Here is a 57,671-nt window from a genome sequence, read left to right on the forward strand (position 1 = left end):
AGGAGAAATGAGGGAAATACTATGAGAAATACCACTTTATCTTTTATTTCTCATAGTATTATATTATTGATTTACAAAAGATTATTGTGCGTGTTATGAGAACATGAGAAATGAATATGAAAAATCATTTGCAGTAGAACTTGAATTCAACGAAAGGTCAGGGCAAACGCTCAATAAACTCTACATCTATTTATTGACAGTATTTGTTATTCTTTCTATTCCAATGACTTTGTCTCTGCTCTTCTCATCCCATCCACATGTTTTTCTCTTGCCTGCCATCCCTAGTTTGATGTCACTCTGTTTTAAAAGCATAAGTGCTAACTTTGATATGGTGGAGAAGTTAATAGCTGCATTACCTGTTTTTCTGTCATCATCTTCTCTGAATCCGACATCCAGTACCCAATGCAAGTTGTTTTCCACCGCCCAATGTGACCTGACGGATTTTAGTATGGTTACGGGATCTGGTTCCAAAGAGGATATATAGTACTTTGTTTCCAAGACAGGTTCTTTGTCTCCCATTTTTCTAATTGAATTTATCATCGCCAATGTTTTGATTCCTGTCCATCCTTTGAGAAAACATTGCAGATTCTTTGCATCTATGCACACACACTCCCTATATTCACTCCTGCCATGACCTTCATTTTGCTCAAAGTGTCTTTTTGCATGACATAAATAGTACCTCATGTCTTCGCTAAGGTTGAGCTTGATGCGTTCTTTGAGTGCCTCTTGGTTATCTTTAGCGCATAAAATATAGTCAGCCTTGTTCTCGATGATAAGTTTGGCTATTGATTTCTGACAGCCTATAGCATCAATTGTTATGATACAGTTCTCAATATCAAGCAGCTTAATAAGCTCTGGGATTGCTGTTATTTCATTGGATTTTTCCTCTACTTTCTTTTGACCAAGACATATACCGTTGGATACAGACCAGGCGCTGACCATATATAGCTTGCTTTTCATGCCTGTTTTTGACTGACTATTGCAAACGGCTTTTCCATCAATGGCTACAACGCCGGGGATGCTGCGGCAAATGTCGCCAACCCACAACCTGAAACATTCCTCAAACCATTCAATATCCAAAATGGAGAAAAAACGACTAAGAGTATCATGAGAGGGAACGGAAAACAAACCGGGCAAACGCTTTTTGAAGTAATCCTCATGTGTCTTGGCAAAAGATTCTATTTCATTCCACGTGTCAGCCCCACAGATCACAGAAACGATGGAAATGAATACTAGTTCGTTTGACTGATAAATCTTATTCTTTTCGTTTCTGACGTCGGGTATAATCTCTGAAAAGGCTTGAATTGTCATGTGATAGGATGTTAGGTGATAAATAATAAGGATGCAAATGTAATGAAAATAAGGTTATGAAATACTGAACCGAAGGAACAGATAAAGAAATTTAAAGTAAGGAACATCCCTAAAAAGGTCATTAGGAAACCATCAATAAACAATGTGTGATTTATTGAGCGTTCGCCCTGATCCTGTAAGGAAATAAACTCAAAACATCTACCCTTTCCGCACGCCAACCTCAATGAACAAAGAGATAAAACGTGGAAAAGGGCAAATGTGATATAATTTAATCCGACAATCTATTGATGGAATAAAAAGAATTGCGGACGGGCATATATACGAATATCCTTTACTTTTCCTGATAAAAATGAACCCTCACGCACTTTCACTCGTAAGGCAGAGACTTTATATATCTCTTTCATATCAATAATAATCTGATGAGGATGAGTAGAATCGACAACTGGGTCCGTGTGCCAGAATGAAGAGACATCGCCGTCATACAAGTTTTCTCCTACTCCCAGATTCTTATCAGACAGTTCACTACTTACATAGATCACCTCCCACTTTGTCTTATCAATCGTCTGTCCCCTATCATCCAACAATTCAACCTCTGAGATACAAGTCTGGTTGTCATCAGTATAGGAAGAAAGCGTCTCAACACAAAAATGACGAAGAGTGGCGGCAACAGGAAGTTCAAACTGTTGCCAGCCATTGGCTTCCTGCACGGTAGTTTCCAAGACAATATCCCCCTTTTCAAGAATCGGAGTTCCCTGAACGGCACGCCGTTGCCCTTGTTGGTAATTCTTATCCATTCCCAAACTGTCGAGGATGGGACGATGCAGCCCTTGCAAAGAACGGTTTCCGGTATCTTCCATTTCAAAAACTACTATTTCATTCTCCCCCTCCTTCAACCACGGGGCAGGCAGATATAAAGTTTGCTGAGGACCAATATTCCAGAAACGTCCTAGCGATTTACCATTTACCCAGACAGCACCTTTTCCCCACCGGCTCATGTCAACAAAACAGTCGCCTTTCTTCTGAACGGTAAAGATTCCCTTATGGAAAGCCGGTTTCCCCTGAATACTTCCACCAAAGTTCATTTCCGACACCTTTTCTTTATAAAGCGGCAAAGGAGTAACAGACCATCCAGTCAACTTTTCATCCCCCCATAACACTTGGTTCGTAATACCTTTCTGATTGAACTGTATATCAGGACCATAATTGACACGACCTGAGTTTTCGACCAATATCTCTAACGTGGCAGGAACCTTCTGAATGTTGAGTGTCACATTATTCTGATTGTAACGACGGTCCAGGCTTGCCACCTGATCTCCATTGACCAAAATCACAGCATAATCACGCAAATCCTGTATAATCAACTTTTGCCTGCCTACCTTGTTGATAGTAGTCTGATAATGTATATAACCGAAATCAACTCCCAGGTCTTCCATTGAAAGCACATTTTCCGATTTGGTAGTCTCGTGGAAAGCAGATTTCAGGGGAGCACTTTCTTTCAGTTCAATCGCAGCAAAAGACGTTGTAGGATTATCGGCAGGCACATCGGGCAATACCGTTCCTTCGGGCAAATATTTCTGAATCACTTCCCTGAAAGCGTGATATTTCGGATAACAGTTTCCCCATTCGCCCAAAGGCGCATCATAATCATAGCTTGTAGGTTGCGGACGGTAGCCACCGGCTGTATTCGCCCCGTTTGTATACCAGAAATTTGTCCCTCCGTGAAACATATACATACTGACGGACACACCATGTCCCAGCATCCAGTCCAGTTGCTCCGCCGGACGCTTATAATCGACCGTCGAATGATGCTGTCCCCATACGTCGAACCATGCCGGATAAAATTCCGCGACAAAATACGGGCCGCCCAGATGATATTTATCCACAATTTTAAAGATATCCTCGCTGAACACCCCGTTCAATGTCGGCAACGCTCCGTCGATATGTCCGGCCTCAGCCTGACCGCCACCATCGCAAGTAAACAGCGGGACATTGAATCCCGCATCCTTTATCATATCGCGGAGAGCAGCCAAATATTCCTTATCTGCCGCGTAAGAGCCATACTCGTTTTCCACCTGCACCATCAGTATATTCCCGCCGTTATTGATAGTCAGCGGAGCCAGTTGTTCACCAAGCGCTTTGATGTACCGTTCACAATATTCGAGGAAACGGGCGTCCTTGCTGCGATAAACCATATCCTTTTCTTTCAGCAGCCAAGAGGGATAACCACCAAAGTCCCACTCCGCACATACATAAGGGCCCGGACGCAATATGACATACAATCCTTCTTCTTGTGCCAGACGGACAAACTCAGCAACATCTGCCTGCCCGCTGAAGTCAAACTCACCGGGCCGACGCTCGTGAAAATTCCAAAATACATAAACCGAAATGGTGTTCAGTCCCATCGCACGGGCTCTTTGCAACCGGTCGCGCCAATATTCGTGAGGAATACGGGGATAATGCATCTCCCCGCAAATCAACTGTACGTCCTTACCATTGACAACAAAGGCTCCCTCATCTATCCTGATACGTTCTTTCGGAGAAAAACAGCCCCCCGAAAAAAACGGCATCAACAAGCAAAGCAGAATTTTATAAAGTCGTTGTTTATTCATCTATCCCCCTCTTATTTTACAAAAGCATGTTGATATTTAGAAACCTTGTTCCATCCGCCGCGTGTAAAATCGGGGACTGCCACCGGAGCCGAATTATTTTCAATAGAAAGACGGGTCAGCTCCGCCATGCAGCACCATTCTGCCAAGTCATAGACATCCATATCCAGCGGCAACCCATTGCGCAAACAATAAACCAAACGATAATCCATGATATAATCCATGCCACCATGACCGCCGACTTTCTTGGCTGTCTCTTCCAGTTCCACATGGATAGGATGTTTATATGCGTTCATCATTGCCACTTTCGCTTCCTCGGGCATAGCCCCATGAACGTTCAGGTTCTCATGATTAAGCACCACGTTCGTATCCACTTGCTCGGGACGCAGGCAGTATTCCTCAATCGGGTATTTGCTGGCGTATCCGTCGGTACCGACCAACTGATACATACGGCTATAAGGACGCGGAGTCATCACATTGTGCTGGATAAGCATCGTCTTACCGTTTTCGGTACGAATCACGGTAGTAGTCTGGTCACCATTCTGAAAGTCTTTCACTTCTTCGCCTGTCGTTTTCCGGATATATGCCGGACCGTTCACGGCCTTTGTATCCATCGACACCAGCGTTTTCATACGGTCGCCCCGATGAATATCAAGCAATTGACAGGCAGGACCGATGCCGTGTGTAGCATATATGTCTCCGCGGTTATTGCGATTGTAGTCCATACGCCAATTATTCCAATAAGACGACCAGTAATCTTCCAAATTGTGAATATATGCTCCTTCGACATGCAGAATCTCACCAAACACGCCCCGTTGAGCCATGTTCAATGTGGTGAGTTCAAAGAAATCATACACACAGTTTTCCAGTTGCATACAGTGCTTACGGGTCTTTTCAGAAGTATTGATGAGAGCCCATATTTCTTCCAATGTCATAGCGGCGGGTACTTCAATGGCTACATGTTTTCCGTGTTCCATGGCATAAATACCCATTTCGGCATGATGCCTCCAATCCGTCGCCACATAGACAAGGTCGATATCATCCCTATCACATAACTGTTTCCATGAATTTTCATCTCCATAATAAGCGGTAGCTTCCGGCAGACCGGCTTCACGCAGGATATTCTGCGCTTTTTCCACACAATCCTGGCGAATGTCGCATAAAGCCTTAACCTGTGTCCCCGGAATATGTGTGAAACGGGTGACAGCTCCCGGTCCGCGCATCCCCAGTCCGATGAATCCGACACGTACCGTATCAATTTTGGGAGCAATCAGCTGAATCACGTCCTCCTGTCCGGCAGGACGTACTGGCGTTTCCACCACGATAGATTGAACTGCCTCTCCTTTCTTTTGCTTACACGCTGCAAAGGCGATAAACACAAATACCATTGTCAAACTGAAAAATATCTTTTTCATAATACTTATTGCTTATAATAAATTAGTTTAGTCACATTCTTCTCAAAAATTATTAATTGCTTTCCGGGCTTTGTCCACCATTTGTTCCCCCGGGGTATTTGTCAGACGTTCCAAACGGAAGTCCGACAAGATCTGTTCAATCCGTTTCAACTTGGCAGGATGATTCTTAAATTCAGCTTTCAGGATACGTACCTTCTCAAAATCCTGGATTCCTTCCAGTAACTTTTCCATCCGCACGGAAGAACGTCCGCCCGGATAAAACAGGAAGCAGTCGCCTGCAGCCCAGGTGCGGAAACGGGTGTCCTGCAACGGTTCTTTCACCCAACTATTATATGCCCAACGCAAATACCCGTCAAAGTTTTCGGCAGCCGCATACCAAGCAAGCCAGCTCGATTCGGCCGGAGGTGAGAAAGTAAACATATTCGGACGCGCCTCGGTGCAGCACGTATAATAAGTGCTTTTCTTTCCTTCCGCCCGCCGCTTTGCCAGCACATCTGCCGGAAATACCTGCCCGGAGGCTATGCTGTAATCATATATATCGCTCTCAAACTCGTTGTGATAATTACCGGCAAGAGCCACTTTATAGTCAGAATCCGCTTCGCGTATCAATGCAATAGCTTTCTGCATCTGTTCCATGGGACGCTCGTCCATGGCAATAGTCGTTATTCCGAACCATCCCTTCTCCTTCAGATGACGGGCGAAGTCTTTCAAGAACGGAAGCCAATAATCACGATATTCAGCGGTTCCGACTTCAGCTTTCACCGATTTCATTCCGTCGGAAGCCTGGTCGTAATAACGGAAAGACAATTTCCAAGGAATCAGTGAATAACAATTTATCTCACGGTCGATGCCCAGAGACATCATAAACTCCACCCACCGATCGAATACCTCATAATTGTACTGCCAGCTTCCGTCCAACCGACGCATACGCATCACCATTGAGTCAAACGGATCTTCCGTCTGACCACCCCAAGGCTGGTGCATAATAGAAGCCGTAATGCATTTCTGTCCGGCATTTGCCAACGGCAGGAATAGGGAACGCATGGTTGCAAAGTGTTCTTTACTCCATAGAGGAACCTGATGATAACGGGCCACCGAATAAGGATTCTGCCACAGGTCAAGATGGAAAGCCCATTCGGCAGCAGGCGGCAGTTGCCTGCCGGACACTTTCAACTCTATATCCAAAGGGGCAAAGGAACTGTCCGGAAAGGTCAGCTTGCCCCGGTATGTCCCCGAGGGTGTATCGGAAGGAACCTGGCAGCTAACCCATACTGGTTGCGTATGACGGCTCTTGATGTTATAGTTCTTTCTGATATCCAGGACATCGGCTACCATTGAAGAGTCAAATTCCGCATGATTGGTACGATACCCGCAGCCTGTCTTGCCATCTTTGCTCAATTCGTCGGTCATGACATAACGCAGGAAATACGTCCGGATAGCAGAAGCCGGAATTACTGCCCCGCCGGAACCTTTCAGTTCGCTGACTTCCGCCCGTATGTTTATGCAGTCGCGCGTAGTCCAGAGCAGTGCCAGGGCATTGACCTTTTCCCCTTTCCAAGCTGTGCCTTTCCAAGTGCGGGCAGCCATTACGTCCGTTGTCGGCACATTCGTGCGGCTATAACGGACATCGGTCGAACCCCATGCGCTGTTATAGTCCGATTTGCATTGTTTCCATTCAGCCTCATTAATCGGTTTCGTGTCGGTAAGCTCCGCCAAATCCGATGATGAGCAGGCAGCCGGAAGGGTTATTTTATTCACAATCTCTTCCAGTGACATACGTGGCGCATCGTCAGCCATCTTCAGATTTTTCTCTACCCACTCGCGCTCCCAATGGAAATAATCGGGAGCTTTTGCCTGTTCGCCGCGAAGCTGTGCCCGCAAATAGTCGAAATATACAATCCAACGCTCCTTGTAGTAGGTATTCATCATACCCGCCCACTCTTTGTAAGCATAATCATGCAAGTTATCCTCCAAGGTCACGTGCTCTCCCCAATAAGTTATCAACATCATCAAGTTATGGAGATTATTACTTTTCTCGGCAGAAGTGCCGCCTGCATCTTTCGCCTGTTGTTGCCAAGTGCTGAGACGGAAAAAAGGGTCTTGAGACAATAATTCGTTTTCCGTATCTATCATTGCGAGGAATTTATCCGCTTCCTTCTCGAACTTCTTCGTATCCTTCGCCTGGTATCCTGCCACCATATCAGTAAAGACTCGATCGGCTTCGTTGGCTATCACCTGACGCAGGAAGTGAATCAAATCAATACGGTATGTACGGACATTCCGAAACTCCGGCAATGCTCCGGCAAATAATAATGCAGCTTCCTTATAAAGCTCCAGGTCATATTTCTTCGCCAACCGTCCCCAACTGGAAACCGATTTAAGTTCCAGTGACGGACGCGCGCAAAGAATATTTTCAGGTGGGCCTTCCTGATAGCCTACCTCACTGCTGTATATTGATTTCAACATCAATTTCCAAGCAGCGCGGACTTCATTGGTAATCTTGCCATAACGTGCCGTAATATATACGTCAATCCAGCGGTCGACGTCTACGTGTTCCTTATGCCATACCAGTTCAAGCAAGAGTTCATAGGCAACCGGATTATTATTTATCCCCTCGGGCAATATGCCGACTCCTTTCATATAAGACGAATATTCGCCTTGAGAAGCCCGGTAAACCTCATCAGCGAAACGTTGAAGTTTCCCATTGATGCCCGGACGCTCACCGAAGTTGGTGACAGTGGCCCATATAAAAGGGGTACCTTCGTATCCCTTACGGGTTTCCCAGTTATTGGTATTCTCACCAAACAATTCCTGAACAAGTACATATTTTTTGTCGAGTTTCTCCAACAAACCGGGCTTGGGATTGTCCTGCCAACCTTGCAACACCCAGATGGAACCGGGAAAGTGTTTCTGCATCACTTTCTGTATCGCCCGTCCGGCATCTCCCAGAGATACTCCTTCCGTAGCTCCCCCCTCATGAAACGGGTCGCCGGAAAAGAAACGGATATCCGAGCCGTACAGCCGACGTGTCTCATCATAGAAAATGGCGGCGATACGTTCAAATTCAGGATCGGTGGGATCAAGGATATCAGGACGCGTGAAAGCTCCCCAATTTCCTTGCGGGATAATATGAGCTTTGCTCTTGGTCTTCAAGTTACTCGGCACCATTCCATAAAAACCAGGCATCAAAGGCTCGATGCCCAACGATTTCATACGCGCCAGCATTTTCTGAACCAGTTTCTTACGGCTATCTATCTGCGACTGGGGCATAGGGCCACCCCAGCCTTCGATATTTCCCATCAGCCACCAAGCATTATAACCCGGTCCGGTGATGAAGTCGGCTATCTCCTTTTCCGAATAGTCCATCCGTCTGAGCACGTTTTGCCATACAGCTTCCGAGCCGTTGGCTACCAGCATCAGGTTCACACCATTAAGCGCCATCCAATCAAGCTCCCATTGCCAGTCATCCCAGGTATAGAAGCTCATGGTATAGTTATAGGTACAATAGTTTAATGCATAGCGATATATAGCAGAGGTTTTGACTGTTACTGGCTGTTCTACGACCGGAAGCTCAGTTACGGGGGCGAGCTGGTCACCAAGATGAGACATGCTTCGGTGACAATAGTATTTCAGATACCAATTGACACCGACTGCTGCTGCGTTTGCGTTAGTGGCTTTTACTACCAGATTCTTCTCGATAGTTTGCAAGGTGAAACAATCACCGTTCGGCGAGGGAACCGCTTCAAAACGGATATGCCCGGCAAGCCACGGCGCACGGCGGCTCACAAGTCCCTGCACGCCATCGAATACATCTGCATAGCCTTTGATCACTACGAGAAGTAAAGTAAACAATAGGAATAGTTTCTTCATAACTTATATACTTAAGTTTCTTTTATAATCTACTGGTCGGCACCGATATTTATCTTATTGTCTACTAAACGTTTATCACCATCTATATCATACTCGCCGATGATTGTGCCCGCCATGACAAAACCAGCATTCTTTGCCGGAGATTCGGACAGTAAGTGCAAATCCGGTTCAGCCGTTTCCCAGTTTTGCAACTGTGGGTCTACATTGTAAACGGAGTGCTTGTCTCCGCTGGCTTTCTGCCACTCTGCGAAGTCTGTATATTCTTTTCCGTCCCAGAACCATTTCTGCACCTTTTGCCGGGGAGAAAAATAAAGATTGTACCCTATTTCGTTCCTGTCTCCCGTTGCCGTATATTTACGTATGAATATATCCCGGTCGCTCAGTGCATAGATAAGGTTATTCATTATTACATTGTTCGTGCAGTTTTCCGTTAGGCGGATTTCTCCTTCACTATCTTTTTCGTCGTTCACTCGTCCCGAATTATTGTTCTCGTTCAATGAGCCGCCTACCAGATTATTGTTATACAAAGTATTGTTCACAACGTGGCACCCGGAAGTTCCGCCATTGGTATATCCTATATAGTCTCCCATATATATGCCTGTACGGTAGTTGTTGTACACAAAGTTATTGCGCACGATACAATCTTTTGTGGACAGTTCATTGCTTTCACTCACCAGCCCAATGGCACGGTCGCACTTCCATACTTCGTTTTGCTCAATGACAGTATTCGCCCCTCCACAGACATAAATGCCGATAGCCCCGTAGGCAGCGGGATTATTACAAATCACCTCCCAAAATTCAGGGGTGTATTGATGAGTACACCTATATACTTTATTCCGGCGAACAACTCCGTTGCGGGCATAATTTACCTTAATGTCTCCGCCCGGATTCAGATTGTCACCGCCAGCCACAATGATTCCGATATTTTCCACATCATGCACTTCACAGTCCTGAACAACAAATCCGTCAACATTTCCGGCAATTGTCAACGATTCACTCGTTCCGGTATGCATATCAAAAATCTCACACTGCTCAATCGTAAGGTTGCGTATTGGTGTCTCGTCATTGTTACCAAGCACCAGGATAGCATGAGCACTACGCCAATCGCCCTTACCGTGCGTATCCAGACACACGCTCTTGATATTGTATATTTTACAGTTGCGGATTGTAATGTCACCTGATTTTCCATTAATAAGTATCCCTTCCGGATCGGAATTGGGAGATGCATTCACCGCATTGCATATATGTAGGTCTTCCAGTGTCAAGTGTTGTATATCTCTCAACTGCACCAATGCTGACCATCCTTCCAGCTTCAAACCTGTTCCGTCAATCTTGGCTGTCTCACCGGGATAACTTTTGATAGTTATCGCTTTTCCCGGTTCACCCGAACGTGTAGGAATGACAAACTCATGATATGCCCCTTCACGCAAAAAGATGGTGTCTCCCGGCAAGGCATATTCCAATGCCTTAGCCACTGTCTTCAACGGAGCATTCTTTCCGCCTTCCGCTAGGTCATCACCGCCGGGCGATACATACCATCCTGAAGCCGGCTGGTTAGAGCATCCGCATAGTAATGCTCCCATAAATAAAAAGTAGATTGCTTTTATATATTTTTTCATGTTTTCTCTATAGAAATAATACCTGATTTAACTTTATTGATAGGCTCCTATACTGATAGAGGAACCGCTATAACGTGCATTTCCTGCAAAATCCTCAGTACCATTGAAGTATGAACTGATGAACAAGCCTGCGTTGACAGCCGGCGAACCTGCTTTCAACTGGAAATTAGGGCTCTTCAAGCTCGGATTGACCAACAGAGGGTCTATATCAAACAAGGAACCTTTATCTCCACTGGCTACCTTATAAGCTTCCCATGAGGTATATTCTACATTTTCCCATATCCAACGCTTATTTTTTGGATTGGCGGAATAATAGATATTGTTACTTATCTTATTTCCCGTTCCGCTCGTAGTGTATTTACGGACGAAAATATCTCTATCCGTTACCGCATATACAAGGTTGTTCGCTATGACGTTGTCGTAACAGTTTTTCGTCATACGGAGTTCGCCTTCGCTGCCGTCTTCATTGTCCTTGATACCTTCTTCATTATTCCAGCCATTGTATGAACCACATACCAAATTGTTGTGATAAAGCGTATTGTTAAGTATATAGCAGTTTCTTGTACCGCTCACTCCATTGAAGAAACCGATATAGTTGCCCATATAAATTCCCGTACGATAGTTGTTGTAAATTATATTGTTCCGCACAATACAATCCGTAGTGGAATATTCATCGCTTTCACTCACCAAGCCGATGGCGCGGTCGCATCCCCATACTTCGTTCTGTTCTACAATAGTACGTGCACCACCACATATATAGATACCAATGGCTCCATAGCCTTCCGCTCCCCAATAATCTATTGAGTTCTGGTGCGTACATCTATATATTTTATTACGACGGATTACACCATCACGTGCATAGTTGACAGATACGTCTCCACTGGGATTCAAGTTCTCTCCTCCCGCTACGATAATACCGATGTTCTCCACATCATGCACTTCATTGTCTTGTATGGTAAAGTTCGTCACATTACCCACCAATGAGAACGTCTCGCTCGTACCGCTATGAATGTCATGGATATCACATTTCTCAATCAGGATGTCCTTGACAGGAGTCGTATGGAATCCAGTGATCAGGATGGCATGTGCACTACGCCAATCGTCCAGACCGTTGTTCGCATCTTGTTCAGCCCGTGTACACGTGTTTTTGATATTATAAATTTCACATCCGCGAATCTCAATATTGTTTGATGTCCCTGTGATATGAATACCTTCAGGGTCGGCATTTTTGGCAGTATTTATGGCATTGCAGATATGCAGGTTTTCCACTGTGATAAAATTCACATCTTTAATTTGTACCAATGCATTGCCCCATCCTTCTATTTTCAGTCCTGTACCATCAATCTTGGCAACTTCATTTTTGTAACCTTTAATAGTGATTCTTTTTTGGCGCGTACCCGACTTGGAAGGAGTCACAAGCTCATTATACACACCTTCCCGCAAGTATACGGTATCACCGGGATTAGCTCTCTGCAAAGCCTTGGTGACAGATTTCAACGGGGTTGCAATCATTCCGTTGGACGAATCATTACCATTTGGAGCAACATACCAACTGACAGCCTTTTCCGGCTCCGGTTCTTTACCGTCATCACCATCATCTTTTCCGCCATCGCCTCCTTGTTCAGTGTCAATAGCTTCATCCAGTTTATCGTCACCGCATGAAACCATTCCCATTGCGAGAATAAAGCACATTAATAGGACAAAATTCTTTTTCATTGTTTCTTCAGAATTATAGGGTTTACATTTTTCAAAATTAGAAATGATTGGATAGTTTGGCAAGACTTGCTTATATACAAGCCTTGCCAGTTCCTCTCCTGTTTACTCGTAAACAATCTTTCTTACCACATTATTCTTTCTGTCAAGTACATAAATCAATCCGTTCTTATCTACAGCCACATCTTCCGGTCCGCTGAACGTTGCAGCAGAGCCATTGGCATCGTTATATCCTGACAAGGAGCTTCCAGCAACGGTACGCACTACTTGGTTTTGCAAGTCCAGTACACGGATACTCTGGTCTGCATTATTGCTATCGCCGCCATAAGCTCCGTTACCTGCAATATAAATATTTCCGTCAGGACCTATATCCAAACCACCGGGGAAAGAAAAACGGGCTTCGTTGAACGAACCGTTCACATAAGCTTGTTCTGTATTACCAGCCACCACGGAGCGCTGCCATGACGTGTCGCCACGCGTACATTTCACAATACGGTGCACACCATTGTTGGCTGCTTCCGACACATAGATATCACCTACATTGTCAACAACGATTCCCATACACAAAAGAGAACTTTCATTGGCACAAATCTGTGTATCCTCACCATCCCGGTTAAATTTCCAGACACCGGTAGCCGGATGCGTGTAATAAATATCACCGTTCCGTTTGTCCACCGCCAATGCCCAAGGCTGATTGCTCGTATTGCCCAATGTGGTGACCACACCTTCCGGTGTGATCTGACGGATGGTATTATTGGCTGTTTCAGTCACATAAACATTACCGACGGCATCTGTGTCCATTCCATAAAGTGTGGAGAAACGCGCTTGTACGCCTGTACCATCCGTCACGCCTCTCTGACCGGCAAAACCGGCCAAAGTAGTAACCGTTCCATCCGGGGTAATCTTACGGACGCAGACATTTCCGGCCTCGCCTACATATACATTGCCATCATCGTCCACACAGATACTTCCTCTTTGCCAAGGACCATATGTCCAGTTGACATTATCCTCTTCAGTCACATCAAGATGAAGCATAACCTCAGCCCCCTTACCATCCTGATAACCGGCGTCACCATTTCCCGCAAACGTAGAGACATTCGCTGCAAATGAATAAACAAAGCTTTCAATAGTGGAGACAGGCTCACGTCCGGCAATCGAAACCTTCAACTGTCCGTCGCCCATACGGGCAGGAACTATAGCCATAATATTATTCATGTCACAACCCATTACCGTCAAAGGTATATTGCCTACCATTACGGAGACTTCATCAACATTGGTCGTGAAATTCTTACCGGTAATAAGAATTTCAGTTCCCGCACTACCGCTTGTGGGGTAGAAACGATTTACAATTACGGGACTTCCTGCATTATGCCCGTCATCATCTTTACAACTGCCCAGTAGTCCTGCGCTACATACCAACAGGATTAGAGCAATATAGTGAATAAAATTTGTTTTCATAAGGTTTGTTATTTTTCAACAGTCGTAATCTTCTTCACACAGTTATTCAGCCTATCCAACACATATACTGTGCCGTCCTTACCTACACATACGGCAGAAGGCGCACCAAACGAAGCCGGTAATGTCTCTTCGGCAGAACTGATTCCCGCATATGCCGGCAAAGTCAACATACCGTCCTCATTGCCGGAAGTTGCAGAACCCGCAAAAGTTGTTACCATTCCGGTCTTCATATCTATATAACGGATACTTTGGTCGATATGGGAGCGCAGTCCGTCTTCATAAACCCTGGTGCCATTTCCTGCTACCAAGATATTGCCGTCCGGCGTAACCGCAATTCCCCAAGGAGAAGCAAAAGTGGCTTCCAAGCGGGGACCATCACTATTTCCGAATATACCTGAACCTGCCACAACTTCCGGAGCCCCCAGACCCGCTTCAGTATAAGGGAATCGGATGATCTGGTTGGAACTATTCTTGACGGCATAGAGATCGCCTGTATTCTTATCTACATCCATTCCTCCGATATCCCATACATCATAAAGCCAATCACCAGGACTTTTCACGCTCGTGCCATAATCATCCAAATCTTTCATAAAGAGGCAATTATCATTTCTACAATAAAAACGATTGTGCTTTTCATCAATAGCAATGGTAATAGAGCGGGGATTTCCCAAGAAATGTGCCTTGCCGTCCGGTTCAAAGAATGCGGAAGCACCAATCCAGTTATCACAGGCATAGATGTTTCCTTTGCTATCCACCTTTATATCTGCGGGACGAATATCTGCATTATAAGATCCTCCTTCTGTATACCGCCAATTTATATCCCAATCCGGATTAGAATTACCCTGACCGGCTGCCCTGCTCAACTGACCGTCCGGTGTAATCTTAGTAATGCACACATTACCAAGTTCACCCACATACACATTGCCGTTATCATCAACAGCGATACTACCAAACCGGCTAGCATCCGCTCCTTCCCAAATAGAACTTCTGATCGAAAGCACATCGCTGCCCGGCAATGTAGTTATTGTACGTTCAAAAATAGGCGCATCATCATATGTGAAGTCTACAGAAAATGTTCTACCATTAAAACCAAGGAGAATAGGGAAAGTCCCTTCTTCTGCCAGTTCAGGGATTGTCACCACGAAACACGCTTTTTCTGCATCAAATACGCAAGCAGCTTCCACACCTTTATAAGTAGCGGTAGGATTCACAATTTCTTGAGGTAAGTTTGAAATATAGATACTTACCTTCGTACCGATCTTACCCATAGAAGGAGAATAACTGGCAAGTGCAGCTTTCTGGAAAGTGAATTTAGCTTTCGACTGTACGGTCTTGCCACCTATAGCCACCGTTAACAGTGCATTATCCGCGACCTCATTATCCGGCACTTCGACCAATAACTGCTCTTCGTTCGACTGCAAAATTGCTAATTCCACTCCATTGATACTCACGCTCACAGCGCTTGCATCCAAGCCAAACTGTTCGCCGTTAATCAGCAACTGCGTACCTCCTTTTCCGGTAGTTGGAGCAAAGTCAAATATATTCAGTTCACCCGTAAAAAGCGATTCAGATGTATCTTCATCGTCGCAACCAGTGAATATGGCTGTTGTTAAAACAACAACCATATATATATAATATGAAATTTTCTTCATTTCTCGTTCTATTAGAATTATGTTTTGGAAAAATTACTGGCCCCAGCCCGGATTCTGCACCAACGCACGGTTACGGTCTATCTCGGACTGCAAAATAGGATACAGATACATTTTATTATCCCAGTAGCGCGTCTGGAACAATTTCCGCTCGTAGAAACCTTCAAACTGGAATCCCTGCCCGCCATCATTTGCCTGAACATTCATACTGTAAATCTTACGGTTCTCTTCTTTTTCGAACAGCAAACGGCGCTGAAGTGTCCAAAAACGGTCGCCTTCAAAAGACAACTCAATCTGGCGTTCACGAAGAATCCACTTCCGCATCTCCGCCTTATTGCCGACAGCTTCAGGATAAAGGCGCGTCAACGGATTGGTAATACCTGCACGACTCCGGATTTCCTGAAAATAAGAGAGAATATCCGAATGTCCCGGATTGTATTCGTTCAACGCTTCAATATAATTCAGTAGAATCTCCGCATAGCGGATGTGGATATACGGGCGATAGGAAGCCTGATCATTTCTGATACTTGAAGTTGTACTAACTCTTTTCGCTACATTGTATCCGGTAAAATCCACTCGACTTCCTGTTGCGCCGGACTGTCCGGTAAGATAATACTCAGCCCTTCCGAATCCATCCTGGTTGGCTGCAGAAGAAAAATGATTGTAATCGTCTGCAGAAATTGCCGACAATACAGGGCGGGCATTATAATGCACAAAAGCATAAAAACGAGGTTCACGATTGACATACATATTATGCTCTCCTCGCCGGTAACCACGCTCGATTTCATTACGAACAGAACCGAAATGGCGGGGGTCGTCATTCTGGACAAATCCGGATTCCGTGTAAGAATCATCGTCATTAATATCATATCCGTCAGCAGTCAGAAAGGCATCTACAATATTCTGGGTGGCGTTCGACATACAGAAGCCTTTTGAGCCTGGAGTACAACGTATATCATGTCCATATAACCAATTATCACCCGCCATATGAGTAGCGAAAATCACTTCGGCATGCGTACCGTTCATAAAGAGTTCACGACAAGATAGATAGGGGTCAAAGTTTTTGTCACCACTTTCCGTATTGCGATAAAGATGATAAATGCCCAAATCAATCACGTCTTTCGCAGCATCGGCTGCAAGTTCCCATTTGCGCGGGTCGTAGGTTTGCGGAGCCAATAGTTGTCCGTCCTTGTCTTTGAAATCTTTATAGCGGGGAGCTTCCGCTTCGCTACCATTCCACAATTCACTGGCAGCCAGAAGACGCACTTGTGAAATAACGGCTTTGGCAGCCCCTTCAGTCGGGCGTCCCAAGTTGGCATTAGAAGCCCAAACAACGGGAAGAATGCCATAAGTAGACTCCATCAAGCCACAAATATATTCCACACATTGGTCAAAAGGAGTACGGGCATACTTGTTAAAGTCCTCATCCAATTCTGCGGGTTTCTCGCAAATCACAAATGGTCCGTACAAACGGAGCAGGTTCCAATAAAACCATCCACGGAGAAAACGTGATTCCGCTTTATACTGGTTCTTTAAATCCACACTTACAATGTTGTCCGGTACACGGTCAATATTGGCTTCAAAAGTCAGCGCTTTCTGGATTCCCTGATAGTAGTGCCCCCAACGGTCCTGAGCATTGTCACCGGGGCCATAGTTTCCTTCTACCATCTTACGGACAAAGGCACCGGAAAGTACACAAGACGTTTCATCCGAGAAGCCCAAAGTCGTCGGGTCATCCGTATTACGTTCTATATATCCGTACACATTGTACAAATATGCTTCTACATCAGAGCGTGTCTGCCAGATTTTATCCGTTGTTTTCAGGTTCTCCGGCTGCTGGTCCAGATAATCGCATGACGACAGCATTCCCAATGCAGCAACGGAAAACAACCCAATGGTCAATAACCTGTTTATTATATTTTTCATTGTTCTTATCGTTTTATTAGTTAAAATGCAACTCTCATCCCAAGTGTCACCATACGTGACAACGGATACTTAGCGCCGTTCGAACCCAATTCCGGATCCCATAGTTTAAATTTGGAGAAAGTCAGCAAGTTTTGACCCGACAGGTAAAAATAGAGATAATCGATCCCTTTAGCCGCCAAAGCCTTATTCTCAAGCGTATAACCTAAAGAGGCTTGCTTCAGACGCAAGTAATTTCCATTTTTCAACCAGTGAGTGCTGCTGACATAGTTGTTGTCCGAAGTACTGGCACCCATAGTTATACGCGGATACCAGGCATCAGCACGAGGATTATCCTCTGTCCAACGGTCGAGCGCCTTGGAGATTATATTTGTCGGATTCGCTCCCATACCAGCGAAAGGTACAATACCTACACCATTGGCTCCCCAATTACCACCACCAGTATCTATATAAGCTCCATTAGCCATTAAAGAGACATCAGCCACTCCCTGGAAAAAGAGCGCAAGGTCAAAATTGTGATAATTGACATTAACACCGAATCCATATGACCATGACGGGAAATTGGATTTTCCCAAATAACATTGATCGTTCGGGTCAATAACACCGTCACCGTTCAAGTCTTTGTATTTGATATCACCCGGCGCCAATTCACGCAATTGTTTCGGACTTTTCTCGATTTCCTCATAACTTTGGAAATAACCTTCAGCTACATATCCATAAAATTCACCGTAACTAGTACCCTCACCTTTCTGATAAGCATATTTCATTTGGGGTTCATCCTTGAATACAATCTTATTCTTACTATAGGTAGCGTTACCAAAAACGCGTAAACCTACTTTTTGAGCAATGCTTGTCTGATATTCAATATTAGCGTCAATACCCTGATTATCCATCTCACCCATATTAGCATAAATCGCGGCACTACCGAAACCCGACATAGCAGGCAAAGAAGAACGCTGAATCAAAATGTCCTTACGACGTTCCTTATAATAATCCAGTGTCAGATTGAACTTTCCGCCTATCATCATTTCAAGTCCGATATTGGTTTTATAGGATTTTTCCCAAGTCAGGCTTTCCGAAGCTAACAAAGTTTCTTTGATACCACCTACAGTACTACCGTTGGGACCGAAGCCATAACTGTTTCCACCGCCATACTGGGTAAAATAGGCAAAACGGTCACCTGTCCCCCCAATATTGTCATTACCTACAATACCATAAGACGCACGCAGTTTCAATAAATCAATATATCTGGTAGCTCCCTTAAAGAATGGTTCGTTAGAGATGACCCATCCCAAAGATGCAGCAGGGAAAAAGCCAAAACGATGATTGGGAGCGAAATTTTCCGAACCTGTATAAGAGGCATTGACTTCTGCCAGGTAACGGTCTTTCCAGCCATAGCTCAAACGACCGGCAATGGCCTGATTACGATACGGAATGGCACCTATAGCAGAGCCGGCAGTAGCCACCATACGATTACGCATATTATAGAGTAACATACCACTCACGCTATGGTCACCGAAGTTATGATCATAGGCCAGGTTAGCTTCTGTATACACCACACGTTCGCCCGTATCACTGTGTTCATACCACAATTCATTCGAGCCTTCCCTTATGGGTTTGTTGAATATTAATTCTCCGTTGGCATCACGTTGGTTAGTATACCACAAGTCTACGCTACCAGTACGTTTATTATTGAATTCACTATAACTGTCGAACGAGAAGCGGACATAAGCCGAAAGGCCTTTTGTAATGAAGTCCAACTTCTGGTTCAACGTAAACACCGACTGCAAAGCAGGGCGGAACGTATCCGAATATCCAGAGTTCTGGAGTAAGTCCATCGGGTTGACGCCGGCGTTGGCGGGCGGTCCAGCCCAACGTCCGTCCGGATAACGTATCGGGAAAGCTACGGGAGAAGCTGCATAAGCTTCATACCAGATTCTGGCTGCGGAAACGCCCGGATAACGTGAATCTACCATCATGGCTGCCAGGTTCATCTGCAGAAGTGTAGATTTAGTAATATTCACGTCAATGTTACTACGAAAATCATAACGCTTGTAATCCAGGTTCGGATTGAAACCATTTTCGTGCTTTACATTATATTGCCCGCCCTGATTGTAGAAAGAAGCGGACAGGTAATAGCGCACCAGTTCACTACCACCACTGATATTCAGATTGACATTGGATACGGAAGACATATCTTTATAAACGGTACCAATCCAGTCTACATTCGGGTAGAGGTAAGGATCCAGTCCTGTTTGTGTCTTCAGGATATCTCCTCGGCTATAAACCTCACTCTGGCCTGAGTTACGACGGGCTTCGTTATAGAGTTGCATATAACCGACACCGTCCAGCATACTGGGTACTTTCGTAAAGGTGGTGAAACCGGTCTCGGCTTTAATAGATATTTTTGGTTTGCCTACCGAACCACGTTTCGTTGTAATAATCATTACTCCATTGGCACCCTTGGCACCATATACAGCAGTGGCGGAAGCGTCTTTCAATAATGAAATGCTTACAATATCTTCCGGATCGATATTGTTGTAAGCACCGCCATAAGTGGAGTTCACGTCATCACGCTGCACTCCGTCCACAATCACTAACGGCGAAGTGTTTCCCGTGAATGTACTGATACCACGAATAGTAAACGTAGAGTTATCGTAACCCGGCTCTCCGCTGGACTGCACGGAAATAATACCGGCAACTTTTCCTTGCAGGGCATTACTCAGATTGGCTACCGGAGTTTTCAGGCTCCCCATATTGACCGAAGCCACCGAACCTGTCATCGTTACTTTTTTCTGAGCGCCATAACCAACTACCACTACTTCTTCCAAAGCAGAAGTCGACTCTTCCAGAGAAATATTGATTGTTGTCTGATTTCCAACCTTTACAGTTTTGGATTCATACCCCATAAACCGGAATTCCAGCTCCGTCTGACTACCAGGAACCGTAATCATATAAAAACCATCAAGGTCGGTAATCACACCGGTAGCAGCCCCCAACTGCTTTACACTAGCCCCCGGAATTGCTTCCCCTGTCGTAGTAGTGACATTACCTTTCACCGTACGGGATTTCCCGGCAGCTACAGACTCTTCCTCTTTTGTCGGAAATAACAGAATTTGTTTTCCCTGCACTTTCCAAGAAACGCCTTTTCCTTTAAAGGCCTGTTCCAAGACAACATTAACCGATTGTTTATTGGCAGAAACCGTAATAGGACGATTCACTTTGACTTGATTATCTTTGTAAAGAAAAGAATATTCGCTTTGATTTTGCACAGCTTCCACAAACTGCTTCAATGTCACATTTCTCACATTTATTGTCAGCAATTCAGATTGCTGCGCTTTTATCTGGACAGGTATCAGAAGTAGTAAAAACAGTATTAGCCAGACATAAAATCTCCTCTTCCCCAAAAAGGAAGAAGGCAAAATAAAGCCTTTCATTCCCTTTGGGATTGAAATATTTTTCATAAATTTGCAATTTAAAATTAATAATAGGATAGAGATTAATTTTAATCAAAAGGATTGGAGAACGGGAACTCTCCAGTCCTTTTTTCATTCTCAGGTAGTGTTCATCATTTTTCTTTTTAGGGTTAGCAATTCTTTTTCAAATTATCATATATTAGGCTGCCTATTTCTTATTTTGGAGTCACTAGATAAGTGCCGTCCGCTTGTTTCTGATAATGAATGGGAGTCATCTGCCTGATTGTCTCAAAAATATTATCCAAGGTTTGTTCTATATCAAAACGTCCCGAAAATATTTCTTCTTTCAAATCATCACCTTCAATACGAATCTCCGTATGATAGCGTTTACTTAACATAAACATGACATTCTCCATCTTTTGAGACTCTATATTCATATATTTATCTTTCCAGGTAGTATAAAGCTGCAAATCCACATGATGCACCTCAATACCGGACTGCTGCCTGACACGTCCCATCTCACCCGGCCGCAAAATCACTCCTTCACCTGTTTCATTACATTCGTTCAATTGGACAGAACCGGATTCGAGTACAACTTCCGCCATCTTTTCCGACTTCGATACCTTCACATCGAAACGGGTACCCAACACCGTTACTTCCACTACATCAGTTATTACCTGAAAGGTTCTTCCATTATCTTTCTTCACATCAAAAAATGCTTCCCCTTCCAAATATACCTCCCGACCGCGGGCTGACAGCTTATCCGGATATTTCAATCTGGAACCGCCACCCAGCCAAACTTTTGAATTGTCGGGAAGTGTAAAAAGCAAAGCTTCTTTTCCCTGGTTCATCACAATCAACATATCCGGTTTACTCCATGTCTGATAACCCAGAAGTCCTCCCAAGATGAATAAAGTAGCAATACAAGCCGCAGCAGCATAACGACGGATGAGCAACATCGAACGATGTTTCTTTTCTGTTTTCATGCCGGTTTCAACCTTATCCCAAGTCCGGTTCATTGTTTCCTCAAGCAAATGAGTATCCATTTTCACCTGTGATTCATCCACTAACCGGGAAGCACGGTGCAACGAGGCATCTTCCTCCAACAGCCGTTCCAATGCTTCTTCCTCTTCTTTGCTCAGGGAATGATCAGTTCTCTTGGCAAGTAAGTCCCATATATTACTATTCTCTTTCATCTTCTTATAAATATTATAAAGCGCTTCTATATATAAAGACAGAAATAAAATTCAAAATACGTAGTTATAATCAAATAAAAAGCTATTTTTGCAAATAAATTTTGTTAATAGATGCTTCTACATATCAACAAATCGATTTTAATCATTTTATAACCAATTAGTTAGCCATGTCTCAAGAGAAAGATGACATAACTTATCTATTACGACAAATCAGTGAAGGAAATGCTTCCTGTTTTGAAAAGATGTATAAGCGGTACTTTAAGAAATGCTATTCAATTGCAGTTTATTTCGTTCAATCAACCTTATCAGCTGAAGATGTATTGTCTGAGGTTTTTCTTACTTTATGGAATAAACGTGAGAATCTGAAAAATGTGAAAGACTGGGATTCTTATTTATTTATAACGGTCAAGAATCATGCAATCACATTTTTAGAGAAAAATCGTCAAGATAACCTAAGCTCCATTGACCAGTTTACAATAGAGATAGCAGGAAACGAACTTACACCGGAAGAAAAACTGCTGAAAAAAGATATGGAAGAAAACATGCAGGAAGCTATCCGGCAACTACCAGAAAAAACCAGAATCGTCTATTGTATGGCAAAGGAAGAATATATGAGCTATAAACAAATCAGTGAAGCACTGGACATATCCGAAAGGACTGTCAACACGCATATGACAACAGCTATCCGCAGATTGACGGAAAGTCTGCAAAAATACTTTAGATAGATTTATTCAAAATAAAACAATATGTGTTCTTCTCCTGCTAACAATAAAAAACGGCGGAGAAAAAGAATTCTCTCCACCGATTTATTTATAATATTCCTTATTTGTCCCTCAGTCACATCATTTTGCAGGAGTAAAGGCAATAGCCAGTGATTCTTTCCTGACTCCTTTCGGCAATGCCACTTTTACTTTCTCACCTTCAATACTGTATTTCACTTTTTGCCCATTCTGCAGAAGAGTCATTTTACCTTTTGGCAGATTTCCTGTCCATTCAATAGTTTCAGGCAACTGTCCATTTTCCGGCAGCAAATAAACTGCATAACGGGTCTTGCCATTCTTGGCGGCAGTAAACCAGGTATTTCCATCATGAAAAACGGGTGTTGGACGTGTACCATAAATAGCTTCACCATTCACATGCAGCCATGTTCCTATCTGATGAAGACGATCTACTATTTCACTATCAATAGTTCCTTTCCCGGTAGGGCCGACTCCCAAAAGGAGATTTCCGCCCTTTGCCACAGTTTCTACCAATGTAGCAATAATTGTGTTGGCAGATTTACATGGAGAGCCTTCGACATAACTCCAGTGGTTTGTCAATGTCATGCAAGTTTCCCATGGAGACAGGCTTTGCTTTTCCAAAAGGGATTGTTCGGGAGTACGATAATTCTCATTCCGCCCTTGTATAGTCCTGTCCACAACCAATAAATGCGGTTGCGTACGACGCGCATTATCTGCTATTTCATCCATATGGATGTCCTGTTCCGGGGCACATACCCAACCGCCGTCCAACCATAAAATATCAACATGCCCATAGTTTGTCATCAATTCATTTATCTGACGTGCAGTATAATTACAGAATCTCTTCCAACGTTCTGGATACCTCTTAATATCATAATTCACATTCCGGTCCGGTGTTGCCCAATATGGACACCAATAATCCTCACAATGCCAGTCCGGCTTGGAGAAGTAGGCTCCAATCATAAAGTTTTTCTTACGAAAAGCATCCCAGACGTGACGTGTAACGTCTTTCAAAGGATTATCCTTGAAGGCTCCCTTAGCAATGGTAAAATCAGTTTCTTTACTGTCGTACATACAAAAACCGTCATGATGCTTTGTTGTAAATACAACATACTTCATCCCTGCATCTTCCATAATTTCAGCCCAACGTTCCGGGTCAAACTGAGTCGGATTGAACGAATCTTTCAATCCCCAATACCATTTTTTGTAATCATCATATGCCATATTATCAGGACGGGAAATCCATTCACGATCTTCCGAGCTAAGCGTCCAGGATTCCATGATGCCAGGCTCCGAATATATTCCCCAATGGAAAATAACGCCGAATTTCTGATCCTGCCATTTATCAAGGTTCTGCAAGACAGCAGGTTCCGTAGGCCATACATAGCCATCGGACGTTTCATGCACAAAACTCTGTGCGAAACCGGTGGTAGCCACTGCTGCACACAATGCAGCAGTGACTGTTAAAAATCTAAATGTACTTTTCATGTTTCACTTTTTTCAAAATGCCTTAAAAGGCGAGGTTATATAATAATAGGTTAGAATAATTCATTGGTTATCCGGAGTCAATTCTCCAAAATTGTAATTTCAGCTCCGGATGCATAATCTTGCCCCCGTTGTTCACTTAATGCTGTAAAACGTATATAACGGACCTTTACAGGCTCTGCGAACAATACTTTCTTCTCATTGAGATTATTCTCAAAAGTTCCTGTCTGAACAGGGTCTCCCCAGTGTTTACCGTCCAAGCTGACATGAACTGTATAATCCTTTACATTCCCGTTATCGACATCGTGACGTGGCAGGTACGTAAAGCCCTTTATTTCCTTAATTTCACCTGCATCCAAATCTACCCAATGAGGATGTTTGGCAACTGTGACAGAGTACATTGTATGCCAGATAGTGTTAGGGTCACCATCCACAAGATGAGAAGCATTGCCTTCACCCGATTCCTGGCTGCTGGCATAGATTACATACATTGGAATACTCTCCAGTTTTATGAATGTCGCATTGCTTCTTATCATGGGAGCATGTTTATACCAGGCTGAAATGATTCCGCCAGTACGTAAAGGTATCGGTGCTTTATATTCCTGAGTTTTTCCTCCATTCACCGTATATTGAATAGTGGCCGCTTTCTGCCCGGAAGTGATCTCCACTGTTCCGACACGGTCACGAGTTATGGACAGGGGAAGTTCTCCTGAAGGTTCGACTGCAGCGATAGCAGATAAATCCGTACCCGACGGGCGTATGATGAATCCCATATTATGATGCCCGGCATACACGCAGTCTTTTGCCAAAGGAATCGGACCGCAGCTATTTCCCCCTAATCCTGTTACGGCACAATCCAGATATAAATACGTATCACCTGCTGCAGGTAGTTGATACGGGTGGGATGCCAGAATCATATCCAAAGACGAGTAAGGCAAAGCAGAAACAGACAACCGGCCGGTAGCAATAAAAACAGCGCCTTTATGTTGCGAATCAGTCAATGCACACCAACGGACATCTTCATGGTTACCCATATTTTGCGGTTTGGGAAAATTTATAAATTCATTGGCAACCTTATTTTTATGTATTTCTATAAACTGGCTGCTCTTACGGTCGGAATAATTATCAATAGGGCCACGACCATAATAGGTGAAATCTCCAAATTTCGGGGGAATTTTCATCACATAGCCCAAGCGCGGCAAAGCCAAATTCGGACGATTGGAAGTTATACTGGCTTCCAACTCAATAGAGCCGTCTTGATAGACTGTCCATATCTGATTGGTTACAAATTTAAAGTCATCACTTTCGAAAGACCTGTCGGGACGCTCCTCAATCCGGTTCTTGCCGGAATACATGCCTCCACTGATAAACGCACCGTTAGGTGCTTGAGACTCTACCGTAAAAGATAATATGACCGAACCATTTTCCTGCGCTTGTATATAATGGCTGATTGCCTTATGCCGAAGATTATGCAGTCCGTTATCAAACCAAGAGGAAAAGAACCAATTGTCATTATTGACAAAAGCTCTCAAAGCATTTAATTCAGGGCCGTTCCTTTCTGTTATGATAAATTCGCCATTATATTTCAAGCTATGAATACTTCCGGTGGATTTGTCGAACGTTACTTCAAATCCGGTTCCTTTGACAGATACAATATTCTCTCCCTGCTTTATACCGGAAAGTTCCAAATTATTTCCGGATGAAGCTACCTCGCTTATCGCCGGGCGGCTATCGGCTTCCTTTATCAGAAGTTGTTCTTCCGCTACCACATAATCTTTATCCGCCCAAGGCATCTTTTCCTTCAAACAGAATTGGATTTTCAAGAAATATTCTGATTGTCCGGACAGGGATTGATTCATATATGGGACGGTGACAAGCTTCCTCGTCCGCGGAGCTACACTTCCCAAGGCTACAATGTCTGATTTTATTTCTTTCCCATTCTCATAAAGTGAATATTTCACCAGATAATCTACAAGATCCTTAAAATAGTATTTATTGAAGACCTCTAATATTCCTTTTTCTATATCAACAGCTTTCACCCCTATATGCTGATATACTTTCTTTACTTCGTAATATTGAGGCTTTGGCTCCAAATCACCGAACATGATTCCATTCATAACAAATTGCCCGTCATTCGGCACATCTCCAAAATCACCGCCATAAGCCAAGTAACGGGTTCCGGTAGCCGGGTCATAATTGTATAGAGACTGGTCTACCCAATCCCAGATAGCTCCTCCACACAGATAATTAGTGGATTCAATCGCTTCCCAATAATCAGCAAGATTACCACAGGCATTCCCCATTGAATGTGCATATTCGGAAATATGAAACGGATATTTTATATCATACTTTCCTTGTGCCGCCCCACTGACCCAATCTACAGAAGGATATTGATTGGAACCCATATCGACTATATCATTATTTCGTTCATACTGAACGGGACGCGAAGTGTCGAATTTCTTCAACGCCTCATAGGCGGCAACAAAATTATTTCCCGGCCCTCCCTCATTGCCTAACGACCAAATCACAATAGACGGATTATTAACATTGCTATGTACCATCTCCATTACACGCGCAATATGCGCTTTCTCCCATTCTATCGGATGAGAAAGAGAAGCTTCTTCATAGCGGAATTCATGTGACTCCAGATTAGCCTCATCCTCCAGGTAAATTCCGTATTTATTGCAGAGATGATACCAATAAGGGTCAGCCGGATAATGGGAATTCCGTACATGATTAATATTGGCCCGCTTCATCAGCATAATCTCCTTTTCCATTATCTCCCGCGAAACAGTATGCCCGGTAGACGGAGTGGATTCATGACGATTAACGCCTTTCAACTTTACGGTCTTACCGTTCACATAGTAATAGCGTCCTGCCAGCCCAAACTCATCCTCCGAAGCCGGTGTATCCCTGATTTCCACTTTACGAAAGCCGACGATAGTCGAAACCGTTTCTACCGTCCGGTTCTTTTTGTCTTTCAATTCTGCTACCAATGTATAGCAATAGGGAAATTCGGCCGACCATTTCCGGGGTGCTTTCACTTGAAATACAGTTTGTACATCTGCCGATTCTCCCGGCACAACTTCTTTTACAACTGTTGACAGCAGGTTGTCGACCAATGTATTCTCGTCAGAATAGAGTTTATTGGCATATAGTGAATAATAAACCTTATAGTCCTTAGCCAGCTTCTTATCAAGATTACGGATTTCCGCCTTAATCGTCAAAGAGCCATCCGAAAAGTTTTTGTCCAAGTCGGGAATAACTACCAAATCACGGATGTGCACCTTCGGCACTGCATGCAAAGATACTGTGCGAAAAATGCCCGGAAGACGAAACATATCCTGAGCTTCCAGAAATGAACCGTCAGAATTGCGATACACTTCGGCAGCGACTACGTTTTTGCCTTTCCGCAAGTAAGGAGTAATATTAAAACTGGCCGTATTACGGGAATTTTTGGAGAAACCTATATAGTGACCGTTAATCCAAAGATAGAAGAAAGAATCTACGCCATCAAAATTAATGAATACTTCACGTTCCTTCCAATCCTCCGGAATATCAAACTCACGACGATAAGAGCCAACCTCGTTACGGTGCTTATAAGTAGTCCAATGGGTTGGCGGGGTACGCATCACGCCATTTTTCCAGTCACCGATTTCTACATGCTGTACGAAGATTACAGATTGGTTCACATAAACAGGTGTGCCGTACTTCCGGCTTCCATTTTTCTGAATTCCATAAACATTCCAATTGGAAGGCACAGAAATCAAATCCCAGGAACTTACATCAAATTCGGGCTGATAAAACTCTTTCGGACGCATTTCAGGAGCAGGAGCCCAATAAAACTGCCAATCTCCGTTCAGGGATTTCCAATATTTACTATTTTCCGGCAACACTTTCCGGGCACTCTCAAGATTGGAAAAGGAAAAGAAATAAGCATGTGGCTGCTCCTTGTTCAATGACAGTTGTTCGGGAGATTCCCATTCGTTTCCATTTGGAGCAGGTGCTGATGCATAAGTAAAACCTTTTAAAGGTTCGTTTGCTAGAGCTTGTACAGTTAATACGCTATACAATACAGTAATTAACAAAATTCTGTGCATGGTATTTTCAGGTTGTTCTGATAATAAAGACACAGATATTTGGCTAAATACGTAGTCGGACCAATATTTTTTTAAGCTATGTTTAACAAGACCTGTTCAATCGCTGTCAGTTCTTCAACTGTAAAGTCTAAATGTTCCAAAGCTTTAAGATTGTCCGCCAACTGATTCACGGAACTTGCCCCCACTATCACCGATGTCATTCTTTCATCTCTCAGCACCCATGCCAATGCCATTTCCGCCAAGGTCTGTCCACGAAGACGGGCCATTTCATTTAACTGTCGGGCAGTTTCTATCTTTTCAGGAGTGACTTGCGAACGCTGAAGGAAACCGGAAGAGCGTGCGGCTCGGGAACCTTCGGGGATACCGTTCAGATATTTGTCCGTCAGCAAGCCTTGCGCCAACGGTGAAAAGGCGATAAATCCGGAGCCGAATTCTGCAGCCAATGGAAGGATTTCGGCTTCCACTTCACGGTCGAACATACTGTAACGATATTGACTGATAAGACAAGGTACACCTGCTTTCGCCATCATTTCATAAGCTATCCGTGCTTGTTCAGGGGGATATTTGGATATTCCGATATAGAGGGCTTTGCCTTGTTTCACAATATCAATCAATGTCTGGATGGTTTCTTCTACCGGGGTTATCCCGTCATAACGATGGCTATAAAAAATATCAAAATACTCCAATCCCGTGCGCCGGAGACTTTGGTCGATACTTGCCATCAGATTTTTACGGGAACTATTGCCGCCATAAGGCCCCTCCCACATTTCATGTCCGGCTTTGGAAGAGATAATCATCTCATCCCGATACCCCCGGAAATTCTCTTTCAAAATCCGTCCGAAATTGGTTTCCGCACTTCCAGGAGTAGGACCGTAGTTATTTGCCAAATCGAAATGAGTGATACCGTGGTCGAAAGCATACTTTATCATATCGGTTGCCACGGTGAAGTCGTCCACACTACCGAAGTTGTGCCACAATCCCAAAGAAATAAAAGGTAACTGTAAGCCGCTCTTGCCGCAATATTTATACAGCATACGGTCATAACGGTCGGTTGTCGGTTGATAAATGAATGAATTATCCATATGATTAATGATTTCTTTTTTTCTTTTACAAAGAAAGAAAAAATATGCCAGATAGTATCCCTACTAATCAATAAAATGACTCATTTATCCTACATTAACCAATCCACTCATCTGGAGGAAGTTTTTTGTTTCATGCTTTAGAACTGGAAATAAATAAACGGCTGAATCTCCGAACTCTTCATCTGAATAACAAGGTAAATCAAAGCTACCATCAATACTGCTTTTCCTACGAACGGTAAACGGATCACTCCCCGGCAAGCTGCATTTTCCCAACTATCGGGAGCAAAATGAAGCAGGAAGCCGAGCAACATTAATGCGAATACTTTCCAATATCCTTCAAGTAACTGTGGGAACAGTTGCGGACGGAAAGTAGTGAATATCTGTCCCAGCATATCCATTGAGTTCTGAAAATCGGCATTACGGAAGAAAATCCAGCAGAAGCAGACAAAATGAAAAGTAATAATCACTCCGAACACACGCCGCCAACCATAACTTTGTTCTCCTTTCTTACGCCCGGTGATAGTCATCCACATTTTATGCAATGCTAAAGCAACACCGTGGAAAGTTCCCCAAAGAACGAAGTTCCAAGATGCACCATGCCACAATCCACCCAGAAACATGGTAATGATAAGATTCAGATATTGCCGGAACTTGCCTTTCCGGTTTCCTCCTAAAGAGATATACAGATAATCCCGCAGCCAACTGGACAAAGAGATGTGCCAACGACGCCAGAATTCGGTAATGGAGGCAGACTTATAAGGAGAATTAAAGTTGAGATTGAAATGAAAGCCCAACAATAAAGCGATACCGATAGCCATGTCACTATATCCGGAAAAGTCGCAGTAAATCTGTAAAGCATAACCATACACTCCCATCAGATTCTCAACCCCCGAATAGAGAGTAGGATTATCAAAAATACGTTCTACAAAGTTGATGCTGATATAATCGGAGATAATGGCTTTCTTGAAAAGACCGGATACGATCAGAAAGATTCCGCGGCCGAACATCTCCTGCGAAACAAAGAGAGGTTTCCGGATTTGCGGGATAAAGTCGCGGGCACGCACGATAGGTCCCGCTACCAACTGGGGAAAGAAAGATACGTAAAAAGCATAATCCAGAAGATTGGTCAAAGGCTTTATATCTCTCCGGTAAACGTCGATGGTGTAGCTTAACGACTGGAAAGTGAAGAAGGAGATACCGACCGGCAGGAATATATCAAGAGCGGTAAACTCTCCTCCCATCAATGACGCTATCACTCCACCGAGGAAATTGGTATATTTGAAATAGACAAGAAGTCCCAGATTGACACTCAGACTCAAAGCGACTAATCCTTTACGTTTCCAATACCCCTCTGCACGGTCCATTAGCTGTGCAAGAAAGAAGTCGGCAACGGTGACTATAGCAAGCAGAAAGAAATATGTGCCGCTACTCTTGTAGTAGAAATAATAGGAAAAGAGGGTGACAAACAAGATACGGGCAGTGTATTTACGTTGTAACAACACATACACCACCATGAAAGCAGCGAACAGCCAAAGGAAGATACCGCTGCTGAATATCATCGGGGCTTGCGGATCGTAGGTAAGTACCTCTTTTAGTCTACTGAAATCTATATCAATGGGAAACATAGTCATTATATGCTTGTATAAGTGCTTGGTATAATAAATTTCCTTGCAGGATGTATCCTTCAGGTAAATAATGTACATGATCGGGACGCATCAGGTTTGCCTCTGTCCAGTTGGTGCAGGCACGACGCTTCCCTCCGACTACATCGTACATATCCCACACGAGCAGGCGATGGTCTTTTGCATAACGGCGGATGGTTTCCGCTGCTGTTGCCGTACGGGGATTGATGGCATACGTGCGTCTACGCCTCCGTTGCCGGAAACTTTCATAGGAACCGGGAGGGGTAGTCAGAAGAATAGGGATATTAGGAAGACTGTCGCGCAACAGTTTCACAAGTTCATCCATCTGATTGTAGTGCACATTTATATTATAACGCCGGTTATGGCTTTCATTGGTTCCGAAAGAGAGAATCAGCAATTCGGGTTTCAAGGCAACAATTTCGGCAATACGATCCGGATGGGTAAATGTTAGGCAAGTAGCTCCGTTGACGCCTTTATCAATATAAGAAATGGCGCCAAAGGTTTCTGTCAAACGGGCACCGGTGGTTTGAGGATAGATATGTCCACGCACGTGGCTATCGCCAATATGAACGATGCGGACTGTATCTTCGGAGAGTCCGGCACGTACCTGGCGGAGATGTTCAAAGACGGGAGCCAACAGAGTAATGCTGTCAATAATCTCATTCCGTCCGGTTTCGCGAAAAGCTGCAGGGAAGGCTATTTGTACGTTGATCGTATCATTCGCCCAATTCATTTCCCGTAAAGGCTTTATCCGCTTTGCAGTCTTTCCCAATGGAGGGCATACAGGCATACGGTCTTGCGCAATTGTTTCTGTAAGAAAACAAGGGCTACTTAACAGACCGGAGAAAATAAGAACAAAGATGAACAGCAGATTACTCCTTCTCATAAGCACGCCTCCTGTCGTATTGTTCCTTACCATAGATCATGGTTTCATAAAGCAATCCTGCCAAATGTTTACCGCCACGGAAGTTTATATGCGTATAATCATAGTTTGCCATAGAAGGTTTGGCGTGGACGAGTTTTGCCATACTGCCGTCTCCACCCATTGCATCAAACATATTCCAGAATGCAATGCCGCTTTCGGCAGCTATGTTCTGCTGATAACGAATCAGATTCTTGACACCGGGCATAGTGCGGAGTTCACCGTTTTCGTTTTTATAATCACGGTCACCGACGCTCAACAACAGGATTCCCGCTTGTGGGAAACATTCTTTCAGATGCTCGATAGCAGTAATCAATCCTTTCTGGTAATTATCATAATTGCGCCCCCGTTCGGTAGCTACATTCAAGCCATATTCGAGGATAATCAGATCATAAGGACGTTGGCGGTTAAACTGCTTCAGCATTTGTACCGGAATACCACGCAGGGAAAGACCGGAACTGCCACGCAACGAGAAGTTATCGAGAATGATTCCTTTCTTTCCATCCATTGCCAAGCCATAGAACAGGGTAGAGTCCGCACGATCTACTGTCCAACGGATAGAACCGATGTGTCCGTCCACCTGAATTTGCTGTAATCCATCGGAAGGAGCTAAAGAGTAATTCTTGTTTTCTCCTTTGTTCACACGGGCAGAAAGAAGAACAGAATCTTTATTATAAAAGAAGATGGAGGCACGCTGACAAGTATCGAGCAGGGAGGCATATTTATTTTGTCCGCGCAGTTCTACATAAGCTCCGTTTCGGGGGACGAAATAGTGTCCGGAAATTCCTTGTTTCTTCTTGTCGAAATACACGCTGTCTGTTACCGCATGGCTGGACCATCCGCCAAATGTATGCCGCACCGTAGGACGATAACCGCTGGTCATGGAAGTGATGGTGACAAAACCTACACCGCAACCGCCGAATTGTTTCTGAAGCATTTCGCGCAAGTCGGCCGTAAATATATCCGCTTCGATAAAAGAGTCTCCGAATACGGCAATGCGTACCTGTTTGTCAGCGGAGTCAGCGGAAGAGACACGGTCGAGTGCTTCATAGAAAGGAGCCATTCCCCGGAGGGTGGAATCACTGTAATCTTCTATGCAAGTCATGCCCGCACGGCAGGTATCCACAAAAGCCGGTTTTACAACAGGAGGCAAAGGGATGCTGTCCGAATCAGCTGCAGCAGTCTCCGATTCGGGGTAACGAAGATCGCTCAAAAGGTCTACACGCCTCATCGTGTGTCCGTCAATAGTCAATACCGGAAGCCAATGAAGCCCGAGTAAGGCTGCAAATACAATCAGTACAAACCACAACGAATATTTCAAATAATTCTTTATTATCTCCATCATGTTCCTAAAATCCAAAACGACCGCAAAGATAGATAAAAGCCACAAAAAGAAAGGAGAATCTACATTATTTATTAGATTCCCCTTTCCTTTTTATCTATCTACCGGATCGTTCTTAAATGGTCCGTTCAATGTTCCACACAAATGCGCGCAGGCCTAATTGCTCCGTCTGTAAATCCATCTTATGCAAGGTGTCCAGCAGCGGATCGACTTTGCTATCATCTACTACCGTCAGGATAGCCGAACACATACTTGGCCAGGCATGGCTTCCGAAATGCGGATCACCTGTCTTCGAACCACGCCCCTGTACTTTTTCGAGGTAGGTAAAACCACGACATCCCAAACGGTCGAGTAACGCCATGATTCGTTCGTAATAAGCCTGGTCGAATGTTATCAATACTGATTTCATATTTCTTTTTTTGTTATTTCTTAATAATGCTGTCTTTATTCTCCTGGAAGTAAACATCCAAATCACGTTTACGGCGAAGTTTGCGACGCTGGTTCTTGATACCCGTTCCTGCAAATACGCAATATAAAGTAGGAATCAAAATCAATGTCAACACAGTAGATACTGTCAGACCACCGATGACGGCAATCGCCATCGGACTCCACATTTCAGAACCCTGACCGCCACCGATAGCCATCGGAATCATACCGAGCACGGTAGTGGCAGTAGTCATTAATACCGGACGAAGACGGCTCTTACCAGCTGTTACCACAGAGTTCAACACTGCAAGTCCACGTTCCCGGCAAAGGGTGATGTAGTCGATAAGCACAATACCGTTCTTCACCACAATACCAATCAACATGATACCTCCCAACAAACTCATGACGCTCAATGTGCTGTTCGTAAAGAACAATGCCATCAAAACACCACTAAACGCAAACGGCAGTGAGAACATGATAATGAACGGATAAGTCAGTGACTCGAACTGTGCTGCCATCACGATAAATACGAGAATGACAATCAGGATGGCAAGTGTTCCCAAATCGCGGAACGAATCCTGCTGGTCTTCGTACGAACCGGAAATCTGGATAGTGACTTCTCCCGGAAGATCCATTTTATCTATCACCTTATTTCCGGCAGCCACCACGTCGCCCAGCGGAGCTCCGGAGATTACGGCGGAAACGGTCACGATACGTTCACGGTCTTTACGTTCGATGGTAGGAGGTGCAAAACGTTCGACTACCTTTCCGACATCTTTCACACGAACGGATTGTCCTTGCGCATTATAAATGAGGATATTTTCCAGACTTTCCAGACTTGTACGGAATTCGGGTGCGTAACGCACTTTAATATCATATTCATCTCCGTCTTCACGATATTTAGATGCTACCGCACCATTGACACGATTACGCAGGTAGTTACCGGCAGTCGAAAGATTCAAGCCATGCATCGCCAGTTTCTCACGGTCGAAGTCTACCTGATATTCAGGCTGATAGTCACTACGGCTGATATTTACCTCAGTCACTCCTTTCACTTTCAGCAGTTCACGTTTCAGGCGGGCTGCCACGCTATCGGTCATTGTCATATCGTATCCGTAAACCTCAAAGTCAGCACTTGCCTGAGCGGACATACCTGTGTTACTACCTCCAAGGATTACTTGTGCCTTACTGAATTCAGGGTAGGCTTTCAAATCTTCACGCATCTCATCACAGACTGTTTCCAAAGAAATGTTACGATCACCCGGGTCTACCAAACTGATGTTGAAAGAGATAATATGCGAACCGTTGTCCTGCATGGATGCCCAAGTGTTGTCGGAGTCAGCCTGACCAACCGTATAGTTACAAACTTTCATAATGTCCTTATACTTCGTCAGCCATTGGTTAGTCAACTTTTCTGAAAGTTCCTGCGCTATCTCTTTTCGTGTACCGATCGGGAGTTCCAACTGTACGGCAATACGGGCATTATCCTGTGCCGGGAAAAACTCTGTACCAATCCCCTTTGCACACAACAAACTGATAACGAAGAAAACGATACATCCCACAATCACAATCGGACGGTGACGTACAGCCCAGTTCAACATTTTCGCGTACCAGGTATCGAGTCCGTCGAGCGCTTTCTCAATCGGAGTAAAGAAGAGCTTGAACATCTTCGACGGCTTCTTCTGCAAACGAAGCAACTGGGAACAGAGCATCGGAGTCAAGGATAGTGCGGCGACCGTAGAAATAAACATGATAGCACACATCATCCAACCCAACTGTTTGAAAAGTACACCGGACATACCGCTTACCATCGTCAACGGGAAGAACACGGCAATCATGGTCAGTGTAGAAGCGATTACAGAGATTGCCACCTCATTCGTTCCGTGCACGGCTGCCTGTTTCGGATCGGAACCACGCTCGATATGGGTCGTTACATTTTCAAGTACCACAATCGCATCATCCACCACCATACCGATAGCGATAGAAAGTGACGAAAGCGAAATGATATTAATTGTATTTCCACTAACCGCCAGATAGATGAACGAGGCAATCAATGAAAGCGGAATGGTGATACAGATAATCAGCGTCGCACGCCAACGTCCCAGAAAGAGGAACACGACGATGACAACGAAGAGCAAGGCATAAGCAACGGTCTCCGTCAAACTGTCGATGGTGTTCAAAATGTTGTCCGAAGTATCGACAATGACACCAATCTTCACATCGCTCGGCAGGTTCTTCTGAAGCCTCGGCAGCGCGTCGGCCACTTTCTTGGAGATTTCTACCGAATTGGCTCCCGACTGTTTCTGAACTACAATCATAGCACCTTGCACCCCATTATTATAGGTTTCCTGTGCACGTTCTTCCACGGTATCAACAATACGGGCTACATCACGCAGAAAGACATTCGCCCCATTGTATGTACCCACCACTACATCTTCCAGCTGGCGGGAATCATCAAACTCACCTTCTACACGCAGCGCATAGGTTTCACTACCAATATCGAAGTTACCACCGGGAATATTCTTGTTCTCGGCTCCGATAATGGAACTGATTGTTTCGATAGTCAGATGATAGGCTTCCAGTTTGTTAGGGTCGCAATATACCTGAATCTCACGCTGCGGCGCACCGCTGATAGACACCGTTCCGACTCCCGGAATACGTGCCAGCGGATTTACCACACGGTCGTCCAATATCTTATAAAGTGCCGACTGGCTTTCATTGGCCTGTACGGAAAGCAACACGATCGGAATCATGTCCGTACTAAACTTAAAGATGATCGGATTCTCGACATCATCGGGAAGCTGCGAACTTACCATGTCGAGTTTATCGCGCACATCATTGGTCAGCACGTCAATATCGTTACCAAACTCGAACTCCAATGTAATCAGTGACATATTCTCGGAAGAACGGGAGGTAATATGTTTCAGGTTGCTCACCGCGTTCAACGTATTTTCGAGTGGGCGAGTCACATTATTTTCTATATCCGAGGCACTTGCGCCGGGATAAGCGGTCATCACCATGATTGTATTCGTGTCAATGTCCGGATACAAGTCAATAGGCAACTTGGACAAAGAGAAAAGACCAAAAATCACGACTGCCAGAAAGCAGAGGGAGGTCATAATCGGTTTCTTAACCGCACCTTCGTATAAACTCATGTTGTTTTATAAATCTGGTTAATTAATAAAAGCATTAGGCGAAAGGAATTTTACACCTTCTATTTGGAAGAGGCTTCCACCTCTACTTCCATACCGTTCACCAAACGTGACTGTCCGGCAACTACAACCTGCGAATTATCAGGCACACCGGATTTCAACTCGTACTCCGCACCCATGCGTCTACCCAATTCGACTTTATTATAAGACACCTTGCCGTCTTGATAAACGAATACATAACGGTCGCCTGAACCTGCCTGTTTAACAATTGCCAAATCGGGAACAACTACATTTTCTGCCGTTCCGAAATTTAATGTGGCACGGGCAAACATTCCCGGACGTACGCGCTGGTCTTTATTGTCCAGTCTGATCTCTACCTGAAATGTACGGGTAGTGGCATCTATAGTCGGATAAACCAGATTGATGGTTCCTGTAAATACTTCATCTCCATATACATCGAGTTTCACGTTGACGGGGGTACCTTTCTTCACTTTCGTAAAGTAGGTTTCGGACACATTGATCAGGAGTTTCACGGGAGTGATCTGTTCTACTACCAAGACCGGTTCTCCACCGCTGTACATATCGCCGTTATCATAGTTGCGTGCAGTTACCACACCATTGATGGGGCTTAGCAAAGAGGTATTCTCCTGCAAATTCTTATAAGCGGTTTTCTTCACATCGAGTTGCATCTTCGAAGCATCCCATTCAGATTTGGACGCACCGCCCACTTTATATAGTTCGTCGATACGGTTGAATTCTATTTCCTGATTGTCAAGTTGCAGCTTCGCCTGTTTCAGGTTGGCCGCATCCATCTGCACAAGTTTCTGTCCTTTGGACACACGGTCGCCCACTTCCACAAAAATCTGGTCGATACGCACGGGAGACGAAGGTGCAATATTATTCTTTACTTCTGCTTCCACCGTTGCTGTGTAATCCTGTATCTGATCTACGGGACGGGCTTTTACGTCTGCCAGCTTCACAATGGGCTTTGCGTCGGCATGTTCCGCAGCAGCTTTGTCTTTTCCACCTGTACATGAGCCCATAAACACAGTTAACAGCAGGGCTACCAATTGGATACTTCTTTTCATATTCCTTACTTGTAATTTTTTAGTTGTCTATCTTTATTCTTTTCCCAGCACCTGATCGAGGTCTGCCTTAGCAACCAGGTAATCGTATATGGACTGATTGTAGGTGAGTTGCGCCTGTGTCAGTGACACTTGCGAACTGTTCAGTTCGAGCACCGTGCCCTTACCCACATCATAACGTTTTTCGGCAATCACCACCGCTTTCTTTGCCTGCATCACATTTTCCTTGTTGCTGACTACCTGCTCTGTGCTGGCACTCATATTATTGCGACAACTGACAATCTGCATATTCAACTGTCTTTCCGTATCGATACGGTTCCAATCGAGCTGGCGCATCTGTATACGGGCAGATTTTACTTTCGTAAAGTTGCTTGCCTTATATAAAGGTATGCTGATATTGAACATCAGGCTGGAACTGTTGCTCCAGTTATAATCGAAGAAATTGATATTCGGATTATACAATGACTGATACTGATAGGAGAAGCTCATGGAAAGAGTCGGCATGAAGTTCGTCTTTAAAGACTTTACATTCTTTTCAAGCAACTTCATGTTCAAGTCCAACTGCTTCATGGTGGTATTGTTGTTCAGATTTACATTCTCTTCTTTCAACTGATTGACAAACATGGTTGTCTCATAGTTGGTCAGATTATCATTAATCTTTATCTCCACATCGGCAGTGATGCCCATCAGAACTTTTAACTGCAACTTAGCCAAAGTCACCGCATTGGCTGCCGCGATCAGGTTCGGTTTAATGCTGCGCATCTGTACTTCCGCACTGATCTTGTCATATTCGCTCACAGTTCCCTGCTGATATTTGGCATTCACTACATTGTAATTATCTTCTGCCAGTTTATAGCTGCCCTGAAGCACTTCATAGCTATCCTGCGCAAGCATCAACTGATAATAAGCCTTGCTTACCTGATTCACCAGATCCAGTTTGGAAGCACGTGACTTCTCTACTGCCAGTTCAATATCCGTCTTTGTCATCGACATAGCCCGGTAAACACCCGGCACAAAAAGTGGCAGGTTAATGCTCAACCCGGCATTGGCGGTATTCGTTCCGTCTTGCCCCATCTTGAACGACATATCGTTCAATTTCATTTCAGCCGCTTTAATCGTATGGTCTAAGGAACCGGCAATGCTAGCCTCCGGCAACAGACTCTGCCAGGCTTCCTTGCTGGCAACTTTTTTTAAGGCGATCTCTTCTGCTGCCACTTTCATTGTCGGATTCTCATCCAATGCAATTTCCAAGGCTTTGTCTAAGGTTAAGGTTAGTGTATTCTTCTCCATCTGCGTGTCCTGTGCCTTTGCAAAACCAAATGCACAGAGTGCCACAGCTACCAGAAGAATCTTCCGACCTGTCAATCTTTTCATCTTGTTCATAAACTGAATTTCTAATTTAATCTTACTTGTTTGTCAATAGAACCTCACTTTTGCTCTAGTATTCGATGCGGTTCTTGCGATATTCTTGTATAAAGTCTTCCAGTACCCTTGCTCCTTTTTCGGTGGAGATACCGCGTATATAAGTAAACATGATGGACTCGTACACTTCAATGAAAGGATATTCGTTGCAGATGTCTGTATTCAAAAGCACGTCAAATTGCTCACGTACCAGCAAATTGACGATGGAGAAGTTCACATCCGGACGAAAGATGCCCTGCTCTACTCCTGTTTTGAAGAAGGACATGGTTTTCATCGAATCGCTGTCCTGCCGGTTCTTCATCATCTCATATACTTTGGGATATTTCTTAATGTCTTCAAAAAAGCGTTTGTTCGTCTGATGAAACATCTCAATGCTTTTCTGAAAAACTGCAAGTATCACTTCCAACACATTGTGCGACTGTTCAAAGACTTTCTGCAAATACTTGTCTCTGTCTGCCTGTGCCTTCAGTATGCATTCTTTCAACAACGATTCTTTATCCGAAAAGACTTCGTAGAGCGTACGTTTGGAAATTCCTAATGCTGCCGCAATGTCATCCATCGTAATACTCTTGATGCCTTTTGAAGTAAAAGCTTCTGTTGCTGCCGTTATGATCCGTTCTCTTAACTCTACCCGTTGGGAAGCGTCTTTTCCATGCTCTGTCATCATCCGTTTTTCTATTTTATTAAAATGCAGTTTTCGTTTTCTCTTCATTTCCAAAGGAAAAACGGAACAAAGATATACAGAAAACTCAATTAACAAATTAAGTTTCCATCTATTTATAGTCCATTTGGGATTTATTATCATTCAATAGAGTAAAATGAAAACAAGTGTTAATAGGAAATTTGGAACAAACACAGAGGAAAGGTAAAAGGGAGGAATATAGGAAGTAAAGTTTTATCGCTAATAGAAGAGATGGCCGGCAATAAATGCCGGATAAATATCGATAAGAATCGACACTTACCCGGCAATAACAGTCACCATTATTAACGAAAAGCGAAAAAGGATCAATTTATTGTCAGTATTCAATCTGTGTCCTCTTCAGGAAGGCGACTGTTTTATGTATTTCCTTGTACATCACGATGTCATCTTTTACAAAAGGTACTTCTTTCCGATAGGCATGGAGGAAACGCTCAAGAACGGGAGAGGTTTTCTGCGGGCGGCGGAAGTCGATGCCTTGTGCGGCGTTCATCAGTTCGATGGCAAGGATATGTTCCAGGTTGTCCATCACTTTATAGAGTTTGGTTGCGGCATTGGCACCCATGCTTACATGGTCTTCCTGTCCGTTGGAAGAGACGATGGAATCGCTCGAAGCTGCATAGCAGTACATTTTATTCTGGCTGACCATGGAGGCGGCGGCATACTGCGGAATCATGAAGCCGGAGTTCAAACCGGGGTTGGCTACGAGAAATTCAGGTAGCCCACGGAGACCCATAATCAGTTGGGAGACACGGCGTTCGGAGATATTTCCCAATTCGGCCAGAGCGATGGCAAGGAAATCATAAGAGATGGCAAGCGGTTGCCCGTGAAAGTTTCCGCCGGAGATGATCCTGTCTTCATCGGGGAAGATGGTGGGGTTGTCCGTGACGGAATTGATTTCGGTCAGCAGTACGGAGGCAACGTAGCGGATGGCATCTTTGGTAGCGCCATGTACTTGCGGGATACAACGGAAAGAATAGGGATCTTGCACGTGTTCCTTGTGGCGTTCGATTAGTTCGCTGCCTGACAGTAGTTTGCGGAAGGCTTCGCCTGTCTCAATCTGTCCCTGATGGGGGCGGATTTGCTGGATGCAGTCCATAAACGGGTCGATACGGCCGTCAAAGGCTTCGAGGGAAAGTGCGGCTATCAGGTCGGCTTTTTTCGAGAGGCGAAAGGCTTTGAGCATAGCGAACACACCGTTGGCACTCATAAATTGGGTACCGTTCAGCAGGGCTAGTCCTTCTTTGCTCATTAGTTTGACCGGTTCCCAGCCAAATTCGTCGAGTACGCTGATGGCTTCGCACTTTTTTCCTTTATAGTAGACATCACCGACACCTATCAGAGGAAGGAAAAGATTGGCGAGCGGTGCCAGGTCGCCGGAGGCTCCAAGGGAACCGCGGTCGTAGACGATAGGCATGACGTCATTATTGAAGAAATCGAGGATGCGCTGCACGGTGATAACTTGTACGCCGCTATGTCCTAATGAAAGGGCATGGGCTTTGAGAAGCATCATCAGTTTGATGATGACAGGGCGAATTTCTTCGCCTACGCTGCAAGCATGGCTTTTTATCAGGTTTTCTTGAAGGGTCCCCAGTTCATCGGGAGATATATTTTTAGTGCATAGAGAGCCGAAACCTGTTGTTATGCCGTATAACGGTTCTTCGGAAGAAGCTATTTTTTGGTCGAGGTAGTCGCGACATTTCTGGATGCGCAACTTGGCTTCGGGAGCTAGTTCGAGTTTCAGGTTTTCGTTTATAATCCGTTCGATGATTTCGAAGGTCAGTGCTCCGGAACCGATATGGTATACATTCTTACTCATACGCGCAGGTCTTGATTTACGGCATCCAACAATTCTTTTTCTTTCTGGCAAGCGGTTTGCTCGATGGCATCGGCTTCGGTTTGCAGTTGGAGGACAAAATCTCTGTCTTTGAGCGAACCGAGGTTGATACGGACATTCAGCAAGGCTCCCAATACGGCGGTACGGGCGGACATCATTGCTACACAGGCATCTGTGATGGCATTCCGGTTGCCGAGGCGGGCAACATCGGCTATAATGGACATCATATCCAGTGCTTTGCGGGCTACTTCCAACGGAACGAGGGCGGCTTGTTTGGTTGCCTTCTGGATAGCGGTACTTCGGGCGGCTTTCTCTTCGTCGGTTGTTTTTGGTAGTTTAAAACAGGCAAATACTTCGTTGTAGGCAGCCGAATCTTTGTCAATAAGTGCCATAAATTCGTCCAGCAAACGGAGGGTGATGGTTTGTGCGTGCTGCATTACTTCTTCACTGACTTCGTATCCTTTTTTTCCTACGGTCAGCCGTGCCACCATCGTGGAAAGGGAGGAAGCCAGCGCTCCATTCAAAGCGGCAATACTACCACCGCCGGGCACAGGGTCACTGCAAGCTACTTTATCTAAGAAATCTTTTACGGTTAAATCTGCTAACATGGTATTCTATTTTTTTAAGTGATTAATGAATGAGAGTTTTTCAACTATTAAGTGACGGGATAAAGTATGCCGCCTTTAATAGTCATGATTACGCAATTCATGCCTATATAGTAAGGTAGAATATGATAGTTGTCGGAATTGAGGATGATGAAATCGCCTTGTTTGCCTACTTCAATGCTTCCAATCCGGTCGGCTCGTTGAAGAGCGGCGGCTCCGTTCAGGGTGAGAGCGGTGATGGTTTCTTCGATGCTCATTTGCATATAGATACAGGCCAGAGCAATGGTCAGCGGGATGGAACCGGAGAAACAACTACCGGGATTCAGGTCGGTGGCAAGTGCCACAGCACAACCGGCGTCAATCATTTCACGACCTCGCGCATAGGGTTCTTTCAAGGCGAAAGCTGTCAGAGGTAACAGCGTAGCTACTACTCCGGCATCGGCCATTGCACGGATGCCGGCATCGGAAGCGTGCAGGAGATGGTCGGCAGACAGTGCTCCGAGTTCGGCGGCCAGTTCGGCACCGCCGAGAGAGACGATTTCGTCGGCATGAAGTTTCAACAGGAAACCGTGCTCTTTGGCTGCCTGAAGCAGGCGACGGGATTGTTCGACAGAGAAAACGCCTTGTTCGCAAAAGACATCACAACATTCTGCCCACTTACCGGAATGGATAAGGGGAAGCATTTCACGAATCAGGAAATCGATGTATTCGTCGCTTCTCCCTGCATATTCTTCGGGAAGGGCGTGGGCGCCGAGGAAAGTGGAGACTATATCGACGCGTTTATGCTCGGCGTTATCCAGGCTGCGCATTACTTTTAGTTGTAGTAATTCTGTGTCCCGATCCAGACCGTAGCCACTTTTACCTTCTACGGTGGTTACTCCCATAGTGCTCATCTTCTTCAGGAAGCTTTCGGCGGCTGAACGAAGTTGCAGGTAGTTCATTTGCCGGGTGGCTTTTACGGTACTTGCAATTCCCCCTCCCCGCTCCATGATTGACATATAGCTTTCGCCTTTCAGACGCCAGGAAAATTCTTCGGAACGTTCTCCGCCAAATACAAAATGGGTATGGGAATCGACGAAACCGGGCAAAAGGCAATGTCCGCGAGCGTTATAATGCCAGTAGTGCTGGTAGTAACCATCCCGGTCTTCGCCACGGTTTTCACCAACGTAGGTAATGATTCCTTTGGTCACTTCCACGGTTCCGTTTTCTATGATTTGCAGTTGGGACATTTCCTCTCCTTTACGGGCGGAAAAGCCGATGGGGGTTACGATACGGGCGTTAAATATGATTAGGTTTTCACTCATAAATAGTTCATCATAATTAGTTCATATAATAAATGGCAATATGAATTACACGTTTTTTTAGAATGATGTTTACTATAAAGCAATTGTGATTCATTCTATTTTCTTATTGTCTATTCCATGATACGAGCTTCGAGAACTTGCTGCATGGAAAAGTTTTCGAGTCCGAGATAGTAGGAAGCGGTATCAATCAGAGCTTCCATCGGTACAAGGCCGATTATTTCGCTACCTACAATCGTAACACCGTAACGACGGGCCTCGATACGTACCAGTTCGAAGGCACGGTAAAGTGCGGTACGGGTATAGTCGGTCATGTTAATGGACACTTGGGTGATGTTTCGCTCTTTCAGCTCCACTCCCATTGCTTTTACATAACGGAGGCCTCCATTGATATGGCGGATATTTTTCGCTATCTTAGTGGCTATCTCCAGATTATCTGTACTTAGATTGACATTGTAGGCTACGAGTGGCATACGGGCTCCGATTGCTACGGTACCTGCGGTCGGATGTCGTTCAGCAGGTCCGAAGTCAGGTTGCCATTCGGGCAGTTTGATCTTTTCGGCCATTCCTTCAAATTCGCCTTTACGAACGGAAGCGAGATTTTCCCGGTGTGGTGCAGTAGCGGACTTTTCATACAGAAAGACGGGAAGATTAGATAGCTCCGCAACTTTCGCAGCCACTTTTTTAGAAAGCTCGATGGCTTCTTCCATACTGGTGTTCTTAATCGGGATGAAAGGAATTACATCTACCGCTCCCATACGAGGATGTTGCCCGGTGTGCTGATTCAGGTCGATCAAACGGACAGCTACACCAACGGCTTCAACTACTGCTTCACACAGTGCTTCCGGCTCTCCCACAAGTGTGACAACCAGACGGTTATGGTCTTCATCATTACTATAATCAAGCAGTTTTACTCCAGCTTTACCACGGAAAGGGGCTACTATCTGATCTATTTTCTCTAAATCACGTCCCTCACTAAAATTGGGGACGCACTCAATAATCTTATTCCAACTCATATCAAATATCTATTATTATAGAGGTTATACTTTACTGAATAACTATATGTTTTACATCAAATAACTACTTGGTTTATCCAAAATAACTGCATGTTTAAACTGTTCCATATATTATGGGAATTTATTCCCTCATTTTATGGGAATGTTTTCTCTTATATTGTGAGACTACTTTCCCACAATATATGGAACTATCTTCTTTATTAATTCTTCGTCCGCCACATAAGGCATTGTTATCTGATAATCTCCTGCATGGGACTCATTAAATGCTTCACTCGTTTCCATCGCATGCGGATTACGCGCCCATGAACGGCGGGCTACTCCTCCCATCACGTCCCAAAGCATTGCCGAACGAAGTATTTCATCTACCCGTTCGCTACCGTCGCATACCATACCAAAACCGCCATTGATTGCTTTGCCGATACCGACTCCGCCTCCATTGTGCAAAGCTACCAGACTCATTCCACGGGCACAATTTCCGGCAAAGCATTGTACAGCCATATCTGCCATCACATTACTTCCGTCTTTGATATTCGACGTCTCCCGGAAAGGAGAATCCGTACCGCTTACATCGTGGTGGTCTCGTCCCAGCATAATAGGTCCTACTTCACCCCGGCGAACCATCTCATTGAAACGGAGGGCTATCTTCATTCTTCCAACTGCATCCTGATAAAGAATACGTGCCTGTGTACCCACCACGAGTTGATTCTTTTCTGCATCCCGTATCCAATTGTAGTTGTCCAGATCCTGACCACGCCGATGGACGTCGATACATTCCATAGCCGCGCGGTCTGTTTTTATCAGATCTTCGTGTTTACCACTCAAACAGACCCACCTGAACGGACCGTAGCCGTAATCAAAAAGTTGGGGCCCCATAATATCTTCGACATAGCTCGGCCAGATAAATCCGTCTTTTTCATCAACGCCATTACGAGAGATTTCTTTTACTCCGGCATCGTATATGGCTTTCATGAAGGAGTTTCCATAATCAAAGAAATAAGTTCCGCGGGCTACCAGTTTCTTGATAACTTCGAAATGACGGCGTAGAGATATGTCTACCAAGTGACGGAATTGCTCCGGCGATTCGTGAAGAAGTCGTGTGCGTTCCTCGAAAGTCAGTCCGGCAGGGCAGTATCCACCTTCGTAAACGGCGTGACAGGAGGTTTGATCGGATAATAGTTCGATCAGAATCTTTTCTCGCTCGGCATATTCGAGTAGGTCTACTATATTTCCATGATAGGCAATGGAACAAGGTTCACGGCGTCGCATTGCTTCAGCTGCCATCCGGTATGCTTCTGTTATATCTGCAGTCACATGCCCCACCCATCCTTGGCGATAACGTGTTTCAATGCGTGAACGATCTACTTCGGCTATGATGGAGACTGCTCCTGCTATTTCGGCTGCCTTAGGTTGTGCACCACTCATTCCTCCCAAACCGGAAGAAATAAATAAGTGTCCCCGCAAATCTTGGTCTTGTGGAATACCGAGTTTCAATCGTCCGGCATTCAGGAGGGTGTTGAAAGTGCCATGAACAATCCCTTGAGGGCCGATATACATCCAGCCTCCGGCTGTCATCTGTCCGTAATTGGCAACTCCCATCTGGGCGGCAATATGCCAATCATGTTGATTGTCGAATTGCCCGATCATCATCGAATTGGTAATTATAACGCGGGGAGCATCGGGACGGGAGCGGAAAAGCCCTAATGGATGTCCGGATTCAATAACCAGTGTCTGTTCCTGGGTAAGTTCTTCCAGATATCGCTTGATCAGTCGGTATTGCATCCAATTTTGGCAGACTTGCCCGGTTTCACCATAAGTAACAAGCTCATAGGGATATAAGGCGATATCGAAGCAAAGGTTATTATCAATCATTACCTGAAAGGCTTTGCCCTCAATACATTGTCCTTGATATTCATCAATCGGCTTTGCTTTCAAGTCTCCGGCAGGACGGAAACGGTATCCGTAAATCCGCCCGCGAGTGCGTAGTTCTTCCATAAATTCAGGAGCCAGTTGCTCGTGCCACTCGGAGGGAATATAACGCAAAGCGTTTTTTAATGCTGTGATTGTCTGCGCCGGGGTAAGTGTATAACCACGGTCGGGAGCTCTCCGGATACCTTCTACAAAATCCGGATAAGGAGGTAGTGTGTTGCCAAGAGTTATTCTCATAATAAACAGAATTAAGGATTACAAACTGTAAGCAATACAGTCTTATAACTCTTCGCAATATAGAAAAAAAGAAGATAAAAGACAAGAAAAAAGACGGTTTTATTATCAGAAAGGCATTATTAGGTTTACAATTTAATAGAATGATAAGATATAAGCCATCTCAAGAGTCGCTTATGCTTTTATACAGATACAAATGCAGGCCTTTTATCCAAACGGATTAATAGGTCTTTTATTAAAATGGATAGCGGATTTTTCCATTAAATCAGAGCTATGAGTTCTATGCTATTGACATAATCCGCACCCCTAATCATATCACTATGACCATGGTTGTATATGAATACACTCCTTCCCTGCTATGCCAACAGAGATCGACAAGGTTACTTTTTTTGCTTATTCCGCAACTCCAACAAATATTTAAAGGTATGCTTCGCCTCCTGGCTATCATCATTCAAATATGCCTGTTTCAGTTCCGGATCATTCTTCAATAATTGAAGCATTTTATCCTTCCCCAGAAAATCGACTTTTCCTGTTTCACCATTTAGCTCATAACAGACACGTTTCGTAACCAAGCTTGAAGCGGCAAGAGCATCACCGATATTCCCTCCCAGTTTTACGTCATCTTCTTCCACAAAGTTTCCTCCGATAACCGAGCCTAAAGGCATGGCACAAAAATAGATATTTTTCCCCAACTGAACGGCAGGGGCATACCATGCTCCGAAGCGTAACTTTTTATAGCGCAACTTACGACAATTCAAATATAAATCTCCTTTTTCGTCACGCACAGCAAAACAACGCTTCTTCAAACGTCGGCACATCGACTCGTCATCACCGGCTGTTATCCGGTAATCAGCCCCTCCTGTCAATACAATCTGATTTCTGGAGCGTTTTTCTATACGCAACACGGCTGTCGTATCGCCATGTTGAGCCAACAACTCTTTCAGGTTGGAATAAATAACATTCTGCGCAATTAACGGAAGGCTAATCACGCTTATCAGCAAACATAAGATACATCCTTTCTTCATAAGCATCCTCCTTTCCTGTCTAACGCCTTTTCGAGTGGAAAGTTATAAATTTTAGCGGATAAATGCAAGAATGAGAAAAGAAATATTGAAAAAAAACTACTATCAGGAAATACCCCCTACTTTCGTTAAACGGAAACAGAACTTATATACCCATTCCTTACAGCTAGCAAAGGCGTTATCCAGGCAAGTCGCAATATGAGCTTGTTATTCCTTTCTATCTTCCGTTAATAAACAGTAAATCTGCTCTCGACAAAAACAAGCTCTTATCCCGACCGTTATGAATTATATTACCTTTGTGGAAAAGAATTAAATTTGTCATGGAAAAACAAGAGCAGATCATTACTACATATCAGCAAATCATTCAGAAAACAGAACTGGAGTTACAGAATGCCCGGAAACGTATCTATTATATCAGTCTCCTCCGTCTGATCTTATTCGTAGGAGCTGTAGCAAATGCTATTATCTTTTGGCCTGATGGGTGGTTATGTCTTTTTGCTTTTGCTATCCTGCCTTTTATCTTATTCATCTGGCTGGTAAAACGCCATAATTTCTGGTTCTACCGGAAAGATTTTCTGAAAAAGAAAATAGAAATCAATGAGCAGGAGCTACGTGCCATGCAATATGACTTTTCTGATTTTGATGACGGAAAAGAATTTGTTAATCCATCTCATCTCTACACTCTTGATTTAGACGTATTTGGTGAACATTCTCTTTTCCAATACATCAACCGCACTGCAACGCCTATTGGCAAACAGCATCTTGCAAACTGGTTCAATGCACATCTGGAAAACAAAGAAGCTATTGAACATCGCCAGGAAGCTATACATGAATTGTCCACAGACTTAGAATATCGTCAACAAATCCGCTTACTCGGCTTACTCTATAAAGGAAAACCTGCCGATACCACCGAAATCAAGGAATGGGCAAACAGTCCAAGTTATTATCGGAAGCGAACGCTTCTACGTATCCTCCCGACAGCGGTAACGATCATTAATTTCTTATGTATAGGTTTAGCCATTTTAGGTATTATCTCGGCTAATATAGCTGGAGGAGTATTTGTTAGCTTTGTATTATTCAGCACTATTTTCTCTAAAGGAATCACTAAATTGCAAACGACCTACGGGGAAAAGCTACAAATTCTTTCGACATACGCCGACCAGATTCTTCTCACTGAACAGAAAGAAATGCAAAGCCATATACTGCAAAAGTTAAAAGCGGAGCTTACAAGCCAGAATCAAACCGCTTCTCAAGCAGTACGCCAACTTTCAAAACTGATGAACGCGCTCGATCAACGAAGTAATCTGCTAATAAGCACGATACTCAACGGACTGATATTCTGGGAGCTGCGCCAAGTAATGCGAATCGAGAAGTGGAAAGAAATCCATGCATCCGATCTCCCCCGCTGGATAGAAACCATCGGAGAAATTGATGCTTATTGTTCTCTGGCAACATTCGCATATAATCATCCGGATTATATCTATCCTACCATTGCTGCTCAATCTTTCCATCTGCAGGCTGAAGCTTTGGGGCATCCTTTAATGGATCGCAACAAATGTGTACGCAACGGAATAGACATTGAAAAACGTCCTTTCTTTATTATTATCACAGGAGCCAATATGGCAGGAAAAAGCACGTATTTACGTACTGTAGGAGTGAACTATCTACTAGCATGTATAGGGGCTCCCGTTTGGGCAAAGCAGATGAAAATATATCCGGCTCGCCTCGTTACCAGTCTTCGGACCAGTGACTCCTTAGCCGACAACGAATCTTATTTCTTTGCCGAACTCAAGCGACTTAAATTAATCATAGACAAGCTTGAAGCAGGAGAAGAACTTTTCATCATCCTTGATGAAATATTGAAAGGTACAAACTCCATGGATAAACAGAAAGGTTCTTTCGCCCTCATCAAACAATTCATGCACATGAACACCAATGGCATCATCGCCACCCATGACTTGTTGCTAGGGACTTTAGTGGACTCCTTCCCACAAAATATCCGGAATTACTGTTTCGAAGCTGACATTACGAACAACGAACTTACCTTCTCTTACCAAATGAGAAATGGAGTTGCACAAAATATGAATGCCTGCTTCTTAATGAAGAAAATGGGAATCGCCGTCATTAACGACTAATCCCCATTCCTTATATGAAAATCAAAGTTTTCTATTGCGGTAACATCCAAAACCTGCTTTATTTAGCAGCAGCAAACTGAATATAAAATTTCAAGCTACCTGTTTTAATCTGCCGGAAAACAAAGTTAAACAGTTTCTGGAGATATACTTTTACTGCATTTTACTTTTTGCCAGAAATGCTATGACCGCTGAAGCTTGTTCATTAGTGAAATACTGCACTGATGTTATTGGTTGATATGTATAAGGTATAAACTGGAATAACTGTACAGCTGCAAATTTTTTATCAGCAGAGAGTATCACATCCATACGTATATTACCACTAGCCTCACTCTTTATATTCGAACCTGCAGAGAATGCCCCCGAATTCACAAGATCCCTCAAAGCATCCATGTGTTTCAAATCAAAAAATATACTATGCTCTTTAGCCACACTTTTGGTTGGCAAATAAATAACTTCTTTTGATTTCCAGAAGAGACGGAAAATCCCCATAAGGAATAAACCTGTTCCCAGAACCATCAAAGCCATACTAACCGTAGAAGACTTATCATCCAATTCGAAAGTGGAAGCAAAAGCTAAGATACCGACCAATAACATTACAGAAGAAATTAAAACTCCTGAAATACTTGTACGTTTTGCGATATCGGGGTGTGAAGATGTGAAGATAGTAGCATCAATCATTTGAGTAGTTGCCATAATATTTAAAGTTTAAATTATTAGTGAAAATATAAAGATAAAAAGATATAGTCACCGGTATTACAGAAGATACCAGTAACCACAAAATAAACAAAACTAATAAGTTACTACTAAATAATTATGCGCCTCAAAGTATATACATAGTATTCACTTGATGGCTGGCAATAATAGGAAGTTGTTGTACCATAAATCCGCCCCAAGTGTTGTGAAAGTGAGTTCTCACGATCAGCACAACATTGTAGCGCATTCTTCAAAGAAAAGAAATATTCTCCAAGTTGCACACGTTGAATACGTGTTACAGATATTTGATGGCTTTGCGAGTTGTTCAATTCAGCCACAGGCTTACCTGGAAGATCCGGTGCGCTGATTTCCCCATGTTGTCTCATTGCATATGTAATAGCACGCTCCTGTTCATCCACCACTTTCGCGGTAGAAATATTGCCTGCTATGCTATGAAAAGCAACTGTCAGCAACAGAAACAATATTACCTTTACAAATTTTGCCATATTCACTTGCAAATATAACAGATTCTCTCTATGAAAAGTTCTATTAAGATATATTTTAATGTATCTTAGTATTAGTAAACGGCAGACAAACAAAAAAGGCTACCTATGAGGGTAGCCCTTTTTATATCTATAAGAATAACTGTAAAATTATTCAGCTGATTCAGCTTTTGGTTCTTCAGCCTTAGGAGCTTCAGTTGCAGGAGCTTCAACAGCAGCAGGAGCAGCTTCAGCAGATTTCTTCGAACGACGAGTACGAGTAGCTTTCTTAGCCACTTTTTCCTTAGCCATGTTTTCATTGTAGTCAACCAACTCGATGAAGCACATTTCTGCATTGTCACCCAAACGGTTACCAGTCTTGATAATACGAGTATAACCACCCGGACGATCAGCAATCTTAACAGAGATTTCTTTGAACAACTCTGTTACTGCAATCTTATCTTGCAAATTGCTAAATACAACACGACGAGAGTTCGTAGTATCTTCTTTAGACTTAGTAATCAAAGGCTCAACAAACTTTTTCAAAGCTTTCGCCTTTGCAACAGTCGTAGTGATTCTTTTGTGCTTGATCAAAGAGCAAGCCATGTTAGATAACATAGCGCTTCTATGAGAAGCAGTACGACCTAAATGATTGAATTTTTTATTATGTCTCATTTTTTATTCTTTATCTAATTTATATTTAGAAATGTCGGTTCCAAACGACAGATTCAGACTTTCCAGCAAATCATCAAGCTCGGTAAGCGATTTCTTTCCGAAGTTTCTGAATTTCAGCAGGTCAGTTTTGTTGAATTGTACCAAGTCACCGAGAGTTTCTACGTCAGCAGCCTTCAAGCAATTGAGGGCACGAACTGACAAGTCCATATCAACGAGTTTGGTTTTCAACAGCTGACGCATGTGCAGTACTTCTTCATCAAACTCTTCATTGCCATCAGTATCATTACTTTCAAGCGTGATCTTCTCGTCAGAGAACAACATGAAGTGATAAATCAGAATTTTTGCAGCTTCTTTCAGCGCTTCTTTCGGATGTATAGAACCGTCGGTACTAATTTCAAGTACTAGCTTTTCGTAGTCAGTCTTCTGTTCTACACGGAAGTTTTCTACAGCATACTTGACATTACGTATCGGTGTATAAATAGAGTCGATTGGAATTACATTAACATCCGTGCAATACTCGCGATTCTCATCAGCAGGTACATAACCACGGCCTTTGTTAATTGTAATATCAATCTGCATAGTTGACTTAGAATCTAAATGACAAATAACTAATTCCGGATTTAACACTTCAAATCCAGTCAAATACTTACCTATGTCACCTGCTTTAAATTCACTGGAATTCTCGACAGTGATGCTCACTTTTTCGCTCTCGAACTCTTCAACTACTTGCTTGAATCTCACTTGTTTCAGATTCAAGATAATGTTGGTAACATCCTCTTTTACTCCAGGTACACTAGAAAATTCATGCTCCACACCATCAATTCTGATAGTAGTGATAGCAAAACCCTCTAATGAAGAAAGAAGGATTCGGCGTAATGCATTACCTACAGTAATACCAAAACCCGGTTCCAACGGACGGAATTCGAATTTACCGAATCTGGAGTCCGCCTCCAACATTAATACTTTATCAGGTTTTTGAAATGCTAATATCGCCATGAAATTAATTATTATTTAGAATACAATTCAACGATCAAATGTTCTTTAATGTTCTCAGGAATGTCTGCTCTTTCAGGTATGTGCAACATTTTACCAACCTTAGAAGCTTCGTCCCATTCCAACCAAGCATACTTGCTGTGATTGAAACCTGCAAGAGAATTAGCAATTACTTCCAAAGATTTAGATCTTTCACGAACACCAATCAATTGTCCTGGTTTTACTGCAAATGAAGGGATGTTTACCACTTCACCATCTACAGTAATATGCTTGTGACTAACCAACTGACGAGCAGCAGCACGTGTAGGAGCAATACCCAAACGGAATACTACGTTGTCAAGACGGCCTTCCAACAATTGAAGAAGTACCTCACCGGTAATACCTTTAGCAGTAGCTGCTTTTTCAAACAAATTGCGGAATTGTTTTTCTAGTACTCCATAGGTGTATTTAGCTTTCTGCTTTTCACGAAGTTGCACACCGTATTCAGAAGTTTTTCTTTTTCTTGAATTACCATGTTGTCCGGGAGGATAGTTCTTCTTTGACAAAACTTTATCAGCTCCAAAGATTCCCTCACCGAATTTACGGGCGATTCTCGATTTTGGTCCAGTATATCTAGCCATTTCTTTTTAAATATTTAATTGTTTATTCATGAACTTAATTTGTTGCAGCCGCGATTACAGAGAGAAATTAAATGTAATCCAAAAACAAAATCAAGATCATTGTAAGTTAAAGGTAAATTAAACTCTACGTCTTTTTGGAGGACGACAACCATTATGTGGAAGCGGAGTTACGTCAATGATTTCAGTAACTTCGATACCAGCACCGTGGATAGTTCTAATAGCAGACTCACGTCCGTTACCTGGACCTTTCACATATGCTTTTACCTTTCTCAGGCCAAGATCAAATGCAATCTTTGCACAATCCTGGGCAGCCATCTGAGCTGCATAAGGAGTATTCTTTTTAGAACCTCTAAATCCCATTTTACCAGCAGATGACCAAGAGATAATCTGCCCTTCACTGTTTGCAAGAGAAACAATAATATTGTTGAAAGATGAATGAACATGCAACTGTCCATTAGCGTCTACTTTCACATTTCTCTTTTTAGCTGCAACTGTTTTTTTTGCCATATCAACAATTATTATTTAGTAGCTTTTTTCTTATTAGCAACGGTTTTCTTTCTACCTTTACGAGTACGTGCATTGTTCTTTGTGCTCTGACCTCTAACAGGCAGACCAATACGGTGACGTACACCACGATAGCAACCAATATCCATTAATCGCTTAATGTTCAATTGGATTTCAGAACGAAGATCACCTTCCACTTTATACTCTGCACCGATAATCTCACGAATCTTAGCAGCTTGATCATCTGTCCAGTCTTTAACCTTCAGATCTTTATCTACACCAGCTTTATCTAAAATTTTTGCTGAACTACTGCGACCTATTCCATATACATAGGTCAACGCAATTTCACCTCTTTTGTTCTGAGGTAAATCTACACCAACTATTCTTATAGCCATATACTTAATTATTTTTTTTGCAAAAATAACAAATTATCCTTGACGTTGTTTATACTTAGGATTTTTCTTGTTAATAACATACAAACGGCCATTACGTCTAACGATCTTACATTCTGGCGTGCGTTTCTTTAATGATGCTCTTACTTTCATATCTTATTTTATTTATATCTAAACACAATTCTTCCTTTCGATAAGTCGTAAGGAGACATTTCGACTCTCACTTTATCTCCCGGCAAGATCTTGATGTAATGCATCCGCATCTTACCTGAAATATGTGCAGTAATCTCATGTCCGTTTTCTAATTCAACACGAAACATTGCATTTGACAATGCTTCAACTATAACTCCATCTTGTTCTATTGCAGATTGCTTTGCCATATTATATTGCTTTATCTCCTAAAACTTCTTCTATGAATTTGAATGAAGACAAAATATCAGCTTCACCAGCTCCAACAGCTATCGTATGTTCAAAATGTGCAGCACATTTACGATCTCTGGTCCTCACAGTCCATCCGTCACGTTCCATAATCACTTGCCGGTCTCCCAATGTTATCATCGGCTCTATCGCTATGCAAAGGCCTCTTTTCATCAAAGGTCCATATCCTCTTTTACCATAATTAGGCACTTGAGGATCTTCGTGCATCTCTTTACCGATGCCATGACCAACAAACTCACGCACTACACCATAAGAGTGAGACTCACAATATTGCTGAATAGCATACCCGATGTCTCCGATTCTTTTGCCTTGCACTGCGTTCTGAATGCCAATATATAACGCTTCTTTAGTCACCTTCAACAAGTTACGAACTTCTTCGTCCACCTCTCCTACACAAAAAGTATAAGCAGAATCACCACAAAAACCATTCATGTAAGTCCCACAATCCACTGATACGATATCGCCATCTTTCAGTACAATATCCCCTGGGATTCCATGTACAACCTGTTCATTAACAGAAGTACAAAGAGATGCGGGAAATGGTTCTCCATATTGATTCGGGAATCCCTTGAAAGTTGGAGTTGCCCCATGATCTCTAATGAACTCTTCAGCAACTTTATCCAACTCACGTGTAGTTACACCAGGCTTCACCAGTTTGGCAACCTCTGCAAGAGTTTTACCAACAAGCAGGTTACTCTGACGGAGCAATTCTATTTCATCTTCTGTTTTAAGAAATATCATTTCTAATCTAAAGAATTAATATGCCGCTACACCAGCGCGTCCTTTAATACGACCAGATTTCAACAGACCATCATAGTGTCTCATCAACAAATGACTTTCAACCTGTTGCAGTGTATCAAGAACAACACCTACAAGAATTAACAAAGATGTACCGCCGAAGAATTGAGCAAATCCTGCTTGCACTCCGAATATACCGGCAAAAGCAGGCATAATAGCAACTAAAGCCAAGAAGAAAGAACCCGGCAAAGTAATACGAGACATTATATCATCAATATACTCTGCAGTTTTCTTTCCCGGTTTAATACCAGGGATGAAACCATTATTTCTCTTCATATCCTCAGCCATCTGAGTCGGATTAATTGTAATTGCAGTATAGAAATATGTAAATAATATAATCATTACCGCAAAAACAAAATTATACCAGAAACTTGTATGATCTGTAAACGCATGCAAGAAACCGCCCGCATCATTTACATTTGAAAAACCGATAAACGTAATTGGAATAAACATGATTGCCTGAGCAAAGATGATAGGCATAACACCAGCCGCATTCACTTTCAAAGGAATGTACTGTCTAGCACCACCATATTGCTTGTTACCAACAATTCTTTTTGCATACTGTACAGGAATCTTTCTTGTACCTTGTACCAAAAGAATAGCAGCACCAATCACTAATAACAAGAATACGATTTCAATTATAAACATGATCAAACCACCACTCTTATTTGCTACTCTGGATACAACTTCTTGCAACAAAGCATCAGGGAAACGAGCGATAATACCAATCAAGATGATAAATGAAATACCGTTACCAATACCTTTATCAGTAATTCTTTCACCAAGCCACAAAATAAACATACTACCTGCTGCCAAAATAATGGTAGAGGTAACCATAAACAGAGTCCAATCTAATGAAGCATTTAAGGAAGGGCCAGCCTGCATTTTAAGATTGAGCAAATAAGAAGGGGCCTGAACTAACAATATAGCAATCGTCAAATAACGAGTATATTGATTCATTTTTCTTCTGCCGCTCTCACCTTCGCGTTGCAGCTTCTGGAAATACGGCACAGCGATTCCCAACAACTGGATTACGATAGATGCAGAGATATAAGGCATGATTCCTAATGCAAAAATAGAGGCATTAGAAAATGCTCCTCCAGAGAACATATTTAACAAGGCTAAAAGGCCTTCACTTGTTTGTTCGTGCAATTTAGCCAGCATCGCCGGATTGATACCCGGTAATACGACATATGATCCGAAACGGTAAATTGCCACAAACAATATGGTGATGAGGATCCGCTGTCTCAGATCCTCAATCTTCCATATATTCTTTAATGTTTCAATAGCTTTTCTCATTGAATCAGAGTTTTACTACAGTTCCACCAGCAGCTTCAATAGCAGCAGTTGCAGTCTTAGAGAATGCATGAGCTTCTACTTCCAGCTTATTAGTCAGAGTTCCGTTACCCAATACTTTTACCAACTGATTTGAAGATATAAATCCTGCTTCGATAAAGTCGTTTACACCAACTTTTGCCAAGCTCTTAGCTTCAGCAAGTTTCTGGATAGTATCCAGATTGATGGCTTTATATTCTACACGATTAATATTCTTGAAACCAAATTTAGGAACTCGACGTTGAAGAGGCATCTGACCACCTTCAAAACCGATCTTCTTAGAGTATCCAGATCTTGATTTAGCTCCCTTATGACCTCTTGTAGAAGTACCGCCTAAGCCAGAACCAGTTCCACGTCCAATTCTTTTTCTTGTCTTAGTAGATCCCTCTGCAG

43 protein-coding genes (1 of these 43 running past the window's edge) are annotated in these 57,671 nt (G+C 43.5%); 2 read left to right on the forward strand and 41 right to left on the reverse strand.

Annotation, left to right across the window (positions count from 1 at the left end):
* Positions 1-186: 186 nt before the first annotated feature.
* The 12 genes from I2I13_RS12260 to I2I13_RS12310 all read right to left on the reverse strand — a co-directional run bounded on the left by I2I13_RS12260 (position 187) and on the right by I2I13_RS12310 (position 22,176).
* On the reverse strand, positions 187-1,311 hold the full coding sequence (locus I2I13_RS12260) for an ISAs1 family transposase (RefSeq protein WP_195649618.1): 1,125 nt from the start codon (positions 1,309-1,311) through the stop codon (positions 187-189).
* Between the two features lie 281 nt (positions 1,312-1,592).
* Complete coding sequence (locus I2I13_RS12265; RefSeq protein ID WP_370540831.1) at positions 1,593-3,878, reverse strand: beta-galactosidase; 2,286 nt, start codon at positions 3,876-3,878, stop codon at positions 1,593-1,595.
* A gap of 53 nt (positions 3,879-3,931) precedes the next feature.
* Positions 3,932-5,335: a Gfo/Idh/MocA family protein gene (locus I2I13_RS12270; RefSeq protein WP_370540832.1), complete on the reverse strand. Its 1,404-nt coding sequence runs from the start codon at positions 5,333-5,335 to the stop codon at positions 3,932-3,934.
* Positions 5,336-5,374: 39 nt separating this feature from the next.
* Positions 5,375-9,202: an alpha-N-acetylglucosaminidase TIM-barrel domain-containing protein gene (locus I2I13_RS24515; protein ID WP_229128629.1), complete on the reverse strand. Its 3,828-nt coding sequence runs from the start codon at positions 9,200-9,202 to the stop codon at positions 5,375-5,377.
* A 29-nt stretch (positions 9,203-9,231) separates the two neighbouring features.
* Positions 9,232-10,821: a right-handed parallel beta-helix repeat-containing protein gene (locus I2I13_RS12280; RefSeq protein ID WP_195649621.1), complete on the reverse strand. Its 1,590-nt coding sequence runs from the start codon at positions 10,819-10,821 to the stop codon at positions 9,232-9,234.
* A 33-nt stretch (positions 10,822-10,854) separates the two neighbouring features.
* Complete coding sequence (locus I2I13_RS12285; protein WP_195649622.1) at positions 10,855-12,537, reverse strand: right-handed parallel beta-helix repeat-containing protein; 1,683 nt, start codon at positions 12,535-12,537, stop codon at positions 10,855-10,857.
* Between the two features lie 102 nt (positions 12,538-12,639).
* Complete coding sequence (locus tag I2I13_RS12290) at positions 12,640-13,992, reverse strand: IPT/TIG domain-containing protein (protein ID WP_195649623.1); 1,353 nt, start codon at positions 13,990-13,992, stop codon at positions 12,640-12,642.
* Positions 13,993-14,000: 8 nt separating this feature from the next.
* Positions 14,001-15,644 (reverse strand): IPT/TIG domain-containing protein, encoded by a 1,644-nt coding sequence (locus I2I13_RS12295; RefSeq protein ID WP_195649624.1) that lies wholly within the window; start codon positions 15,642-15,644, stop codon positions 14,001-14,003.
* A gap of 33 nt (positions 15,645-15,677) precedes the next feature.
* Positions 15,678-17,567 (reverse strand): RagB/SusD family nutrient uptake outer membrane protein, encoded by a 1,890-nt coding sequence (locus I2I13_RS12300; RefSeq protein ID WP_195649625.1) that lies wholly within the window; start codon positions 17,565-17,567, stop codon positions 15,678-15,680.
* Between the two features lie 20 nt (positions 17,568-17,587).
* Positions 17,588-20,872 (reverse strand): TonB-dependent receptor, encoded by a 3,285-nt coding sequence (locus I2I13_RS12305; RefSeq protein WP_272225187.1) that lies wholly within the window; start codon positions 20,870-20,872, stop codon positions 17,588-17,590.
* A 16-nt stretch (positions 20,873-20,888) separates the two neighbouring features.
* Positions 20,889-21,116 carry a hypothetical protein gene (locus I2I13_RS24520; protein ID WP_229128632.1) on the reverse strand — a complete coding sequence of 76 codons (228 nt, stop codon included), beginning with the start codon at positions 21,114-21,116 and terminating at the stop codon, positions 20,889-20,891.
* Between the two features lie 79 nt (positions 21,117-21,195).
* Positions 21,196-22,176 carry a FecR family protein gene (locus tag I2I13_RS12310; protein ID WP_195649627.1) on the reverse strand — a complete coding sequence of 327 codons (981 nt, stop codon included), beginning with the start codon at positions 22,174-22,176 and terminating at the stop codon, positions 21,196-21,198.
* A 167-nt stretch (positions 22,177-22,343) separates the two neighbouring features.
* Between I2I13_RS12310 and I2I13_RS12315 the strand changes: the two genes are divergently transcribed.
* A complete protein-coding gene (locus tag I2I13_RS12315; RefSeq protein WP_195649628.1) occupies positions 22,344-22,901 on the forward strand; it encodes an RNA polymerase sigma factor in 558 nt (185 codons plus the stop codon).
* A 117-nt stretch (positions 22,902-23,018) separates the two neighbouring features.
* Here I2I13_RS12315 and I2I13_RS12320 read toward each other — a convergent pair whose 3' ends face one another.
* From I2I13_RS12320 to I2I13_RS12400, 17 genes are all read right to left on the reverse strand, one after another.
* Complete coding sequence (locus I2I13_RS12320) at positions 23,019-24,404, reverse strand: alpha-L-fucosidase (RefSeq protein WP_195649629.1); 1,386 nt, start codon at positions 24,402-24,404, stop codon at positions 23,019-23,021.
* A 77-nt stretch (positions 24,405-24,481) separates the two neighbouring features.
* Complete coding sequence (locus I2I13_RS12325; RefSeq protein ID WP_195649630.1) at positions 24,482-28,501, reverse strand: glycoside hydrolase family 2 TIM barrel-domain containing protein; 4,020 nt, start codon at positions 28,499-28,501, stop codon at positions 24,482-24,484.
* Between the two features lie 71 nt (positions 28,502-28,572).
* Positions 28,573-29,583 (reverse strand): aldo/keto reductase, encoded by a 1,011-nt coding sequence (locus I2I13_RS12330; protein ID WP_195649631.1) that lies wholly within the window; start codon positions 29,581-29,583, stop codon positions 28,573-28,575.
* A gap of 137 nt (positions 29,584-29,720) precedes the next feature.
* Positions 29,721-31,208 (reverse strand): MBOAT family protein, encoded by a 1,488-nt coding sequence (locus tag I2I13_RS12335; protein ID WP_195649646.1) that lies wholly within the window; start codon positions 31,206-31,208, stop codon positions 29,721-29,723.
* Positions 31,195-32,145 (reverse strand): SGNH/GDSL hydrolase family protein, encoded by a 951-nt coding sequence (locus I2I13_RS12340; RefSeq protein WP_370540828.1) that lies wholly within the window; start codon positions 32,143-32,145, stop codon positions 31,195-31,197. Before I2I13_RS12340 ends, I2I13_RS12335 begins: the two co-directional genes overlap by 14 nt.
* On the reverse strand, positions 32,099-33,490 hold the full coding sequence (locus I2I13_RS12345; protein ID WP_195649647.1) for an SGNH/GDSL hydrolase family protein: 1,392 nt from the start codon (positions 33,488-33,490) through the stop codon (positions 32,099-32,101). Before I2I13_RS12345 ends, I2I13_RS12340 begins: the two co-directional genes overlap by 47 nt.
* A gap of 115 nt (positions 33,491-33,605) precedes the next feature.
* Positions 33,606-33,899, reverse strand: coding sequence for a PG0541 family transporter-associated protein (locus tag I2I13_RS12350; protein ID WP_005675458.1), 294 nt, complete (start codon positions 33,897-33,899; stop codon positions 33,606-33,608).
* A 13-nt stretch (positions 33,900-33,912) separates the two neighbouring features.
* Entirely contained in the window at positions 33,913-37,071 is a 3,159-nt protein-coding gene (locus I2I13_RS12355; RefSeq protein ID WP_148365508.1) for an efflux RND transporter permease subunit, read from the reverse strand.
* Positions 37,072-37,130: 59 nt separating this feature from the next.
* Positions 37,131-38,156 carry an efflux RND transporter periplasmic adaptor subunit gene (locus I2I13_RS12360; protein WP_195649632.1) on the reverse strand — a complete coding sequence of 342 codons (1,026 nt, stop codon included), beginning with the start codon at positions 38,154-38,156 and terminating at the stop codon, positions 37,131-37,133.
* A gap of 33 nt (positions 38,157-38,189) precedes the next feature.
* Positions 38,190-39,536, reverse strand: a complete 1,347-nt coding sequence (locus I2I13_RS12365) for a TolC family protein (protein WP_148365510.1) — start codon at positions 39,534-39,536, stop codon at positions 38,190-38,192.
* A gap of 55 nt (positions 39,537-39,591) precedes the next feature.
* Positions 39,592-40,242 carry a TetR/AcrR family transcriptional regulator gene (locus I2I13_RS12370; protein ID WP_148365511.1) on the reverse strand — a complete coding sequence of 217 codons (651 nt, stop codon included), beginning with the start codon at positions 40,240-40,242 and terminating at the stop codon, positions 39,592-39,594.
* Positions 40,243-40,591: 349 nt separating this feature from the next.
* Positions 40,592-42,091: a histidine ammonia-lyase gene (gene hutH / locus I2I13_RS12375; RefSeq protein ID WP_148365512.1), complete on the reverse strand. Its 1,500-nt coding sequence runs from the start codon at positions 42,089-42,091 to the stop codon at positions 40,592-40,594.
* Complete coding sequence (locus tag I2I13_RS12380; RefSeq protein ID WP_195649633.1) at positions 42,088-42,717, reverse strand: cyclodeaminase/cyclohydrolase family protein; 630 nt, start codon at positions 42,715-42,717, stop codon at positions 42,088-42,090. Before I2I13_RS12380 ends, hutH begins: the two co-directional genes overlap by 4 nt.
* A gap of 47 nt (positions 42,718-42,764) precedes the next feature.
* Complete coding sequence (gene hutI / locus I2I13_RS12385) at positions 42,765-44,018, reverse strand: imidazolonepropionase (protein WP_195649634.1); 1,254 nt, start codon at positions 44,016-44,018, stop codon at positions 42,765-42,767.
* Between the two features lie 110 nt (positions 44,019-44,128).
* Positions 44,129-45,031, reverse strand: coding sequence for a glutamate formimidoyltransferase (gene ftcD, locus I2I13_RS12390; protein ID WP_148365514.1), 903 nt, complete (start codon positions 45,029-45,031; stop codon positions 44,129-44,131).
* A 165-nt stretch (positions 45,032-45,196) separates the two neighbouring features.
* Positions 45,197-47,194: a urocanate hydratase gene (locus I2I13_RS12395; RefSeq protein WP_195649635.1), complete on the reverse strand. Its 1,998-nt coding sequence runs from the start codon at positions 47,192-47,194 to the stop codon at positions 45,197-45,199.
* A gap of 377 nt (positions 47,195-47,571) precedes the next feature.
* Complete coding sequence (locus I2I13_RS12400) at positions 47,572-48,216, reverse strand: DUF6563 family protein (RefSeq protein ID WP_195649636.1); 645 nt, start codon at positions 48,214-48,216, stop codon at positions 47,572-47,574.
* Positions 48,217-48,533: 317 nt separating this feature from the next.
* Between I2I13_RS12400 and I2I13_RS12405 the strand changes: the two genes are divergently transcribed.
* Positions 48,534-50,348, forward strand: coding sequence for a MutS family DNA mismatch repair protein (locus tag I2I13_RS12405; protein ID WP_099145753.1), 1,815 nt, complete (start codon positions 48,534-48,536; stop codon positions 50,346-50,348).
* A 150-nt stretch (positions 50,349-50,498) separates the two neighbouring features.
* Here I2I13_RS12405 and I2I13_RS12410 read toward each other — a convergent pair whose 3' ends face one another.
* The 12 genes from I2I13_RS12410 to rplO form a co-directional block, all read right to left on the reverse strand.
* Positions 50,499-51,041 (reverse strand): hypothetical protein, encoded by a 543-nt coding sequence (locus I2I13_RS12410; protein WP_099145752.1) that lies wholly within the window; start codon positions 51,039-51,041, stop codon positions 50,499-50,501.
* 110 nt (positions 51,042-51,151) lie between these two features.
* Positions 51,152-51,547, reverse strand: a complete 396-nt coding sequence (locus I2I13_RS12415; protein WP_099145770.1) for a hypothetical protein — start codon at positions 51,545-51,547, stop codon at positions 51,152-51,154.
* Between the two features lie 147 nt (positions 51,548-51,694).
* Complete coding sequence (gene rplQ / locus I2I13_RS12420; RefSeq protein WP_099145751.1) at positions 51,695-52,198, reverse strand: 50S ribosomal protein L17; 504 nt, start codon at positions 52,196-52,198, stop codon at positions 51,695-51,697.
* A 3-nt stretch (positions 52,199-52,201) separates the two neighbouring features.
* Positions 52,202-53,194 (reverse strand): DNA-directed RNA polymerase subunit alpha, encoded by a 993-nt coding sequence (locus I2I13_RS12425; RefSeq protein WP_004296325.1) that lies wholly within the window; start codon positions 53,192-53,194, stop codon positions 52,202-52,204.
* Positions 53,195-53,205: 11 nt separating this feature from the next.
* Complete coding sequence (gene rpsD / locus I2I13_RS12430; protein ID WP_004296326.1) at positions 53,206-53,811, reverse strand: 30S ribosomal protein S4; 606 nt, start codon at positions 53,809-53,811, stop codon at positions 53,206-53,208.
* A 117-nt stretch (positions 53,812-53,928) separates the two neighbouring features.
* Positions 53,929-54,318 carry a 30S ribosomal protein S11 gene (rpsK, locus tag I2I13_RS12435; protein ID WP_004296327.1) on the reverse strand — a complete coding sequence of 130 codons (390 nt, stop codon included), beginning with the start codon at positions 54,316-54,318 and terminating at the stop codon, positions 53,929-53,931.
* An 11-nt stretch (positions 54,319-54,329) separates the two neighbouring features.
* Positions 54,330-54,710, reverse strand: a complete 381-nt coding sequence (gene rpsM / locus I2I13_RS12440) for a 30S ribosomal protein S13 (RefSeq protein WP_004296328.1) — start codon at positions 54,708-54,710, stop codon at positions 54,330-54,332.
* 33 nt (positions 54,711-54,743) lie between these two features.
* On the reverse strand, positions 54,744-54,860 hold the full coding sequence (gene ykgO, locus I2I13_RS12445) for a type B 50S ribosomal protein L36 (RefSeq protein ID WP_002558051.1): 117 nt from the start codon (positions 54,858-54,860) through the stop codon (positions 54,744-54,746).
* A gap of 8 nt (positions 54,861-54,868) precedes the next feature.
* Positions 54,869-55,087 (reverse strand): translation initiation factor IF-1, encoded by a 219-nt coding sequence (gene infA / locus I2I13_RS12450; protein WP_002558052.1) that lies wholly within the window; start codon positions 55,085-55,087, stop codon positions 54,869-54,871.
* A gap of 1 nt (position 55,088) precedes the next feature.
* Complete coding sequence (gene map, locus I2I13_RS12455) at positions 55,089-55,886, reverse strand: type I methionyl aminopeptidase (RefSeq protein ID WP_148365519.1); 798 nt, start codon at positions 55,884-55,886, stop codon at positions 55,089-55,091.
* Between the two features lie 15 nt (positions 55,887-55,901).
* A complete protein-coding gene (secY, locus tag I2I13_RS12460) occupies positions 55,902-57,242 on the reverse strand; it encodes a preprotein translocase subunit SecY (RefSeq protein ID WP_004296330.1) in 1,341 nt (446 codons plus the stop codon).
* A 4-nt stretch (positions 57,243-57,246) separates the two neighbouring features.
* Positions 57,247-57,671, reverse strand: partial view of a 50S ribosomal protein L15 gene (gene rplO / locus I2I13_RS12465; RefSeq protein WP_044655423.1) — the 3' portion only. It continues 22 nt past the right edge of the window; 425 of the gene's 447 nt are visible here — the last part of the coding sequence; its start codon lies beyond the right edge, outside the window; it ends in the stop codon at positions 57,247-57,249.

This window comes from Bacteroides sp. D55t1_190419_B8 (genome assembly GCF_015558905.1).
Taxonomy (GTDB): Bacteria; Bacteroidota; Bacteroidia; order Bacteroidales; family Bacteroidaceae; genus Bacteroides; species Bacteroides vicugnae.

Coding starts and splice junctions, on each gene's coding strand:
- I2I13_RS12425 (WP_004296325.1), bottom strand. CDS start 53,194: ATGGCGATATTAGCATTTCAAAAACCTGATAAAGTATTAATGTTGGAG.
- I2I13_RS12410 (WP_099145752.1), bottom strand. CDS start 51,041: ATGGCAACTACTCAAATGATTGATGCTACTATCTTCACATCTTCACAC.
- I2I13_RS12335 (WP_195649646.1), bottom strand. CDS start 31,208: ATGTTTCCCATTGATATAGATTTCAGTAGACTAAAAGAGGTACTTACC.
- I2I13_RS12330 (WP_195649631.1), bottom strand. CDS start 29,583: ATGGATAATTCATTCATTTATCAACCGACAACCGACCGTTATGACCGT.
- rpsK (WP_004296327.1), bottom strand. CDS start 54,318: ATGGCAAAAAAAACAGTTGCAGCTAAAAAGAGAAATGTGAAAGTAGAC.
- I2I13_RS12355 (WP_148365508.1), bottom strand. CDS start 37,071: ATGAGTTTATACGAAGGTGCGGTTAAGAAACCGATTATGACCTCCCTC.
- I2I13_RS12340 (WP_370540828.1), bottom strand. CDS start 32,145: ATGGTAAGGAACAATACGACAGGAGGCGTGCTTATGAGAAGGAGTAAT.
- I2I13_RS12380 (WP_195649633.1), bottom strand. CDS start 42,717: ATGTTAGCAGATTTAACCGTAAAAGATTTCTTAGATAAAGTAGCTTGC.
- ykgO (WP_002558051.1), bottom strand. CDS start 54,860: ATGAAAGTAAGAGCATCATTAAAGAAACGCACGCCAGAATGTAAGATC.
- infA (WP_002558052.1), bottom strand. CDS start 55,087: ATGGCAAAGCAATCTGCAATAGAACAAGATGGAGTTATAGTTGAAGCA.
- I2I13_RS12395 (WP_195649635.1), bottom strand. CDS start 47,194: ATGAGAATAACTCTTGGCAACACACTACCTCCTTATCCGGATTTTGTA.
- I2I13_RS12310 (WP_195649627.1), bottom strand. CDS start 22,176: ATGAAAGAGAATAGTAATATATGGGACTTACTTGCCAAGAGAACTGAT.
- I2I13_RS12320 (WP_195649629.1), bottom strand. CDS start 24,404: ATGAAAAGTACATTTAGATTTTTAACAGTCACTGCTGCATTGTGTGCA.
- I2I13_RS12415 (WP_099145770.1), bottom strand. CDS start 51,547: ATGGCAAAATTTGTAAAGGTAATATTGTTTCTGTTGCTGACAGTTGCT.
- I2I13_RS12345 (WP_195649647.1), bottom strand. CDS start 33,490: ATGGAGATAATAAAGAATTATTTGAAATATTCGTTGTGGTTTGTACTG.
- map (WP_148365519.1), bottom strand. CDS start 55,886: ATGATATTTCTTAAAACAGAAGATGAAATAGAATTGCTCCGTCAGAGT.
- I2I13_RS12325 (WP_195649630.1), bottom strand. CDS start 28,501: ATGCACAGAATTTTGTTAATTACTGTATTGTATAGCGTATTAACTGTA.
- I2I13_RS12350 (WP_005675458.1), bottom strand. CDS start 33,899: ATGAAATCAGTATTGATAACATTCGACCAGGCTTATTACGAACGAATC.
- I2I13_RS12260 (WP_195649618.1), bottom strand. CDS start 1,311: ATGACAATTCAAGCCTTTTCAGAGATTATACCCGACGTCAGAAACGAA.
- I2I13_RS12295 (WP_195649624.1), bottom strand. CDS start 15,644: ATGAAGAAAATTTCATATTATATATATATGGTTGTTGTTTTAACAACA.
- I2I13_RS12280 (WP_195649621.1), bottom strand. CDS start 10,821: ATGAAAAAATATATAAAAGCAATCTACTTTTTATTTATGGGAGCATTA.
- rpsD (WP_004296326.1), bottom strand. CDS start 53,811: ATGGCTAGATATACTGGACCAAAATCGAGAATCGCCCGTAAATTCGGT.
- I2I13_RS12315 (WP_195649628.1), top strand. CDS start 22,344: ATGTCTCAAGAGAAAGATGACATAACTTATCTATTACGACAAATCAGT.
- ftcD (WP_148365514.1), bottom strand. CDS start 45,031: ATGAGTTGGAATAAGATTATTGAGTGCGTCCCCAATTTTAGTGAGGGA.
- I2I13_RS12290 (WP_195649623.1), bottom strand. CDS start 13,992: ATGAAAACAAATTTTATTCACTATATTGCTCTAATCCTGTTGGTATGT.
- I2I13_RS12405 (WP_099145753.1), top strand. CDS start 48,534: ATGGAAAAACAAGAGCAGATCATTACTACATATCAGCAAATCATTCAG.
- I2I13_RS24515 (WP_229128629.1), bottom strand. CDS start 9,202: ATGAAGAAACTATTCCTATTGTTTACTTTACTTCTCGTAGTGATCAAA.
- secY (WP_004296330.1), bottom strand. CDS start 57,242: ATGAGAAAAGCTATTGAAACATTAAAGAATATATGGAAGATTGAGGAT.
- I2I13_RS12300 (WP_195649625.1), bottom strand. CDS start 17,567: ATGAAAAATATAATAAACAGGTTATTGACCATTGGGTTGTTTTCCGTT.
- rpsM (WP_004296328.1), bottom strand. CDS start 54,710: ATGGCTATAAGAATAGTTGGTGTAGATTTACCTCAGAACAAAAGAGGT.
- hutH (WP_148365512.1), bottom strand. CDS start 42,091: ATGAGTAAGAATGTATACCATATCGGTTCCGGAGCACTGACCTTCGAA.
- I2I13_RS24520 (WP_229128632.1), bottom strand. CDS start 21,116: ATGAAAAAAGGACTGGAGAGTTCCCGTTCTCCAATCCTTTTGATTAAA.
- rplQ (WP_099145751.1), bottom strand. CDS start 52,198: ATGAGACATAATAAAAAATTCAATCATTTAGGTCGTACTGCTTCTCAT.
- I2I13_RS12365 (WP_148365510.1), bottom strand. CDS start 39,536: ATGAACAAGATGAAAAGATTGACAGGTCGGAAGATTCTTCTGGTAGCT.
- hutI (WP_195649634.1), bottom strand. CDS start 44,018: ATGAGTGAAAACCTAATCATATTTAACGCCCGTATCGTAACCCCCATC.
- I2I13_RS12370 (WP_148365511.1), bottom strand. CDS start 40,242: ATGATGACAGAGCATGGAAAAGACGCTTCCCAACGGGTAGAGTTAAGA.
- I2I13_RS12360 (WP_195649632.1), bottom strand. CDS start 38,156: ATGAAAAGAAGTATCCAATTGGTAGCCCTGCTGTTAACTGTGTTTATG.
- I2I13_RS12265 (WP_370540831.1), bottom strand. CDS start 3,878: ATGCCGTTTTTTTCGGGGGGCTGTTTTTCTCCGAAAGAACGTATCAGG.
- I2I13_RS12400 (WP_195649636.1), bottom strand. CDS start 48,216: ATGAAGAAAGGATGTATCTTATGTTTGCTGATAAGCGTGATTAGCCTT.
- I2I13_RS12285 (WP_195649622.1), bottom strand. CDS start 12,537: ATGAAAAAGAATTTTGTCCTATTAATGTGCTTTATTCTCGCAATGGGA.